This window comes from Lysinibacillus sp. FJAT-14745, assembly GCF_001275675.1.
In the GTDB taxonomy this organism is placed as follows: Bacteria; Bacillota; Bacilli; order Bacillales_A; family Planococcaceae; genus Lysinibacillus.
Map to the genome: position 1 here is coordinate 238,297 of NZ_LITM01000001.1, position 45,036 is coordinate 283,332.

Genomic DNA, 45,036 nt, shown 5'->3' on the forward strand with positions numbered 1-45,036 from the left:
CCGCAGGAAAGCGAGTAGCCCGTAGCGGAAATCAGCCTCTTTGGATGTATAAAAATGGTTAATCAACACACCTGTAAAAACATTTTTATATTTGTGATATAAATCATTTACATTCAAATATTTGTTTGAATATGATGGGATATTATGTTATGTTGGAAACAATCAAACGAATATTTGAATGAGGTGAGAAAATGCCAAAAGAAGTATGTGAGATAACACATGTTCATGAAGAAGCTGTCATTAAGGTACAACAGCAAATGCCAGATCTATCAGGAGTAGCAAAATTTTTAAAGGCATTATCTGATGAAACAAGACTTAAAATTGCGTATGCATTAACGCTCAAAGATGAATTATGTGTTTGCGATGTTGCCTCCATTATCGGCTCGTCAGTAGCAACAGCATCGCATCATTTACGTTATTTGAAAGATAATAATTTAGCGAAGTCATATCGTAAAGGAAAGCAAATGTACTACTCTTTAGCTGATGACCATGTGTATCAAATTGTAACGGTTGCCTACGAACATGTGAAAGAGGGGATTGCAAATGGCAGCAACACCAACTAAACAAGAATATAGGTTGCAAAACTTATCCTGTGCCAGCTGTGCAGCAAAGTTCGAAAAAAACGTGAAGTCTATTCCAGAGGTTCAGGATGCACAAGTGAATTTTGGTGCTTCTAAAATAACAGTTATTGGTGATATTGATGTTAATCAACTTGAAGAAGCAGGTGCCTTCGACGGCATAAAAGTATCCCAATCAACGGCAAGAACAATTGAAAAATCAACACCTTTTTATCGAAAAACAGAAAATATATTAGCTGGAATCTCTTTGTTATTCGTAGCGCTTGGATATATGTTTGGAACAATGCGTGGTGAAACGGATCCGCTAACTATTGGGATGTTTATTATCGCGATTCTAGTTGGGGGAATTGGCATTTTTAAAACAGGTTTCCGCAATCTAGCGCGCTTTGAATTTGATATGAAGACGCTGATGACTATTGCAGTAATAGGTGCAGCCATTATTGGGGAATGGGAAGAAGCGGCGGTTGTTGTCTTTTTATTTGCAGTAAGTGAAGCGCTTGAGGCGTATTCAATGGATAAAGCACGTCAATCGATTCGTCAGCTAATGGATATAGCTCCACCAACAGCGACGATAAAACGTGCACATGGCGAACATTTCCATGAGATGGAGCTGCCTACTGAAGAGATTGAAATCGGTGACATTTTAATCGTTAAACCTGGTCAGAAGATTGCTATGGACGGAATTGTAGTTAGTGGATTGTCAGCGGTGAATCAGGCAGCGATTACAGGTGAATCTATTCCGGTCAGTAAAACAGTCGATGACGAAGTATTTGCAGGTACTCTAAATGAAGAAGGTGCTCTAGAGGTTCGCGTGACAAAGCGAGTAGAGGACACAACAATTGCCAAGATCATTCATCTTGTTGAAGAGGCACAGGCAGAAAAAGCACCTTCACAGCAGTTCGTTGATCGCTTTGCGAAATACTACACACCTACGATTATGCTTGTTGCTTTACTTGTAGCGGTTCTACCACCTTTATTTATAGGTGATTGGCAACATTGGATTTACCAAGGATTAGCTGTACTTGTTGTAGGCTGTCCATGTGCATTAGTCGTTTCTACACCAGTTGCTATTGTTACGGCAATCGGGAATGCTGCTAGACAAGGTGTTCTTATTAAAGGTGGTATCCATCTAGAACAGCTTGGTCATATTGAAGCAATAGCATTTGATAAGACAGGTACACTTACAAAAGGTCAACCTGCTGTAACGGATATTTTCACATCGCAGGAAGTGCCTGAGGATTATGTTTTACAGCTAGTAGCGGCCGTTGAAAAGCAATCACAGCATCCATTAGCTAAAGCAATTTTACAGGCATTACATGAGAAAAATTTACCAGATCTTATACCAACAGACTTTCAATCCGTAACAGGTAAGGGTGCTTATGCGACGGTAGATGGTCAAACAATTTATGTAGGAAGCTTAAAATGGATTGCTACATTAACGATTGTTGATGAAACGATAAAAGAACAGGTAAAAAAACTTCAACAACAGGGGAAAACAGTTGTAGCAGCTGTTAGTAATGATCGGTTTATTGGGATGATTGGTATTGCTGATCAATTACGTCAAGAAAGTAAAGATGTCTTAAATAAATTAAATGATTTAAAAGTGAAGCATAAAGTTATGCTAACAGGTGATGCAGAACCAACAGCACAGGCAATTGCAACTTCTTTAAATATGACAGATGTAAGAGCAAGTTTATTACCAGCAGAAAAATTAATGGCCATTAAAGATTTACGTGCACAATTTGGCGCAGTGGCGATGGTAGGAGATGGTGTCAATGATGCACCTGCACTTGCCTCAGCTGATGTTGGTATTGCAATGGGAGGTGCTGGCACTGATGCAGCACTAGAAACTGCGGATATCGCATTAATGAGCGACGATTTAACGAAGCTGCCTTATACAATTGGTTTAAGTAGAAAAACATTACGTATCATTAAAGAGAACATTATATTTGCCTTAGCCCTAAAATTAATTGCTCTGTTACTCGTTATCCCAGGCTGGCTAACATTATGGATTGCAATCTTTGCAGATATGGGTGCTACATTCCTAGTTGTGTTAAACTCATTACGATTAATCAAATCAAAGAAATGGTAAATAAGATATAATCCGGTGGAAGTGTGTAGGAAAAAAGTCATTATGAGGAGCTAGTGATATTAATTGATATAGATGCAACTAGCGATTCTTGAAAAAAAACTTTGTTAACGCTATTATGGTTTCAGGAATAATGTAACAATTAAATATAAATGAGGCGAAGGTTTGAATATGTCAGATCCTATTTTAATAAATGTTACAGAGGAAATTGTGCGTGGTTTAGTAAGTTTTCTACTACGAGGACCGGAATATCAAACATTTTGTAAATGTGAAATCTGTGAACTTGACGCAGTGGCACTTACACTGAATGCATTGCCTAGCAAGTATGTTACATCTATGGAATCACGAGATGAAGCATTTAAAATGATGAATACTCCTGAAAATATCGAACGAATCAATAAAGAGATTATTCATGCATTACATGTGGTAAGTAAGCATCCTCGACATAAGGCGGAGCCAACTTCTATATGAAGTTGGCTTTTCATGTTTTTGAAAAACAAATGGTCAAGGAAATCTTAGTGAATGATGTGATGCATTAAATGAGGGGGATTTCCGTTCCAGGCTACTCGCTTTGCCGCTGCCGCTTCGCTTTCGCGCAGAGCAGAGCTTCCTGTGGGCGAGCGTCGAGCCGCTTCCTCCGCTTCGCTCCGTGCAGGGTCTCGCCTGTCTCGCTTTCCCACGGGAGTCGAGTAGCCTTCCATTCCAATCAACAATAGTGTGGAGCTATTATAAATTTTATGCATTTCAAAAGTGAACGCTTTGGCTACTTATTATAATTGAACTGAATAGACTTATAACATTGACGAGTTTGTACATCTGATGTTGCCGCTGCCGCTTCGCTTTCGCGCAGATAAAACCCTTTTGCTGCCGCTACACTTTCGTACTTAAAACATTTGTTGCTGAAGTTTCGTTTTATCGTTATAAATTAGAATGTCATGCTAGAAGATACATTCTAAGTGAAGTGGTTGATTGTAGTGGAGACTGGGCGACTCCTTGGGGATTAGCGTCACAGATGAGACCCTGGAGCGAGCAACGCGAGTGAAGCGGCTCATCGGACGCCCCCAGGAAAGCGCCCAGTCGGAACGGAAATCAACCCCTCGCTTTGCCAAAGACAATACTTTATTTAAAGATACCTCAATTTCATTGACATAAATTTTCCAACTATACGGGAGCCAACATATGAAGTTGGTTCTTTTTAGGGTGCGCATGTATTGTTTTTCGGGCATATGTATTTTCAGTTAACTTTTAAGGCAAGCTTGTAGTAAACTAGAGAGTAAGAAAAGGAAAGAGAGGGAATAGGATATGCCAACACCAAGTATGGAGGATCATATCGAACAAATATACTTATTAATTACTAATAAAGGGTATGCTCGTGTGTCTGACATTGCTGAAGCATTATCTGTTCTTCCTTCTTCTGTTACAAAAATGGTTCAAAAATTAGATAAAGATGGTTATTTAGTTTATGAAAAATACCGTGGCCTTACATTGACGCCTAGAGGAGAAAAGCTAGGAAAACGTCTTGTACAGCGCCATGAGCTTCTAGAGCAATTTTTGCGAATCATTGGTGTAGATGAAGAGCGAATTTACGATGATGTAGAAGGAATTGAACATCATTTAAGTTGGAACTCAATCGATCGAATTGCGGATCTTGTGCAGGTAATGGAAGAAAATCCGGACATCGTTAAAAAACTAGAGGCATCTAGAACACATCATAATTTCTAAAGTTTTTGTGAAAATGATGGTATGAAGGAAAGGAAGACAATATGAACGAATTAAAATCAGGTGAAGTTGTTACGTTAACTGTATTAGAGCAACAAGCATCGAAATGGATCTTAACAAATGGAGTTGAAGAACTACCTTTAAATGCTTCAGAGGTAACAGAACCACTTGCAGTAGGTGATCGCCTTGAAGTATTTTTATTTGCAGATCGTCGTGGTGATTTAGCAGCAACGACAGCTATCCCATCTTTCGTACAAGGAGAATACGGTTGGGCTCGTGTCCTAAAAGTAGTCGAGCGTGAAGGGGCTTTTGTAGATATCGGTACTTCACGTGAGGTACTTGTAAAAGCTGAAGATTTACCTGCAATAACAGAGCTTTGGCCAGCGCCGGGCGACCATTTATTTATGACATTACGTACAGATCGCAACGGCGATTTATTTGGACGTTTAGCAACTGAAGAAAAAATTTCGGAATTGTATGAAGGTGCATTTGAAGAAATGCATAATAAAAACATTAAGGCACGTCCATATCGTTTATTACCAGTTGGCTCATTTTTATTAGGTGTGGAGATTCCGTATCGTATTTTTGTTCATGAGTCAGAGCGTAATGCGGAACCTCGTCTTGGACAAGACGTAGATGTGCGTATTATTGATGTAAAAGATGATGGTTCAATGAATGGTTCACTTTTACCACGTAAGCATGAACGTATTTCAGATGATGCACAAAAAATATTAAATTATTTACAAGATGTTGGGGGCAAAATGCCATTTGGCGATAAATCCTCACCTGATGAAATTCAAGAAATGTTTAATATGAGTAAAGCTGCATTTAAACGTGCGTTAGGTACACTTTTGAAAGCTGGTAAGGTGAAACAACAAAATGGTTGGACAGAGCAAATTTAGTGCAGGAAGACATTCATATATCTGAGGTATGGTGAATGACTGCCAAATGAAGTGAAAGAAAATGACGAGAGCCACTTTGAAACCTTCTCGTCTTTTTTTCGTACTAATTATTGCTTAACTTCTTTTAGCGTGTGGCCAAACATCCGCCGAAATAGAGGAACTCAGGCTAAGAACTTCACGTCCTGTGAAAACGCCTGAGTGACCAACGTCGTGCTGCCGACGCATAATTGATTGGCAAACATCATACAGGCCAAATGAGTTTTCTAACGAAAGGGGTCACATAATTTGAAAAAAACTTGGATAAAATTACTAACTGCGACTATGTTAGTATTTGGCGTGATGGCACCAGCAACAGGTTATGCAGCTGATAATACGCCACCTAAAGCAATTGATGAAAAATTAGGAGTACCAATCGTCGTATATGGTGCAAACTTATCTGAGGCTGAAAAAGAGTCTGTTAAAGAGACATTAAAAGTTAAAGAAGAGCCTGAAGTTGAAGAAATAACAGTTTCAGGTCAAGACTTAGTTAAATATATTAAAGATAGTAATTCAAGCTCTCGTATGTATTCTTCTGCCAAAATTACACGCAAGAATGCAGGAGAAGGCTTAGTTATTGAAATTGTTACACCGTCAAATATTACACAGGTTACTTCTGAAATGTATGCAAATGCCATGCTAACTGCAGGTATTGAAGATGCAACAGTACAGGTGGCTGCGCCTAAAGCAGTAACAGGTCATTCAGCGCTTGTGGGAATATACAAAGCTTACGAAGTAACAACAGGTAAAAAGCTTAATACTGATCGTACAGATGTTGCAAATGACGAACTATCAGTAGCAACTACTCTAACGCAATCGGCAGGTGTGGACGATGCTAAGGTTGCGGAATTACTAACAGAAATCAAAAAACAAATTGCAGAATCAAAGCCAGCAACTAAAGAAGAGGTTGAAAAGATTGTGCAAGAGCAATTAAACAAGCTTGACATTAATTTAAGTGATAAGGACCGTCAATTACTAGTTGATTTGATGAACAAAATTAGTAAACTAGACATTGATTTTAGTAAATGGTCTAAACAATTAGACGATATTAGCAGTACAATTAAAGATAAATTCGGATCGCTAATGGAAGATAAAGGATTCTGGGCGAGTGTGGAAAATTTCTTTGCAAATTTAAAAGATACAATTGCATCATGGTTTAATTAATTTATAGAAAAGAATCTGCAACACTTTCTCCTGATTACTAGTGGAAAGTGAGCAGATTTTTTTATTTTTCAAAGGGTGGGACTATTTGAAGTGCTACATGAAAAAGGCTATGTTACTATGATAAAAAGGAGTGGTGAGAAATGGAATTTCAATTACAGCAGCTAGCGGAAAATAAACTTGCTTTTGTCTATGAGCAAGAAGAGGGAAAATTAGCGGAAATTACATGGCAACAAAAGGGTCAAGTAATGGTAATGGATCACACATATGTATCAGATAAGCTCCGTGGTCAAGGCGTGGCAAAAAAATTGTTAGATCGTGCCGCAGATTATGCACGTGAGCAAGGCTATAAAATGGAAGCCGTTTGCTCGTATGTAGTTGCAGCGTTTGAAAAATCTAATGCTTACGATGATGTAAAACAATAAAGTGAAACTTTAATCAGTGGGGATTTTTTTTATCCCCACTGATTAGTAGTCTTAACCAATCGGGCGTTTACAGGCAGTTTTAATGTCATCATAATTCTTTAATTTTGCTAAAATTTTATGGTGAAACTTACTGCCGTTAATGCGGGATAAAGTGAAACTTTAATCAGTGGGGAATTTTTTCATCCCCACTGATTAGTAGTCTTAACCAATCGGGCGTTTACGGGCAGTTTTAATCCCATCTTATTTCTTTAATTTTGCAAAATTTTGTGGTGAAACTTACTGCCGTTAATGCGGGATAAAGTGAAACTTTAATCAGTGGGGAATTTTTTCATCCCCACTGATTAGTAGCCTTCACCAATCGGGCATTTACGGGCAGTTTTAATGTCATCATAATTCTTTAATTTTGCTAAAATTTTATGGTGAAACTTACTGCCCGTTAATGCGGGATAAAGTGAAACTTTAATCAGTGGGAAATTTTTTCACCCCCACTGATTAGTAGTCTTCACCAATCGGGCGTTTACGGGCAGTTTTAATGTCATCTTAATTCTTTAATTTTGCAAAATTTTATAGTGAAACTTACTGCCCGTTAATGCGGGATAAAGTGAAACTTTAATCAGTGGGGATTTTTTTTATCCCCACTGATTAGTAGTCTTCACCAATCGGGCGTTTACGGGCAGTTTTAATGTCATCTTAATTCTTTAATTTTGCAAAATTTTAGTAGCCTTCACCTTTACTGCCCGTTAATGCGGGATAAAAATAAGGCAATCTGCTTGTTAGATAGCGGATTGCCTTTTAACTTCTAATACCACTCATCCATGCTGCTCCTTACAGTAAAATACTATATATAAGTACTGTTAAGAGGCCTGCTCCACCTATTAATGAAGCCATGTCTATCCAATCATATACTGAGTCTAAATCTTTCATGATAACCACTCCCTTATTATTAGTAGTAATTCATTAATTCCCTTTACTTGTCCTTTATAATCACAATTATTTACAAAAATATCATGATTTACAGATAAATTACTTATGACCATAACGTGGGATTGATTGTCTTTTCGACTGGGCACTTTAAATGTCATTCCTAATTTTTAATGATAAGCAAGAAATGACCTGAAATATAATTTAGTAGTAGGATAGTTAACTATGTCTTGAAACATACAGACGTACTATGAAATTTGTTTATATGATGAAAGCGAAGAGTTATAGGAATTCTCTCTTTTTATATATGCAGCAAAGTAAATAAAAATTATGTTTAGTCCTTTAAAAATAGGGAAAAGATATAATACAGGGCCAAGTCTATATTTTTGGGAGGGATTTATAATGGCAAAACGTAAAGGTTTTGTGATTGCAGGGTTAGCTTTAGCAGCAACTTATTTAAGTAAAAAAGAAAACCGTGATAAAGCATTAAGTACGCTCAATGGTGCAAAGTCTAAATTAGCATCTTATTTGAATACAACGAATATGGAGATGCACGAAAACATTTCAGAGCGTATATCTACTGAAGTAGCGACAGAAGCCGGAACTTCTCCAACAAAAATAGCTTCAAACGAAATGGTTGCTGAAGGCGGAGGACATACAAGTATCCATTATTACCATGAAGAAATTCATGAAAAAAAGAATTAATAACAAAAAACCTTCTCATTTCGCGTGAGAAGGTATTTTTTGTGTACATATGGTGATAGTTGCAAATACTAATAATACAATTCCGGTAAATATAAAGCCGCTGACAATACCTAGTGAGAGCCATCCGAGCAATGAGGAACCTAGGACAACTCCTAGTGAGAAGAAGGCATAAAAATAACCATAGGCTTTTCCACGAATGTCAGCAGTAGTAGAGTCGATTAAAAGTGAATTGACTGATGGAAATAAGAAGCCAAACCCGATCCCATAGCAGGCCATTGCAATATAAAGTAACGTACTTGAATCTGCCTGACTAATTAATAATTGACTGATCCCCATTAAACCTATACCAAGTGATAATGTTTTAATTGGGGCAACCTTATCGAAAATACGGTTAGTCGGCAAAATAAATACGAGAACAGCAATAATTCCGAATGTACTCATCAAAGTCCCGCTTAAACGTGAATCAAAGCCTAAAGATTGTACTTTTAGAGGAAGGAGGTAGGCAATAACCCCTTGAGAAAACATTAAAAAGAATGCACTAAAGAAGGCTTTTAATGTACCTGTATTATTAAAAAGTACATGTATAGGGATGTTTGTAGGTGGCGCTGATTTTTCTTTTTTTACTTGATTTGATTTTAGCAAAAAGAAGGCAAGTACACTCAATAAGAGCATAAAGCTTGCTGTTATATTAAAAACGAATGGTACGCTAGTACGACTCGCTAAAATGCCACTAAAGGCAGGGCCGATTATTGCGGCGATGCCAACGAATGCTCCAGAGATAGCACTGCCCTTACCTCTTTTTTCTTGCTCAGTTGCATTTGCTAAAAATGTGAAAGCAGCAGGAACGATCAAGCCCGCAACTAATCCATGTACAAAGCGGACTATTAAAAGAACAATAGGCTCTTCTACTAAATTATAAAGTGATAGGGAAAGACCTGTTGTTAAAAGACCTAGGATTAAAATAGCGAAGGGTCCCTTACGATCCGTTAAAAAACCAGAGATAATATTACCAAATGTATTGGAAAGAGAATACATACCTACTGCTAGGCCGGTAATGAAGGCTGATGCCCCTAAGGATTCAGCATATGTACTCATGACAGGAAGCTGGGTAAATAGGTCAAAAAATGAAAAGAATATAATCAAATAGATAAGTTTCTTCATAGGTCCTCCGATGGAAAATTGTATGATAATGAGAATGAATATCACTCTTATTATACCATGACAAAAAAAGAACGCCTCATAAGTTTTTTAACTTATGAGGCGCTCCTGATAGATGAAAATTAAGCTTTAGCAACTTCTTTTTTCATTGTTTTGTTTTTAGCAAGATTTACGTGCCAAGAAAGTGCTTCCTCTAAAATATGAGGTGTTTGATGGCTACCAGTTGCTTCTAGAGCACGGTTATAGTAATCCCATAGTTGCTCTTTGTAATCTGGGTGTGCACAGTTTTCGATAATTAAAGGTACACGCTCTTTTGGTGCAAGACCACGTAAGTCAGCAATACCTTGCTCAGTTACGATTACATCAACATCATGTTCAGTGTGGTCAACGTGAGAAACCATTGGCACGATTGAAGAGATAGCGCCGCCTTTTGCGTATGATTTAGTAACGAAAATACCTAGACGTGCGTTACGTGCAAAGTCACCTGAACCACCGATACCGTTCATCATACGAGTACCAGATACGTGTGTTGAGTTTACGTTGCCATAGATATCTAATTCAAGAGCAGTGTTGATTGAGATTAGACCCAAACGACGGATAAGCTCTGGGTGGTTAGAAATTTCTTGTGGACGTAAGCAAATTTTATCAGCGTATTTCTCTAGGTTGCCATATACTTTTTTCTGTAATTCTTCAGTTAGAGTAATTGAAGTAGCTGCTGCAAATTTAACTTTACCAGCATCAATTAAGTTGAATACAGCATCTTGAAGTACTTCAGAAGCAACAACTAAATCTTCAAATTCTGAATTTGCGAAGCCGTCAAGTACAGCGTTTGCAACAGAACCTACACCAGATTGTAATGGCATTAATTGTTTTGTTAAGCGACCAGCTTTAATTTCATCGCTGAAGAAGTCTAATAAAATGTTCGCCATTGTTTGTGTTTCTTCATCTGGCGGAACGATTAATGAAGGAGCATCTGGCTCTTCAGAAATAACAATCGCTTTAATTTTAGCTGGATCTACTTTAATACCGATGTCACCAATACGTTGCATAGCATCAGTCATTGGGATTGCTTCACGTTGACCTTGCTCACCTGGTACATAGATATCGTGGATACCTATTAAAGCTTCTGGATGAGAGATATTTAATTCGATAATAATATTTTCAGCGTATTCAGCGAAGATTGGTGAGTTACCAACAGAGTTTGTTGGGATAATAAATCCATCTTCTGTAATAGCAACAGCTTCAAGAATTAAATATTTAATTGGTCCAATAATTCCTTGACGAACTAATTCAGCGTTATGTGAAAGATGAGCGTCTACATATAGGACATCACCAGAGTTAATTAAATTACGGATCGTTGCATCTCCTTGGAACGGTCCACGTTTGCGGATAACACCGGCATCAGCTAAGTATTTATCAACTTCAGGTCCTAAAGAAGCCCCTGTATATACATCAATTTTGAATTTTTCGTTTTTAGCGCGCTCTACTAATGCCATAGGAACAACTTTTGCGTCCCCCGCACGAGTGAATCCACTCATACCAACTACATCACCGTCAGAAATCAGTGCTGCAGCTTCATCAGCAGTAACAATTTTACTTTCAAGTTCTTTTAAGCCTAGGCGTTTTTGAACATTTGCATCCATTAAAAAATCCTCCCCTAAAAAGTTTGATGGAAACCGATTACAAAACTAGAAAAACCTGTAAGAATTTTCTGTTTATTTAGTTGTAGTATGACACCAACCATTTGAATAATACTATCACCAAATTGTCACAAAAACTTTAGAAATAGCATTAAATTGAGTAAAAACAGGAAAAATGAGCATAAAGTTGAATTTTCGACAGAGAAAACGTTTTAATGTAGAGCTCTATTATTTTTAGAGAATTTCTCTTTTGAAAATTCAATAATATAATGTGGGGTTGATTTCCGTTCTTGCTGAGCTCTTTGTTGCTGACGCTACGCTTTCGCACAGATAAAACATTTGTCGCTGACGCTTCGCTTTCGCACAGATAAAACATTTGTTGCTGACGCTACGCTTTCGCGCAGAGCAGAGCTTCCTGGGGGCTTCCGATGAGCCATTGATTTAAATGCTCTTCATCAAAGGTTAGAGATGACATTGCTTAAAACGTATGCCATGGATTAAGTTGATCTTCGTTCCGGCTGGGCGACTCCTTGGGCATTAGCAATCCTGTGATAACGCCTTCGTGACCAACATCATGTTGGCCCAAGCAAAAAAGTACAGCGAACAATACAAAATGCTCGCTGTACTTATCAAAATTAGAAACCTAAAGAACGACGGAAGTAGCTTGCATAGCGTTGGCTAACAGGAATACGAGTACCGTCTTTCATGATTAATAAAAACGTTGAATGTGAATCTGGTTGAATTTCATCAATGTAGTCAATGTTAACGATATAAGAGCGGTGACAACGTATAAATGAGTCAGGCGCTAAAAATAGCTCAAGATCACTTAGGTTTAAGCGGTGATATCCTTCACGGCTCATTGTTTTAACAAATGTTTTTCGTAGCTGTGTTTCAAGATAAATGACCTGATCATGCTTGATTGGGTACCAACAATCATCAATTTTGATTGTAATGTAGTTCGTTAAAAATGCTGACGGCTTTTGTGGGAAGATTGCAGTGATAGCACCCTTAGTTTCACCTTCCTCCATTAAAGGAATACTCATGCCGTAATATGCTACTCCAAATACATCAGGCTCAATATAAGAGCTAATCTTTTGTCCGTAGTTTAATGCTTTATGAGCTGCAGATCCTTCTTTAACTGGGTCACCAGGTTTGATTTTTAAATCAACTTTTTTGCTCGGTTGGTAGTACAAGTATTCGTTTGTATCGGAAATTGCAATGGAAGTATTCTCAGGGAAGAATTCCTTAATAATCTCCATAATTTCTTCTATTTGTTTTGGTTCCACTATTAACACCTCGTCTAAACTTTTAAAAATAGTATTATCATCTATTTTACTACATATTCGTATAAATTATATAGAGAAGATTTCGGAATAAAAAAGAGAAATGTCGATTGATGAAATATAAATGCGCAAAACACATTACATAATTTGTAACAAATTTTAAATAATTACTAATTGATTTTAGTATGTATATGGTAAAATCTATTTGTAAGTAAATAAGTTTACGAGGTTTCTACTATGTATATATGATAAATTGGAACTATTGTGGAAGACAAAATGTGGTTGAAAGGAAATCGCAGAATATGGTAAAATTCACTGTATAGTCTATTTTTTTATTGTAACTGGTGGTTTAGTTGGGTTATTTTTAAGTTATATTCATTATATAATTGTGAAATATGACTCAATTCATACAAATAATAAGGGAATACTATTTTCTTATTTTGAAATAAGTAGATTGGTGTCAAAAATTGTGAAAGCAATTTGTGCAATCTGAAGAAAGATGGGGAAGATTATGCAACTACATCAACATTCTATGTCAGAAACGATATCCAAAAGATACTTTCAGGAAATCGATAGTATTAACCAATACATCGGTGTAGAAGAATTTTTTAATATTGAGTCGAAATTAATTTTTGAAATTTACCATTTAGAATCTGCAAAGGCTAAGAAATCTTTGCACGAATTAATTGATATTCTTTCAATACGTTTTGGCAAACAAGTCATTAAAATTGTTCGAAGTTATTTTTCTGTTTTGTCGTCAATTGTTGCTCGTAAATTGCTAGACAATCAAGTTCCTTCGAAGAAAGCATTTGCATTTAACATTGCGTGTAATGATATGATTGAAAATCAAATGAAAGATGCAGAATTTTTACAATTTGCTGATGATTTGATTGATTTCTTTGTCTATTTTATCGCGGATCGCAAGCAACCGACTTTTCGTCACCAGACCGTTAATAAAGTAATTATGTATATAAATGATGAATTGGAAAATGACTTAACAGTTGAAAGCATCGCAAATAACTTCCATATAAGTACAAGTCACTTATCACGTATTTTTAGAGAACATGTTGGTATTACACTTGTTGAATATCTAAATGTGCGTCGAGTAGAAGAGTCCCAGTACTACCTTAGACATACTAATAAAAGTATTACTTCTATTTCAGATCAATTCCATTTCTGCAACCAAAGCTATTTTACCCGCATCTTTAAAAAATATACAGGGGTAACGCCCAAACATTTCCGAGACGAGCTACATCATGAATTTTATCGTTTTGAAATGGCGGAATCAGAGCTTCAAAACGTTTAACTTATTTCAGCGGGTGTCCAAACATCCGCTGAAATAGAAGAACTCAGTTTAAGAAAGGCTTACAAAACCGATTCCGGACGTAATTATGCCGAGACATAATTGATAGCCAGAAGTAAACTTATTAACAATGGGTTATAAATAAGATTAATAAATAGATGCGACCGTGTTAGTGATGCTAAAGCTCGCATCTTTTTTATGTTATGGAATTAGTAGCACTTGCTATTTGATAAAAATAGTCCCTATAATGTATACTTCATTTTAGTTGATAAATATATAGTAGGTGGAAAAATGAAAAATTTGAAGCTATTTTCAATGCTTGGACTCGCCGTTTTTGTTCTTAGTGGCTGTCAAGCTGTGCAAAACAAAGAAGGTTTTTTCTATAGTATCTTTGTAAAACCAATGGAATTTTTATTGGAATTTTTCGGTAACACTATGTTTTCAGGTAGTTATGGTTTAGCAATCATCGCTATTACGGTTCTTATTCGTTTAATTTTAATGCCGATTATGTTGAAAAATTATCGTTCGCAACAAAAGATGAAGTCGAAAATGGACGCGTTTAAGCCTGAAATGGAAGCTGTTCAGAAAAAGATGAAGGAAGCAAAGACAAAAGAAGAGCAAACGCAGTATCAACAAGAGATGATGGCATTATATCAAAAACATGGTATCAATCCACTCAACATGGGCTGTTTACCAATGTTAGTTCAAATGCCGATTATCATGGGTCTTTATTTCTCTATTTTATATTCTACAGATGTGAAAGCACATGATTTTTTATGGTTTAAATTAGGTTCACCTGATATCGCTATGACAATTGTCGCAGGTCTTGTATATTTAGTTCAAGCACGTGTATCTTTATGGACAGTACCAGAGCAACAAAAAGCACAAATGAAAATGTTTATTTATATTTCACCAATTATGATTGTCTTTATCTCGATGTCATCTATGGCAGCCCTACCACTTTACTGGTCAGTCAGCGGTGCATTATTGATTATTCAAACATATATCGGTCGAAAATATTATTCGGAGCATCCGGAAAAAGTAAACTCATAAAATAATTTATGTCGAGGCGCCTAAGTAGCCTCGATTTTTTTAGGAGGACAGCAAGATGAACATAAAGTTGTTATCATCTATTCTAGTCGCGATTTTTAGTATTGCGGCGATCGTATTTATTATTATGGGTAATTTTAATTTTGCTGTATTAGCAATGACTATTATGTTTGCCGTATCGAATGGTTTTAGGGCAAAAAGTTTTAAAGAGCAAGGTTATATAAAAGAGGCAAAATGGATGAAGTACATGGCAATCTTTTTCTCGATTGCCTCTATAGTAGTGTTTATTATTATTCTCACAGACTAACAAATTAATTTTAAAATCATTGGTGAAAACCTACACCTTAAATTGTGAACAGTGCTAAAATGAGATTATACCAATATAGTAAAAACTAGTGTTGGTACTTACTGAAGGGCTGTTCTTTCTACAATTGATTTAATTTTTGGGTAGAGGATACTTACCATGAAGTACTGGATAACTTTAAAAGGGGTAAAAAATAGTGAAAAAGAAACGTTTACCACTCATCCTTGGTGCTGTAATCTCCGTGGCGCTTATTGTATCTATTTTCGTAGTTTATAACTATAAAAATAAACAGGTAAGTAATGCATCAGATGAAGAACAACAACAACAAACAGCAGAACCAACTAAAAAAGATTCACCTGCAAAAGAAGAGCCGAAAAAAACAGCGGATAACCCCGTGAAGCCAGAGCAGAAGACAGATGCAAATGGCTATGTACCAAATCAAACATTACCAACTGAGCCGACATATATTAAGGGTATTTTATTAGCGAATAAAATATATCCGCTACCATCTACCTTCGCGCCTGAAGAAAATCCTGAGGCACGTCAAGCACTAAACAAAATGTTTGCTGCAGCAAAACAACAAGGTTTTGATTTAGTAGCCTTTAGCGGCTATCGATCTTTTGACTATCAAACAACATTATATAATAACTATGCTAAACGTGATGGACAAGCTGCGGCTGATCGCTATAGTGCTCGACCAGGTTATTCAGAGCATCAAACAGGTTTGGCCTTTGATATAGGAGAGCGTGGCAAAGATAAACTATGGCTAACTGAAGAATTCGGTGAAACGCCAGCAGGACAATGGTTATTTACACATGCCCAAGATTACGGCTTTATTTTACGATTCCCGAAAAATAAAGAAGACATCACAGGTTATATGTATGAGTCATGGCATTACCGTTATGTTGGTGTAGACATAGCAAAAGACATAAAAAAACAGAATATTACGCTAGAAGAATATTTAGGTGTGAAATAAAAAAAGGGAAGAGAGTTGTTCATCATTAATGAACGAGCTCTCTTCCTTTTTCTACATTCTACAAGATAGGTGTTAGTAAGCGTGAAATGGATTCTTTAAATTTAATCAGTGTAGAACGATTTTTGTACATTTCCCAGGTTAATTCAGTACAATCAAAAATATCCTTTTCAAACAGCTCAGCAAGCTGATGTGAAATCGTTGAGTCATAAATAAAGGCATTTACTTCAAAATTTAAACTGAAACTTCGAACGTCAAGGTTTGCAGTTCCGACTGTAGATGCTTCATCGTCAATAATAATTGCTTTAGCATGAATAAAGCCCTTCTCATAAATATAAACTTTTGCTCCTGCACGCAATAATTGTCCCACGTATGAGTATGTAGCCCAATAAACAAACATATGATCAGGCTTATTCGGAATCATGATCCTTACATCAATGCCTGAAAGCGTCGCAATTTTAATAGCTTCCAAAAAACTAACATCGGGTATGAAATATGGCGTTTGGATATATATATATTTTTTCGCCATATTAATAAGCTTTAAATAACCAATTTTAATTTGTTCCCATTCAGAGTCAGGGCCGCTAGACACGATTTGTAAGCCCACATCGCCTTTTTTCGGAATAGCAGGGAAGTAACGGTCCGAATAACCCATTTTCTGTTCTGCGCAAGCTTGATTCCAATCAAGTAAAAAGCGTGTTTGTAATGGATGTACGGCACTACCTTCAATACGTAAATGTGTATCTCGCCAATAGCCAAATTTCTTTTGTAGACCTAGGTACTCATCCCCGACATTAAAGCCACCGATATAACCAATACGGCCATCAATCACAACGATTTTTCGGTGATTTCTAAAATTTAAACGAGGATTTATAAGTGGAAAAATGGATGGGAAAAATACTTCGACTTCACCACCTGCATTAAGCAATTCCTTGAAATGGCGCTTTTTAACGTTGCGTGAGCCCATCTCATCATATAAGATCCTTACCTTAACCCCTTGCTTTGCTTTTTTAATAAGTTTATCAATAATGCGTGTACCTAAGTCATCTAGACGGAAAATATAATATTGAATGTGAATATGATCTTTTGCTACCTCAATATCTTTTAGAAGTTGCTCAAATTTATTTGCACCATCATCAAAAATATCAATGTGGTTGTCCTGCGTTAAGACTGCATTATTTGTTTTAAGATGCATATAAATCATCTCTTTATAATTTTCCGCATTTTCTATACGAAACTCGAACGTATTATCTCGAATCGCTTCTGTCTGATAACTAATGAGGTTATCGATACCAATATCCTTGCGTCCTTCCCAACGGAATAAATGTTTTTTTCGTAGTTGTCGTCCAAACATCAAGTATATAATAAACCCACCTAATGGAATGAAAAAAAGTACGAGAATCCATGCCCATGTAGAAGTGGCATCTTTACGCTCCAAAAAAATTATGACCATTGCTGCTAGAATATTAACAAACATAATCAAAGGTACTAGATATCCAAAGTCTGTAAAAATACTCATTCCTACACCTGCTTTTACTATATTTTCGCAATATATCTAGTATAGCTTACTTTATATGTGGAAAGAAGATAAGAAATTGTTAGTAAGCATGGAAAAGGATTACCTCCGAAACTAGAACGAGGTAATCCAAAATCAATTTCGCCTTGTCGTAATGGCTGTAAGCTGCCGCTTCACTTTCGCTACAGAATACATTTGCCTGAATAAAGATAAATGATTAGTAATGCTCCCACTGAAATAAAATATCAGAAAAATCCCTTTGAAGAAGCTTTTCTCGGTTAATAAAAAACTTCCCAACGCCGCTATCTGCCCACATAATACCGATTTCATCATTAGAGTCGATTTGGAGTAACAATACATCATATCGTTTAAGGAGCTGCGATTCGTGACGGATATCCTCCTCTAAAAAATAGGCATAACCACCAATTTTAGCTCCAGCCCCTAGGAAGTGTTGTAGATAAATCTCCCGTAAATCAACATCTTCTGATGAAGGAATTAATGTTGGTAAATAGTGTACCGCACGATAATCTAAAGCAGAAACAGGTTCTTGGATCGGTAGAAATTGTAATGCTAACTCTTGATCAATAGGGAACTGATCATCTGCTTTTTGTGCTAAAAACTCCTGTTGAGGGACAGTCGCTTCAAAATCTACAGTAGGATAAAAACGTATTTTATAGAATTGCTGGAAAATATCCTCGTGATAATGATCAGCATTCACGAAAATATTAGATGAAATAAAAAATTGAAGAATACCCTGAGATGGGAAATCCTTTAGTGGTGGCATTTCTGCAAAGTTAATTTGAGCTAATAGCCGCATAGGCTCACCTGTAATATCTTTCGGATACGTTTGGTAATAGGGTAAATAAGGTTCCCCAGCAAATTTACTTTCCGTAAACGTAGTTGAACGTTTATATGGTGTGATAATCATTGCTGAAAGTAGTGTATCTTCAATTTCAAAACGAAACGATTCTAGCTCTTTTGGAAGTAAAAGATTTGTTGTTTTGTTCATGCAGAGCCCTCCGATATCCGCTTTAACTTCTTTCAGCAGAAGTCTCCCACCTCTATAGGTGGTTAAATGAATGCGGTTTTAAATCACTTTTCAGCAGGTGTCCAAATCATCCGCTGAAAGAAGTTAAAGCCTCCGGCGGATGTCACGGAAATCGGAAAGGAGCTCTTTGTGCAAGCACAAAGCCGATTCCAGACGCAATTATGCCGAGGCATAATTGATGAGTCAATATTCCTTGATGTGTTCTATATACTTCGAATACCTATTAAGTTACGGCTTTTTATCAACAAATTATTCAAAGCGTAAAGATTTATTTGATGCTTTAAAAATAAATATTAAACTTATTGAAACGATGGCTATTGCTGCTGAAGTATAATAGCCTAAACTAGATTGTAATGTAAATAGCCAAGTGAAGAATAGTGGACCTAAAATGCGTCCTAGGTTATCCATTGAATAGGAAAGACCCGCTGCAGTCCCATATTGACCACCAGATTCTTTAGTTGAAAGAGATACGACGCATGTTCTTGCTAGTGCATTTCCTGCTGTAAAAACACAAAGGGCAAAACCTGCCATAAATAAGTTGGCTGTTAAAGTGAATAAAAGCATACCCATAGCAGTGACAATTTGTGCACTTATTAACCAAGTTGTCTCGCTTCCATTTTTAATACGTCTAACAACACCGCCTTGAATAGCTGCATCTACAAAGCCGCTAAACATAAACAAATAACCAATTTGTAATGGTGTAATTTGAATTCGATCAATTTGGAACAGCTGGAACGTAGCCTCTACTCCTGCCAGCATAAAAGTCACTAAAAATGAGAATATAAATAAATAACGCACACGGTACTGCAACATTTTAGTAGCACCCTTTGGCACAATTGCACGTTTATTTGTATCTTTTCGTTTTGTAGGTTCTTTTAAAACAAAACTTGCATAAATAAATAATAGAGCAATTAGTGTTGCGGAAGCGATAAATGGCATTTGCAGGCTATAATGTCCGAGCATACCACCAATTGCTGGACCGAAAATAAAACCGAGCCCGATGGACATGCCCATGAGACCCATATATTTATTGCGATCTTCCTCACTCGACATATCTCCTACAAAGCCTGTTACAGCTGTATATAGTGCGCCCGAGAATAATCCGCCCACAACACGTGAGATGTACAACATTGCTAAATTATCAATAAATAATGAGAAAATAACAAAGCTTAAGCTAAAACCAACTAGGCCCATTAATATAAGTTGCTTACGCCCTACCTTATCAGATAGCATACCCCAAAGTGGTGCAGTGAAAAAACTTGCAAGCGAGTACACTGTAAGTAAGCCACCTACGTGTATATTATCCCAATTTTGCTGAACTACAACCTCGGGTAAGACAGGTATAATAATTCCAAATCCAAGGTAGACGAGGAATTGAACGGACATCAATAACAAAATTGCCTTTTTCATACAGAACCCTACTTTCTTACAGTATTTTAGTATGTATATTCTACCTCTCTTGTTATTGTTATTACAAGAAAACGGAAGATAAAACAATTTAAGTGCTTCATGACTTATTGCCAAAAGTAGGGGATGACATTTGTTAAAGCACATGTCATGTATAAAAGTTGATTTGAGTGGAGGCTGATTAAAACAATGTATAAAAAGCCTGCAGACAGTTAACAATGGGATTATATTGATACTTAAAATGAATGACGATTTTTAAAGTAACTAAATGGACGCATTCCATTTTTAATTTTTGTATCGATTGTCGCATAGTGTATTAAATTATCTCTGGGGTATACTACTAGAGGGTATATCGCTATTTTATATTTTTAAGTTTAATTTTTACTATTTAGTGGTAAATGGTTTATAGGAATGACATTTATTAACACGTTAAAGTTGATTGGAGTGGAGACTGGGCGGCTCCTTGGGAATTAGCAATCACGTCCTGTGATAACGCCTTTGTGACCAACATCGTGTTGCTGTCGCTCCGCTTTCGCACAGAAAACATTTGTTGCTGTCGCTCCGCTTTCGCGCAATAAACAACTGTTGGCCCAAGCGACTCATCGGATGCCTTCAGTCGGAACGGAAATCAACCCCACGTTTTGATTACGAGCTGGTAAATAGTTAAGTGCAGGAAAAATTTACATTGTAACAAAAATGAAAAATTTTAAAGCAAAGTTAAATGATATGATAGAAAGTGATAAACTCGTCAGACATCATACACTTGCAAAAATGAAACTTTTTTGGAAATAAAACGTTATATAAATTCGAGGAAAGATTGAGGTGGAATGTATGACAAAAGAAGTAGATTTGAAAAAGATTGTTTCGAATTTATCTAAGTTGGGTGTAACAGCCACTGTAACAAAGTCTCGACTTGAACTTTTAAAAGTGCTCACACCACCAACGCAAACTCCGCAAGTTCAAGCTTAACTCGTTTTACAAATGAAAATGGGTAGTCTCTGAAATTGAGACTACCCATTTTTTATATCCATCATTAATCATCATCATCGTGAGTAGTAAACATGTACGTACGATAGTGGAAACGCATACTGAAAACAAGACCGAGGGCTAGCGAGTTCCCCATCAATGAACTTCCCCCATAACTGATAAACGGTAGGGGAATACCGGTAATAGGTAAAAGCTGAATAGTCATACCGATATTTTCAAGTACGTGGAATGTAATCATTGCAATAATACCAGCACATACATATGTTGAGAATGGATCTTTCAATAATAGTGTAGTTTTTGTTAAATGATAGATTAATAAAAAGAAAATACAAATAACGATACTAGCACCAATAAAACCCCATTCTTCTCCAATAACTGTAAAAATAAAATCGGTATGATTTTCGGCAACGTAAACTTCACGACCGCGGAAGCCTTTACCGAAAATTTCACCTGAACCAATGGCATTTAAGGAAGTAATTAAATGGTACCCATCACTAGAAGAATATGAATATGGATCTAACCAAGAATAGATTCGAGCAAACTGATATGGTTTAAAGCCGAATGTTTTCTCTAAAAAACCCTGCATAAAGATTGCCATCCATAAAAGAGCACCACCTACTACAGCGCCACCTATAAAAGTTGGTAAAATAATTTTCCACGATATACCTGCTACGATGACAACAGCAGCTGTAATGGCAAAGAATACTAACGCTGAACCAAGGTCAGGCTGCTTCATAATAAGAGCTAAAGGTAGTAGCAGTGTAGCAGCGATTTTACCTAGCAATATGAAGTCTGTTTTTACTGATCTAAAAGAATAAACTTCGTTGTGCTTACTAATAAGTCGAGCGAGTGCTAGAATGTAAAAGGTTTTCATAAACTCAGAGGGTTGAATATTTCCTAGAGGTGTATGATACCAGCTCTTTGCACCATTAATTTTTTCACCGATTTGTCCTGTTCCTTCTGGCATGAAGATAAGCAGTACTAATAAGGCGATTCCTGCACCGTACATATACCAAGACATTTTTTTATATTGGTCAGGTTCAAAAAACATAACTACTCCAATAATTACTGCGCAAATGATGTACCATCGCAATTGTAAAGGAACATAGTTAATGCCATACTGACCTGATGTTTGCGCCGACGCAATGGCTAACAAACTTATGACTAGGAAGGTTAAAAGTATAAAAGCGAGCGTCCAGTCAAAACGATTCGCGAAATTTCGTTTATTTTCCATACAAGCCACCTAAATTAATATAGTATCTCTTCATGAGTAAATTTGATTCAAATTAATTCCATTTCAATATTCTACCCAATATATTTAACTTCTTTCAACAAAAGTCCCCCACTTTTTTCGGTGGTGAGATGAATGCGGAGTTAAGCTACTTTCAAACACCCTCGAAAGAAGTTAAAGCCTCCGGCGGATGTCACGGAATCAGAAGGCGCTAATAAAGGATGTTAGCCTAAAATCATCGCATCCATGCGATAACGGCTAACTGACCTGCATCACGCAGGCCTAAGCACAAAGCCGATTCCGGACGCAATTATGCTAAGGCATAATTGATAAGGAGTATTCACCTTAGGTCAAGAGGTAAATATTGATGCCGAAGTAAGTGTGTTAACGAGGAGGCTCGATGCTTACTTTTGACTTAGAATCCTCGCAGATATTTGTAAAAAATGAATAGAATAATATTTTTAAAAATTTGTTCATTCAGAGTGGTTAAAAACATGTATACAATAGCATCTTTAACATTCATATTATACCGTAAAAAATACTTTTACGCCTGTGAATATTGTTATGACGATTATTAGCATAAAATGTTTCAAAAAATGCATGTTTAGTTTTATAATGTAGTGAAGAATGGGGTGATGGTTGTGGCTAAAAAATTGAAGTCAGCAGAAGATTTTATGTATCATATTTATGTTCATATGAATGATGTCGATAAATTTGTTATTTTTAGCGGGCTTAAATTCTCGCAATTTGTGGCTGCACTTGAACCACTGCATCACTTACTGTTATTGAAACATTCCTATGAAGATGGTTCCTTTAATATGCATACACAGTTTGATTATATACCAGAAGAGGAAGTACCTCAGTTTGTAAAGAAAGCTACTGAATCCAAAGAATTGTGTTGGATAGACTTTATGGATGAGAAGAGGCTAGACCAACTAACACCGATGGAACAAGGAGAATTGCTTTACATAAGTCATAAAAAGGAACCGATTACTTCGCCATTTTTTAATAAATTGCAAAATCGATTTGTCTACTATTCTTCAGACTTAGAGAAAATGACAAAAATTTATTTTCGCCATTTAAGTGATTCTGATTTACTCATTGCGAATGTTTTGAACAGTATGATTCGTGAAAAGGAACGTAGCACTAGTTTTTGGCGACGGAAAGTGAAATCGAGTATTCCTTCTATTTCACCTGAATTTTTGCGTGCCTATCGCTCTTTTACTAAAGACGGAGCACTGTTATCATTGTATCGAATTGAAAAACCTAAAGTAGCTTACGGTATAGAAGTTCGCAATCTGTCAGAATATTCCTTCCCTGATGAGGTATGGGATGATTTAAATACAATTTTGAAAAATGAGCACGATGAATTGATTTATATTGTTTAACTTCTTTCAGCGAATGTTCTTTGTAGCGAAAGTGCAACGTCAGCTACAGGTATCCAAACACCCGCTGAAATAGAGGAACTCAGTCTAAGAACGCCACATCCTGTGGCAACGACTGAGTGACCAACATCATGTTGGCCTAAAGCCTCCGGCGGATGTCATTCATTTGTAAGTAGAATGAATATACTCTAAATCTCACCGTCAACATCACGGTGAGATTTTTATCTTCATCTGGACGCAATTACGCCAAGGCGAAATTGATGTCATTTGTCAAGACGTTTCGTGATAAACTAATAGTACTCAAGAAGTATGTGGAGGGCACAAAAATGAAAAAAAGAATCGGTTTATTATACGGTGGAAAGTCAGCAGAGCATGAGGTGTCATTGTCGACAGCACGTGCAGTCACTGGAGCTTTGAATTTCGAGGAGTATGAAGTATATCCGATTTTCATCACGCTTGAAGGGGAATGGCGCCGTGGTGAGCGTCTAGAAAAACCTGCAAGTACAATTGAAGAATTACAATTTGGTAATGATGCCACAATTTTAGAAAATAATATTACAGATTTTTTAATTGATAAAGATGGTAAATCTGTACAATTAGATGTAATTTTCCCATTGCTTCACGGTACTAATGGTGAAGATGGAACTGTTCAAGGTTTACTTGAGGTTCTAAATTTGCCGTATGTAGGAAATGGTGTGTTAGCATCAGCAACTGGCATGGATAAAGTAATCATGAAGCAATTATTTGAAATTGCAGGCTTACCACAAGTGCCGTATACGTACTTCATTCGTGGCGAGTGGGCTAGTGAACAGGAGGCAATCCTTGCTCGTTGTGAAGATAAGTTGGATTGGCCGATGTTTGTAAAACCTGCAAACTTGGGATCAAGTGTCGGAATTAGCAAGGCAACAAATCGTGATGAATTAGTGAAGGCTATCGAAATAGCTTTACAGTATGATCGTAAAATTGTAGTTGAGCAAGGTATTGTCGCTCGTGAAATTGAACTAGCTGTGCTAGGAAATGACTTCCCGGAAGTTTCTGTACCGGGTGAAATTAAACCAGTAACTGAATTTTATGATTATGACTCAAAATATAAAGATGGCTCAACAGTCCTTATTATTCCAGCAGAGCTTCCTGAAGATACAGTATCTAATTTACAGGAGCTAGCTAAACGTGCGTTCAAAGCTATTGATGGAAGCGGTTTAGTTCGTGCGGACTTTTTTGTGACGGCCGATAACTGCATTTATATTAACGAAGTGAATACAATGCCAGGTTTTACACCTGTAAGTATGTATCCACTACTTTGGCAACATACAAATGTAAGCTATCCAGAGCTTATTGATCGTCTGATAACTCTAGCGATTGAGCGTTTTGAAGAAAAACAACAGCTTCACTATAAAAAAGACTGAGTGGGATTATTGTGAAAAAAACATTAAAGCAGTTAGCTACATGGTTAAATGATGATGTGCCAGCTTTTGGTGATACGGTCGTATCAGGAATTTCCATTGATACACGTACAATTCAACAAGGGGACCTGTTTGTACCATTTCGTGGTGAGACGGCCAATGGACATAAATTTGTTCTGCAGGCATTTGAAAAAGGAGCAGGTGCTTCTCTTTGGCAGAAAGATGAACCAAATCCACCACAAGGTGTACCATTACTCTTTGTAGATAATCCGGAATTGGCACTGCAGCAAATGGCACGTGCCTATCGCAGTGAGCATAAGGCGAAATTTATTGGTATTACTGGATCAAACGGTAAAACATCGACGAAAGATATTTTAGCAGGAACGCTATCACCGTTTTTTAAAGTACAAAAGACCATTGGGAATTTTAATAATGAACTAGGTTTACCTATTACGGTTTTACAGCTAGATGAAGATACTGATGTTGCTGTACTTGAAATGGGTATGAGTGGTTTTGGTGAAATTGAATTTTTAACGAAACTTGCTCGTCCGCATATGACAGTGATTACAAACATTGGTGAGGCTCATATGCAAGATTTAGGCTCACGTGCGGGAATCGCTAAAGCCAAATTTGAAATAATTCAAGGGATGCAACCAGATGGAGTGCTATTTTATGATGGAGATGAACCGCTGCTTCAAGAGCTAGTTGCGAAAGAGCAGCAGTTAAATGCGGTGGCATTTGGCTTAGAGCATGGTCATCTATTGTATGCAGACAATATTGAAGCAACGGCCGATGGTAGTAGCTTCTCTACACATGGTGTGATTGAAGGAGACTTCTTTATTTCCGTTCTCGGGAAGCATCAAGTGAAAAATACATTAGTCGCCATGTTAATTTCTCAAAAGCTAGGTTTAAACGATGACCAAATTCGTGCATCCTTAAAACAAGTAGCTCTAACGGATATGCGCATGCAACAAGTGAATGGATCAAATGGTGCATTGTTTATTAATGATGCATACAACGCTGCACCAACCTCTGTAAAGGCGGCTATTCAATTTGTAGCATCGACGACGATTCGTCCAGAAAAATGGCTTGTGTTAGGTGATATGCTTGAACTTGGACCAAATGAAAAGCATTTCCATGAAGATTTGTCGAAGGATATTCATGCAGAAGAAATCTCTTATGTATGTTTATTTGGCCCACGAATGGCTTATTTGAATGAAGTCTTAAAAGAGCGTTTTGATGACGAACATTTGCTATATGTTGAGGATGATTACACGCCAATTATCGAAAAACTACAGCAAGCTAACGAGGAGTCTATCGTTTTACTAAAAGGCTCTCGTGGTATGAAATTAGAAACAATCTTACGTGCATTTACGTCATAAAATGAAACAAGGAATCGGTGGGACATTCGCCGATTCTTTTTAAATGAGTTACACATTTAGAGGTGAAAATAATGTCAGTAGGTGTGTTATGTATACATGGATTTTCAGGCGGACCTTATGAAGTAGAACCTTTTACTACCTATTTACGTACGCATACAAATTGGCTAATTGCAGAACCTACTTTGTCAGGGCATGGGGATGAATTACAAATGCGAGGTTTCACCGCTAAGCATTGGTTAATGGATGCTGAACTCGCTTTTCGCGCTCTTGCTAAAAAAGTAGATGAAGTAATAGTAGTTGGGTTTTCAATGGGTGGCATTATAGCGCTCTATTTAGCTAAGCGTTATAAAGTGAAAAAGCTTGTATTACTAAGCGCAGCTGCCAAGTATGTGAGTCCGAAGCAACTAGTCAAAGATTTTAAAATGCTTGCCACTGAGGCGTATCACCGTAATCTGTCTAGTAATGAATTGTATTTACGATACCGGCATAAGTTTAATCATGTGCCACTATCGTCAACGATAGAATTCATGAAGCTTGTTCGAATGGTGGAGCCGTATTATAAAGATATTAAAATTCCGGTATATATTGTACAAGGGAAATTAGATGGAATAGTACCATATCACACGGCTCAATTTTTATATGATCAAATAACCTCAAACGATAAAACTTTGTATTTTTCTGATAAAGGGAAGCATCATATATGTTATGATGAAGATTGTTCTGAATGGTTTTCTTACGTTTTGTCGTTTTTAATGAGTGCGTAAAGTAGTCAGATTATTACGACTCATGCGTTATCGTTGCATACGTGTTAATCCCATGTTAGACTAGTGTAAGCAATGGATACATTTTGTGCGAAGACTCTTCATATTTGATTGAAGAGTACTTTTTTTTGAACACAACGGTTTTATTCTAAAGTGAATAATTACGACAGAATCAAACCGCTCGGTAAAGACCGGGCTTTCCTTTTCATATAAGAGAGCTCTATGTGACCATCATATAGAGAAAAATTTTAAGTAACGGAAACGTTCCAAAACACAGGCTCGAATTTGCCGACAACTTCATCTGAAAATGTAACCATTTGTCAACTTAAAAGCAAAAAAAGGAGATTGAGAAGTTTGACAAATTTTTCAGAATTAAATATTAGCGAATCTACATTACGCTCAGTAAAGCGTATGGGATTTGAAGAAGCAACACCAATCCAAGAAGGTACTATTCGTTTTGCAATTGAAGGCCGTGACGTATTAGGTCAAGCGCAAACAGGTACAGGTAAAACTGCCGCTTTCGGGATTCCACTTATCGAAAAAATTGACCCAAAAAACCCTAATATCCAAGCATTAGTAATTGCACCAACTCGTGAATTAGCGATTCAAGTTTCAGAAGAGCTATATAAAATTGGTTATGATAAACGTGTAAAATTGTTATCAGTTTACGGTGGTCAAGAAATCGGCCGTCAAATCCGTGCACTGAAAAATAAACCTCAAATTATCGTAGGTACACCTGGTCGTATAATTGACCATATTAATCGTCGTACTTTAAAATTGGAAGATGTTCAAACATTGGTACTTGATGAAGCTGATGAAATGTTAAACATGGGCTTTATCGATGATATTAATTCAATCTTAGAAAATGTGCCTTCTGAACGTCAAACATTATTGTTCTCAGCAACAATGCCACCAGCAATCCGTAAAATTGCTGAGACATTTATGCGTGATCCAGAAATCGTAAAAATTAAGGCTAAAGAATTAACAGTTGATAACATCGATCAATATTTTGTGAAATCTGCTGAGCGTGAAAAATTCGACATTTTATCTCGTTTATTAAACGTTCACCAACCAGAACTTGCGATTATCTTCGGACGTACAAAACGTCGCGTAGATGAGCTAGCACAAGCGTTATCAATCCGTGGTTACCTAGCAGAAGGAATTCATGGTGATTTAAGCCAAGCAAAACGTATTTCCGTATTACGTCAATTTAAAGAAAATAAAATTGATATTCTTGTGGCAACAGATGTAGCTGCTCGTGGGCTTGATATTTCTGGTGTAACACATGTTTACAATTTCGATATTCCTCAAGATCCTGAGTCTTATGTTCACCGTATTGGTCGTACAGGCCGTGCAGGTAAATCAGGTCTTGCAGTAACATTTGTAACACCTCGTGAAATGGGTTACTTACGTATTGTAGAAGAAACTACGAAAAAACGTATGACACCACTTCGACCACCAACATCGGACGAAGCTTTAGTGGGTCAACAACGTCTATCTGTGGAGACACTAGAAGGTATTATTGCGAACAACGATTTAGGTGATTATCGTACACTTGCGACAGAATTACTTGAAAATCATGATGCAATCGATGTTGTAGCTGCTGCACTTCGTTCATTAACAAAAGAGCCAGATGACTCGCCAGTAACAATTACTGAAGAACGACCATTACCAATGCGTCGTGAGCGTTCTAACAGTCGTGGTGGAGATCGTGGACGTGGCGGTAACCGTAGCTTTAACGGACGTCGAGAAGGCGGACGTGGCGGAGATCGTCGTGGAGGAAGTGGAAATCGTCGAGAAGGCGGACGCCGTGACGGAGGTCGCCGTGAAGGTGGACAAGGTCGTTCACGCGCACCACGTCGTCACGAAGACTAACTTTATCTTCATCAAAATGATTAAACCTTACAGTCAAAGTGCTGTAAGGTTTTTTTGTGTATAATTGAAACAAAAAAAGAACTGATTACGTATACGTAGTTAAAGAAAGAGAGGGGACGACTTTGAGAACAGAACCAATTCACAAAATTTCCAGGAAAGGGCTAACGGTGTGGCGTTTATATGGTGTATTGCAAACGATATTCCTTTTGATTGTAGCGATTTTAGTCTGCTACGGCACTTATTATTATGAATGGCCATCATATATTTATTTCATTGCAGTTGCTGTAGTTACACTTAGTGCCATCCTATCTGCTTATCTATTTCCAAAGGTAAGATGGGAACGCTGGCGCTATGAGGTGCGTGACAATGAGATTGAGGTGCAACATGGTTTATTCGTTGTTAAACGTACACTTATTCCAATGGTGCGCGTGCAGCATGTTGATACGACACAAGGGCCTATATTAAAAAAATATGGTTTAGGTAATATTTCAATATCTACAGCTGCAACTGTACATACAATTCCTGCACTTGTAATGGACGAGGCTGATGGGCTTCGTGCACGTATTTCGGAATTAGCAAGGGTGGCGGAAGATGATGTCTAAGGAGATTAATCGTTTACACCCGATATCGGCTATTATTACAAGTGCAAAAGCATTAAAGAGTATGATTTTCCCGTTAATTATTATTATTGCAACTAATGGATTTCACTTCTCCTTAAATTTCCATAGTGATAATTTTTGGCGTATGATTTTCTTATTCGGCATATGGGGAGTAGGGGCCATACTTACACTTGTGAGTGGCATTGTTAAATGGCGTACCTTTGTATATTGGTTTGAAGATGGAGAATTGCGTGTAAAGTACGGCTTGTTCGTTAAAAAGAAGCGTTATATCCCATTTGAACGTATTCAAAGCTTAAATTACAATGAGGGTATTTTCCATCGACTATTTGGCTTAGTAAAAGTTCAGGTTGAAACTGCAGGAAGTAAGGATAGAAAGCCTGAGGTAGAGTTAACGGCTATACATAAGGTAGCGGCAGATGCCATAGAGCTGGAAATGCGTCGTGCAAAAAGCCAAGTAAATGAACAGATGAATGATGAACAGTCGCTAATAGAGGAAGTATCAGCTCCGACGATTTATCATATGTCGATACGTGATTTACTTATATTGGCCATAACTTCAGGTGGAATTGGGGTCGTTCTGTCCGGGGTAGCGGCAATTATCTCTCAGCTTTCAGATATAATCCCATACGAGGAAATCTTTCACGAGTTAGCTGACTTTGCGAAATTTGGCGCGTTTTTAGTTGCACTAGCAGTGATATTCAGCCTAATTGTGGCATGGTTTGTGTCATTTGTTATTACACTGATCAATTATTATGAATATACAGTCCGAATTGAAGATGAAAAGCTTATTATTACAAAAGGGCTAATTGAGAAAAAACGAATTACTTTACCGTTAAATAGAATTCAGGCGATTCGTATTGTAGAGAATCCAGTGCGTCAATTATTTGGCTTTGCAACAGTTGTTGTTGAGAGTGCTGGAGGAAATGGTGGCGAGGGGAATGATAAAAAAATTACTTTGTTCCCACTTATTCAGAAGCAAGATTGTTTGGAAACGCTAGAGCAACTTTTTCCAGATATAAATTGGACGTCAGAATTTATCTATTCACCAAAACGAGCTCGTACATCTTTTTACCGAATTGATTTTGTTTGGCTCATACCTATAATTGGTGCATGCAGTTATTTCTTCTATCCGTATGGGCTGTTTTCGTTATTATTAATTCCATTAACAATAGTAATTGGTATTTGGCAATATAAATCGGCTGGTTATATGATCGATGGAAAGCAACTAACTATGCAATATCGTGTGTTCAGTCGTATTACATTTATTATGGAGAAAAAACGCATACAGTCTATTGAGACTACTCAAACGTATTTCCAAAAAAGAAAGAATGTTATGACTGTAAAAGCGACGGTAATGTCAGGCATGACGGGTATGACAGGGAATATACGAAGCTTAGAGCAGCGAGATGCCGAAACAATATTATCTTGGTATGAACATTGAATGTGAAAACCTGGATATTCCTTGTGATTAATAGAAGTAATATCCTTTTTTTATCTATAAATATGCAAATATACTGTTTATAATAGAATAAATCAAACAAAAGGGGTGGTAATTTTGTTTAAGTATGATATTAATAAGAACACGTATTTAAAATTGTTGGATTTAAGTGACGTAGATGAATTATTCGCGTTGACGGATCGTTCGAGAAATACGTTGCGAGAGTGGTTACCTTTTGTGGATGATGTGAAAACAGTAGAGGATACAGAGCGATTTGTAAGAGATGCGATGCGACAATACGCAGATAATAATGGCCTACAAGCGGGGATATATTATGAGGGGAAGCTTGCGGGAGTGATTGGCTATCATCAAGTGAATTGGCAGCATAAATGGACAAGTATCGGATATTGGTTAGGAAACGAATTTGTTGGTAAAGGGTTAGTCACAAATTCTATGAAAGCATTTATTGATTATGCGTTTAGCTATCTAAAGTTAAATCGTATTGAAGTGCGAGTAGCGGTAGGAAATATTCGAAGCCGGACAATCCCAAAAGTGTTAGGTTTTAATGAAGAGGGACGTTTAAGAGATGCGGAGTGGCTTTATGATCATCATGTAGACCAAGTTGTCTATGGCTTAACAGCAGTTGAATGGAAAAAAATAAAGGCAGTGAAAGAGGATACGGTCGTAATTTGAAATAAAATTGACGAATTGCCTATCACTCTAGTATAAAAAAAGAGGAGCAATCCGCGATGATAGCTTATCACGGATGATTGCTCCTCTTTGTACCTATTACTTACCCGCCATCTTTTGTTTACGCCAGCTTAAAATTCTTTTTGGATGTAAGTAGACGAGTCCAAGAAGGAATCCTACTACTAAACCGCCTAAGTGAGCATAGACATTTACATTCGGCTGTAGGAAAGTCATAATAACACTGATAACAATAATTGGCAAAATAAGTTTACGAAGCATTGGCATTGTACGACGTGTATAGTAGACAAGTGCCCCAAAAGCTCCGAATATTCCGAAAATAGCCCCACTTGCACCAAGGCTTGCATAGCTACTATCATAAAGTAGATAGGTTGCCACGTTACCTGCAATACCAGACACTAAATAAATTGTAATAAAACGTGCTTTACCGGCAATTTTTTCAAGCTCTGGACCGAATAAATACAGAGAAAACATATTAAAGAAAACGTGCAAAAAGTTAGCATGTAAAAACATTGCAGTAAAAACACGCCACCATTCACCAGCTTGTATAAGGAAGTTCGCTTGAACTCCGTAATTCAACACATTTTCTCCTACTCCAGGTAAAATAGCTAGTACATAAATAAATAAATTAACTGCTATTAATGTTGAAACAATCGGATAATACTTTGTATATTGCTTAAAATTTTCTGTTCTACTAAACATAACTCCACCTCAATTTACAATCATTATACATGGCTTTTTAGAAATAGGAAAAGGAGAAGTTCAAATGATTAAAGGAATTGGTCTCGACATTGTAGAAATTGACCGTATTACTAAAGCAATGAGCAGAACAAATAAATTTAAAGACCGCATTTTATCTGAAAGGGAAAGAATTTTGTTTGATGCACATTCAGAAACTCGTAGAATAGAATTTTTGGCCGGACGATTTGCTGCAAAAGAAGCATTTTCAAAGGCATTAGGAACAGGTATTGGTGAAGAATGTAAGCTTCATGATGTTGAAATTTTAAGAGGGGAAGCTGGTAATCCTGTTTTATATTTCAAAGGGGAGCTTGTAAATGGATTTGTAAGTATAACACATTCTAAGCAATACGCAGCGGCACAAATAATATTATTACAATAGAACTCATCACCATAACGTGTGGCTGATTTCGGTTCCGACTGGGCGCTTTGTTGCTGTCGCTTCGCTTTCGCACAGATAAAACAATGTTGCTGACGCTTCGCTTTCGCACAGAGCAGAGCTTCCCCCAAGGAGTCGCCCAGTCGAAACAAAGATCAACTTATATAAATGTGATACGTTACTTTTGGTGATGAGCCTTTTTAATGTTTTATATGGCGAAAGCGGTGTTTATCATTATTCAAAAAGTAAATAAATTTCTGAGTGAGGATAAATATATTGCCCTTGTTCAAATGACATAACTGACAAATACGGTTCATATATTGTCGTAGTGGATTTGAAAGAAGGAAAGGGTGAAAGCGTGGGCAACCGTATAGTTAAATGGCTCGTCTTACTTTGTACGATATTACTTCTATCGGCATGTGGTACAGACTCACAGGAAAAAGTGTTGAAGAAAGTTAATGGGAAATGGGCAGAGGCAAATGGTTATGAATTGAATGCTACGATGGAGATTAAATCAGGTGGAGATCCGAAAAAATATGATGTAACAGTTTGGCATACGAAACCTGATTTCTATCGAGTAGAAGTAGTAGAAAGTGGGAAAGATGTTTCACAAATGATAGTGCGAAATGCAGATGGAGTTTTTGTTGTTACACCTACATTAAACAAAATGTATAAATTCCAAAGTGATTGGCCAAAGAAAAATAGTCAAGCTTATTTAATAGGCGCACTAGCAGAAGATTTAGCTCAAGATAAAAATTTAGTCATGAAAGAAGAGGACAAAGCATATATATTTGAAGCGGCTACTAGAAATAGCTATAAAAATAGTATGCCACATCAAGTTATAACAGTTGATAAGAAAACAATGCTTCCAACTTCCGTAGTAATTATGAATGATGTAAAAGAAGAGCAAATTCGTATCACATTTAAAAATATAAAATTAGGTGTTCAACACGCGGCTAAAGAGTATGCGGTTGAGCAATTTACAGAATCCGATGAAACAAAAGGTGAACAAGCTACACCACCAGAAAAAGATAACAAAGGTAACAAAGACGGTAAGGAGAGCAATAATAACCCGAATGGAAACGAAGGGAAAAAAGCAGTAAGTGCGGAAGCCGAAAATAAAGAGTTTCAAACACACTACCCTGTTGTGAAATTGGAAAATACGAAGATGGTGGAAGAGAAAGTCATGCATGAGGGTGGAGTGGACCGTGTCATCTTAACATTCGACGGTGATAAGCCATTTACGGTCATGCAACAACCAGTTACGAAAGAGAGTGCAATGTTGCCAGTATCGTCACCTGGCGATCCAGTAGATTTAGGCTTTACGATTGGTGCTATTACCGATACATCTATTAGCTGGGAAAAGGATGGCGTCGAATTCTTTGTAGCTTCTAGTAAATTGACTCGTGAAGAAATGGTGGAAGTTGCCACTTCAATGACGAAAGGTAGTATGAAATAATTTTTCTAGCTACAGCTTTCTATACGGAAAGCTGTAGCTTGTTAAGTAAAATAGTGCAGTTTTGATGAAAATTAACACTGTTTAGAAAGTGTTAAGTCATATATGATAAATGTTATGTAGAAAATTAGTCTGAAATAGAACAACTTATGTAAAAACAGTAAAGAAAAAGCAATTTAATCGATACATAATGTTTTAATAAAAAATAAAGAGGGTATTCTAATGAAGACACAGCAATATTTTAGACCAACCAAAGCAATTGTAGACTTACAAGCAATTCAACAAAACGTAAATAATTTGAAAAAGCTACTTCGACCTAATGTTCAAATTATTGCTGTCGTAAAGGCAAATGCATACGGTCATGGAGATGTAGCTGTTGCAAAAGCAGCACTTGAGGCAGGGGCAACAATGCTTGCCGTAGCAACGCCAGATGAAGCATTACATATACGAGCACATTTTGAAGAGCCAGACATACTAATATTGGGTGCCTCTCCAGTTTCGTTTGTACCATATGCTGCACAACAGCGCATAATTCTTACAGCATTTGCAAGTGAGTGGGTACAGCAAGCAGCTCCGTTTATAGCTAATGAAACAAATCCTTTACGACTACATATAAAAGTAGATAGCGGAATGGGCAGAATTGGCGTTCGTTCAGAACAAGAATTATTGGATCTATATCAAACTATACAGAATACAGTAAATGTGGAGCTTGATGGGATATTTACACATTTTGCGACTGCGGATGAAGAGGATACATCATACTTCGATAGACAGGTACAACTTTTTGAGAGATGTGTAACTGCATTGCCTGAAAAACCTAGACTTGTTCATGCATCAAACACGGCTACGTCTTTAGTAAAAGATGCGCATTTACAATTTGATGCCGTTAGATATGGTATTTCGATGTATGGATTATCACCATCTTCTTATGTAGAAGGTATTTTACCATTTCCGTTACAGCCAGCGTTTTCGCTTGAGAGTGAGCTTGTTCATGTGAAACAGTTACAAGCAGGTGATTCAATAGGCTATGGAGCTACTTTTGTGGCCTCTTCGGATATGTGGATAGGAACGGTACCAGTAGGTTATGCTGATGGAGTAATTCGCAAATTAGCTGGACAAGAAGTACTTATTGATGGACAAAGAATGCCGATTGTTGGACGAATTTGTATGGACCAATGTATGGTTGCCTTGCCAAAAGCATATGCTATAGGTGAGAAAGTAACACTCATTGGTCAACAAGGACAGAATGTTATTTCAATGAATGAATGGGCAGCAAAGCTTGATACCATTAATTACGAAGTACCATGCATTATTACAGCGAGAGTTCCTAGATTATACATTTGACTTTAGACTCAACCTAGAAGATGTTACTTTAAGAATTTTGTATAGGCGATCTTAACATAGTTGCAACATTTTTGGACAAAATGAATACTATACTACAACTTAGTGAATAACAGTTAGATTACCGAGAAGCTGAGTCATTCATAATTTGTGACATATTACAAGGTGAATGAATCGGCATATACCTTCGACAACCTACATATTTTTACAACTTGGACTTTAAATTGTCAGATATTTTGTCATTTCGTGTCTTTTCAACAATATCTTTCAATGGTAGAATGGGGAGTAATGAAAAGTGGATGGTTCCGTTGGAGGTGCTTGCTGTGTACGAGAAAAGGTTAAGAGAAGCTACAATTGCTGTACAAGACAGACTATTTCTACAAACAAAGGAAGTAATTGAAAGTGAATCTATTGCGCGTATTTTGTCGCGCAAAGTTTTAATGCAGGAGCAACCAAATCAAATACGGGAAGCTATGATGAAAGGATATGTTGAAATGTCTCATATTAATCTGAGTATTGCAAGTGAATGCTTGCATGCAGAATATGAAGCACAACATACGGTGGAGCGTCTCGTTAGCGGGGGATGACACTTTGAATGTAAAACGTGGTGACGTTTTTTTTGCAGATTTATCGCCGGTAGTTGGGTCCGAGCAAGGGGGAACTAGGCCGGTGCTGATTATTCAAAATGATATTGGCAATCGATTTAGTCCAACTGTCATCATCGCAGCTATTACCGCACAGATTCAAAAAGCAAAATTACCGACGCACGTTGAAATTAATGCTGAAAAGTATGGTTTCGAACGTGACTCGGTTATTCTGCTCGAGCAGGTGCGGACGATTGATAAGTCAAGATTGACAGATCGTATTACGCAACTTGACCATGCTTTGATGGAGAAAGTTGATGGTGCATTGATGATTAGTTTAGGGCTTGTTAAATTTTGATATACATATGTGTATAGAGGCATCGAGATGAATTTTCATCTCGATGCTTTTTTATCTTCATTCAGTAGGTGTTTGGAAATCTACTGAAATAGAGGAACTCAGTCTAAGTACGCCACGTCCTGTGGCAACGACTGACTGATCAACATCATTTTGGCCCAAAGTCTCCGGCGGATGTCACGGATTTTCATAGGAATGAATATAAGGATGTTAGCCTAAAGCCTTCGCATCCTGCGAAAACGGCTAACTGACCTGCATCCTGCAGGCCTGGGCACAATTCAAAATCCAGACGCATTGTTTATCTGTGCGAAAGCGTAGTGTAACGTAGCGACAGCAACAATTACGCCAAGGCGAAATTGATATTGTATTCTCAAAAACTCCATTACCATAAATTGAAATCACTATTCAAAAATGGTATTAATAGATTTAAGATATACTCAAAATCTACATGTAGAATAGATTTTTGAAAAAATATCGAGAGGTTTAAGAAGATATACATTTTATCCTCATTCAACAACAGGGGTTTGTCTGTGCAAAAGCTTAGCGTCAACTAAAATTACGCTAAGATAAAATTGATATGATTATTAAATTATTTAAAGTATTTAGTTAAGCAGGTCGAAAAAAAGTGTAAGAGTATAACTCCGAAAGGAATTGGGGGAACAGCAGTGACAATAAAGTCTTCGGTTGAAATTATTACTGAGTGGGACATAGTAGCAGCAAGACAACTGGGGCGTAACGAAGCAAAGGCACTTGGATTTGACACTGTTGGTCAGGCTCGAATCACCACAGCTATAAGTGAACTAGCGCGAAATATATATTTATATGCAAGGATAGGTGTCATTGAAATTGAAAAAGTTGAGACAGACACTGAGAAGAAAATAATTGTTACTGCAACTGACCAAGGCCCAGGAATAGAAGATATTCGGAAAGTGATGGAGGATGGCTACTCCACTTCAGGAGGGCTTGGTGCAGGTTTACCAGGTGTTAATCGATTGATGGACAGGATGGTTATTCATTCGGTTATTGGAGAAGGAACAACGATAAGAGCTGAAAAATGGCTGCGTTAGGATGTGAAATTGTTGGAACGATTAGAATCTCAATATAAAATGATTTTGTCAGATTATATGGCCGATCAAACTGAAAAGAATTTGTATATTGCTCAAAATTTCACTCGCCAGTTAATTCAAAAGAATATAGCTCCAGAAGATGTTGTAAGTATTCATAAAAACGCAGTTGAGGAACTATTTCCACGTAGAATGAGTGAAGAACAGCTTGCATATGATTTTCTTATCGAAGTTATGGTGCATTATGGAATGGCTCATAGGGAGCACCAAAGTTTATTACAAAAACAAGCTGAGTATGAAATGGAATTGAAAATTGCTACAAATATTCAGGAAACATTACTTAAAACAGACGTACCACAGCTTTCAAGTATTGATATCGGAATGATATCTATCCCAATCCGGAAGATGAATGGAGATTATGTACATTTTTTATATAATCGAGAGGATTATTTGAGTGTAGCTGTGACAGATGTAGTAGGTAAAGGTGTGCCAGCTGCATTATGTATGTCTATGGTGAAATATGGCCTTGAAACGCTAGAATATGCATATAAAGATCCTTCATATGTATTAGAGGTCATCAATCGAGTAATTGAGAAGAGTGTAGACGACAGTATGTTTGTTTCTATGTTTTACGGTTGCTTGGATATACGAAAAAGTATTTTTTCTTATGCTTCTGCAGGTCACGAGCCAGCTCTCCATTATAGTGCTAAGCATGATGAATTTTTCCCTTTGGAATCGACAGGATTGTTACTAGGGGTGTTACCAGAAACGAAATATTCGTATAATGAAATTGCTTTGGAAGAAAACGATATCGTAATAATAATGACGGATGGTGTTACAGAATTCAGATCGCATGATGAATTGAATTCACGAGAGATCATTACATCATTGATATTGGAAAATAAATACTTAGCAGCTCAACAATTATGTAATCTTCTTTATAAGCAAATTGAAAAATTACAGGATTTTAAACTATCAGATGATTTTACAGTTACAATTATAAAAAAATAGTTGTTTCGGTTTAAATTTTTGTCATTACGGGAATAGAAAAATATCTAACAAATATGGTGGAGGTGTGCTGTATGGACATGGCGATACACTTTAAAGAACTTGATAATAAACTATATGGATTTATTGAGGGCGAAATAGATACTTTTACTGCTTCAGGTCTTAGGGAGGAATTAGAGGCAGTGAAAATTACTGAAGGATTAGAAATAGTGCTTAATTTATCAAAAGTTAATTATATGGATAGTACAGGATTAGGTATTTTTGTAGCCTTTTATAAAAGAACGTTACGTGAAAATGGTAAGGTTAAACTTGTAGGTTTGTCGAATAGATTACAAAGATTGTTTGAAATTACTGGTTTAAGCGATTTAATGAATATTGAAACTGATAAAAAGGTGGATTACGAAAATGAAGGAATTTGATTATATTGAGATAAGGGTTCCTGCAAAACCGCAATTTGTCAGTGTGATTCGATTGACGGTTTCTGGCTTAGCTAGTCGGGTTGGGTTTAATTATGATGATATTGAAGATATAAAAATTGCAGCAAGTGAAGCGGTAACGAATGTTGTACATCATGCGTATAAGGACGAAGAAGAAGGAGAAATCGTCATTGGTTGCGCTTTGTATGAAAATAAAATAGAAATGATGATTGCAGATTACGGCAATAGTTTTAATTTTGAGGAAATAAAGTCGAAAATTGGTCCATATCATCATGAAGAGGGTATAGCGGGTCTACGTGAAGGTGGTTTAGGGCTTTATTTAATGGAAACTTTGATGGATGAGGTGATGATAAATAACGATGGTGGCGTAACTGTTTTTATGACAAAGTATGTCGCTAGAGAGCGGGTGGAAAAAAATGTCGAAAGAATCACCACATAAAACTTCGTCCAAGGAAGATATACTAAGGTGGATTGCATTGTACCAATCAACAGAGGATGATGAAGCACAAACAAATTTAGTGAAGCATTATCGATATTTAGTTGAGTCCATTGCAAGTAAATATTCGAATGGTAAGTCTCATTATGAGGATATTACTCAAGTAGGTATGCTCGGATTGCTAGGTGCAATAAGACGTTTTAACCCTGATGTTGGTCGTAGCTTTGAAGCATTTGCTGTACCAACGATTGTTGGAGAAATAAAACGCTTTTTACGTGATAAAACGTGGGATGTTCATGTACCAAGACGGATAAAAGAATTAGGACCGCGCATTAAAACAACAGTGGAAGCGTTGACAATTGAGCTGCAGCGTTCTCCATCTATTATGGAAATCGCAGATCAATTAGAAGTGGAAGAAGAAGAAGTTTTAGAGGCTATGGAGATGAGCCGTAGTTACCATGCTCTTTCTATGGATCATTCAATAGAGTCAGATTCTGACGGTAGCGCAGTAACGTTATTTGATATTATGGGTAAAGAAGATGACGGCTTTGAAAAGACCAATAAAAGAATGATTGTCTCTGACGCTATGAGCATCTTAGATGAGAGAGAAAGACAAATAATTCAGCTTACATATTTAGAGCAACTCACTCAAAAAGAGGTTGGGGAACGATTAGGGATTTCTCAAATGCATGTATCAAGAATACAGAGGAAGGCAATAAAAAAATTACAGGAATCTATCTTAGTAAGTGAAGGTGTTTCGCTCTGAAATTTTTAGAGCGAGGGGGCTGTCCTAAGTACAAGCAAAGCATAAGCCCCAACTGGAAGTATGTGAAAACAGCCTCCTCTTAATTTAATCAAATAGTTTACTCTTCTTTCAGAGTAGACTATTTTTTTGCATTTTTAGTAAAGTGTAATGGTAAAATGAAAAGAAAAAGGTAGTGATGATGTGGAACAAAAGCAAATGTTACAGCTCATTGCAAAGGATGTAGCTATTAAGCCAGGTCAAGCAGAGGCTGTTATTAAATTATTAGAAGAAGGAAACACCGTGCCATTCATTGCACGCTATCGTAAAGAAGCTACTGGGTCCCTTGATGAGGTACAGATTAAAGCTGTAGAGGATCGTTATCACTACATACAGCAGCTTGAACAACGAAAAGAAGAGGTTATACGATTAATTCAGGAACAAGATAAACTAACACCTGAATTAGAACAAGCTATTCAAGCAGCAACTGTGTTACAGCGTGTAGAGGATTTATATCGACCTTATAAACAAAAACGCCGAACAAAGGCTACAATAGCGAAAGAAAAAGGGTTAGAACCTCTTGCGGATCTTCTATTAGAGTATCGTAGTGATGCTTTAGAACAATTAGCAGCGGCTTTCATAGATGAGGAGAAAGTTGCTAATGTAGAGGAGGCATTAGCTGGGGCTCGAGATATTTTGGCAGAGCGCTTTGCTGATGACGCGGCAATTCGTGAAAAAATACGTACGTATTCATGGAAAGATGGAGTGCTCGTAACAAGTGTAAAGAATGCAGAGGGAGACGATAAAAACGTTTTCGAAATGTATTATGAATATGAAGAGCCTGTAAATCGTATAGTCCCACACCGTATTTTAGCTGTAAATCGTGGTGAGAAAGAGGAAATCTTAAAAGTGGCAATTCATGTACCAATAGATCGAGTACTAATGATTATGTGGAAGGAATGGATTCCTGCAACAGGTTCCTCTCCTGCAATTGCCGAAGTGAAGCTAGCGATAGAGGATTCGTACAAGCGTTTAATTCAGCCTTCTATTGAACGAGAGTTACGAAATGAACTTACAGAAAAAGCAGAGACGCAGGCTATCCACATTTTCTCTGAGAATTTACGTAATCTTTTATTACAGCCTCCGATGAAAGGGAAGTATGTATTGGGTGTTGATCCGGCGTACCGTACAGGTTGTAAATTAGCTGTTGTAGATGAAACAGGGAAAATGCTAGAGGTTACAGCCATTTATCCACATCCTCCGAAACCAGATGTAGCAAAATCAAAAACAGTTGTGAAAGGGATTTTAGCAAAATACCCAATTACTATCATTGCTATTGGTAATGGAACTGCCTCACGTGAAACAGAACAATTTATTGCAGATGTGTTGAATGAGCTTGAAACTGATACAGCCTATGTCATTGTCAATGAAGCAGGGGCATCTGTTTATTCAGCGTCTGAAATTGCCCGTACAGAGTTTCCTGATTTACAGGTAGAACAGCGTAGTGCCGTTTCTATTGCGCGTCGTTTGCAAGATCCGTTGTCGGAGTTAGTAAAAATTGAGCCAAAAGCAGTTGGAGTAGGTCAGTATCAGCATGATGTTTCTCAAAAGAAATTGGCTGAGTCTTTAACATTTATAGTAGAGACAGCTGTTAACCAAGTTGGTGTTGATGTTAATACAGCTTCATCTTCGCTACTGCAATATGTTTCTGGATTATCGAAGACGGTTGCGGAGAATATTGTGAAGGTGCGTGAGGAAAGCGGACAATTTACAACACGTGCTCAACTAAAGAAAATCCCACGACTTGGTGCCAAAACGTATGAACAAGCAATTGGTTTCTTACGTGTTCCAGGAGCAAAAAATGCATTTGACGCTACGGGCATTCACCCTGAAAGCTATAGTGTAGCAGAGCAAATTTTAGAGGTAGCGCAAATTGATAAAAAAGAGCTTGGTTCACAGAAGGCAGAGGAAGCTATTGCATCACTAGAGATACAAAATTTAAGTGAGATTTTAGATATTGGGGTTGTCACAATCCAGGATATTGTGGATACATTAATGAAACCAAGTCGCGATCCACGTGATGCATTCCCTCAGCCTCTGCTAAAAACAGATGTATTAAAAATGGAAGATTTACAAGTTGGGATGGAATTGCAAGGTACAGTGAGAAACGTAGTTGATTTCGGAGCATTTGTAGATATTGGAGTAAAGCAGGACGGGCTTGTGCATATTTCTAAATTACAAAAAAGACGTATTAAACATCCATTAGAGGTTGTTGCTCTTGGTGACATTGTGACGGTTTGGGTAGAACAAATAGATGTCAATAAAGGGCGCATCTCATTAACAATGCTACCTCCCAAAGATCAAACGATCGAAGCGTGATATAGTGAAACTTTAATCAGTGGTTTTTTCACCCCACTGATTATTAGTCTTCACCAATCGGGCTTTTACGGGCAGTTAATCTTCCACGAAGCTTCTTTTCTTTTGGTACAGATAATTACTGCCCGTTAAAGCGGGATAAAGTGAAACTTTAATCAGAGGGGTTTTTTTCACCCCACTGATTATTAGCCTTCACCAATCGGGCTTTAACGGGCAGTTAATCTCCCACGAAGCTTCTTTTCTTTTGGTACAGATAATTACTGCCCGTTAAAGCGGGATAAAGTGAAACTTTAATCAGTGGTTTTTTTTATCCCACTGATTATTAGTCTTCACCAATCGGGCTTTTACGGGCAGTTAATCTTCCACGAAGCTTCTTTTCTTTTGGAACAGATAATTACTGCCCGTTAAAGCGGGATAAAGTGAAACTTTAATCAGAGGGGTTTTTTTCACCCCTCTGATTATTAGTCTTCACCAATCGGGCTTTTACGGGCAGTTAATCTTCCACGAAGCTTTTTTGCTTTTGGTACAGATAATTACTGCCCGTTAAAGCGGGATAAATTACTGCCACACTGTTCATACTACTCAGTGTGGTATTCTTGTTGTTAGAGGTGATATAGATTATGAACAATGAGGAACTACAAAATCTTGTTAGTCAAATATCATTAGAAAGTTTCCGGAAGCCATTTATGCATCAAGCATATTTTAATTCAAGGCTACGTTCGACAGGTGGGCGTTATCTTTTACAATCACACAATATTGAAGTGAATCCAAAAGCTTATGAATTGTATGGTATTAACGAAGTTGAAGGGATCGTTCGACACGAATTATGTCATTATCATTTACATTTGGAAGGCAAGGGGTATCAGCATCGAGACAAAGATTTTCGAGAGCTATTAGTAAAAGTGAATGCTCCTCGTTTTTGCTCATTATTACAAATCCCTAAGACATCTCAAAAAAAGCGACGTCGACTTTATACATATACATGTGTAAAATGCCAACAATTATATGTAAGGAAAATTAGAATGAATGTGGAGAAATACTGCTGCAGCAAGTGTTTAGGACGTTTGAGATTAGTAGAATAAAAAAAATAATAAAAAAGGTTGACGTTTACTGAAGATGCCCCTATAATAGTAAAAGTCGACAAGATAACGACGACAAAACATATGGATTATTCCGAAGTAGCTCAGTTGGTAGTAGCACCTGACTGTTAATCAGGTTGTCGCAGGTTCGAGTCCTGCCTTCGGAGCCATGGCCCCTTGGTCAAGTGGTTAAGACACCGCCCTTTCACGGCGGTAACACGGGTTCGAATCCCGTAGGGGTCATTTCATTAGTTTAATTCATAAAAATATAGTATCATTGGTCCCGTGGTGTAGCGGTTAACATGCCTGCCTGTCACGCAGGAGATCGCCGGTTCGATCCCGGTCGGGACCGCCACTTATTGGGGTATAGCCAAGCGGTAAGGCAACGGATTTTGATTCCGTCATGCCTAGGTTCGAATCCTAGTACCCCAGCCATTCATTTCTTAATATGAGCCATTAGCTCAGTTGGTAGAGCATCTGACTTTTAATCAGAGGGTCGAAGGTTCGAGTCCTTCATGGCTCATCTTTTTTAAGAAAAAAGGTTGACTTCCTAGATTATCATAGTATAATAAGAAAGTTCCTAATTGAATGCGGTCGTGGCGGAATGGCAGACGCGCTAGGTTGAGGGCCTAGTGGGGGCAACCCCGTGGAGGTTCAAGTCCTCTCGGCCGCACCAAGTCGGTTTATGAATATATACAATGTGCGCCCGTAGCTCAATTGGATAGAGCGTCTGACTACGGATCAGAAGGTTATGGGTTCGACTCCTGTCGGGCGCGCCATTTTAAATAAATATTATTTATTTCGCGGGTGTAGTTTAATGGTAAAACCTCAGCCTTCCAAGCTGATGTCGTGAGTTCGATTCTCATCACCCGCTCCAAAAAACTTTTTAAAAAACTTGTTGACATTTAATTTTTTCTGTCGTATGATATTAAAAGTTGTCACCACAAGATAACAACATGAACCTTGAAAACTGAACAAGCAAAACGTAATCAATAAAGTTTTTAGTAGCTAACCTTGAGTTAGTGAACGAAAC

The 45,036-nt window shown here is 37.3% G+C and carries 42 protein-coding genes and 8 tRNA genes; 41 read left to right on the forward strand and 9 right to left on the reverse strand.

The window, feature by feature from the left end:
- Positions 1-191: 191 nt before the first annotated feature.
- From AMS59_RS01175 to AMS59_RS01210, 8 genes are all read left to right on the forward strand, one after another.
- Positions 192-563, forward strand: a complete 372-nt coding sequence (locus tag AMS59_RS01175; RefSeq protein ID WP_053481936.1) for a metalloregulator ArsR/SmtB family transcription factor — start codon at positions 192-194, stop codon at positions 561-563.
- A complete protein-coding gene (locus AMS59_RS01180; RefSeq protein ID WP_053481937.1) occupies positions 544-2,670 on the forward strand; it encodes a heavy metal translocating P-type ATPase in 2,127 nt (708 codons plus the stop codon). Before AMS59_RS01175 ends, AMS59_RS01180 begins: the two co-directional genes overlap by 20 nt.
- Positions 2,671-2,838: 168 nt before the next feature.
- On the forward strand, positions 2,839-3,138 hold the full coding sequence (locus tag AMS59_RS01185; protein WP_369814292.1) for a late competence development ComFB family protein: 300 nt from the start codon (positions 2,839-2,841) through the stop codon (positions 3,136-3,138).
- A gap of 831 nt (positions 3,139-3,969) precedes the next feature.
- Positions 3,970-4,389 (forward strand): transcriptional regulator MntR, encoded by a 420-nt coding sequence (mntR, locus tag AMS59_RS01190; RefSeq protein ID WP_053481939.1) that lies wholly within the window; start codon positions 3,970-3,972, stop codon positions 4,387-4,389.
- 41 nt (positions 4,390-4,430) lie between these two features.
- Complete coding sequence (locus tag AMS59_RS01195) at positions 4,431-5,288, forward strand: S1 RNA-binding domain-containing protein (protein WP_053481940.1); 858 nt, start codon at positions 4,431-4,433, stop codon at positions 5,286-5,288.
- 285 nt (positions 5,289-5,573) lie between these two features.
- Positions 5,574-6,488 (forward strand): DUF1002 domain-containing protein, encoded by a 915-nt coding sequence (locus tag AMS59_RS01200; protein ID WP_053481941.1) that lies wholly within the window; start codon positions 5,574-5,576, stop codon positions 6,486-6,488.
- A gap of 140 nt (positions 6,489-6,628) precedes the next feature.
- A complete protein-coding gene (locus AMS59_RS01205; RefSeq protein ID WP_053481942.1) occupies positions 6,629-6,910 on the forward strand; it encodes a GNAT family N-acetyltransferase in 282 nt (93 codons plus the stop codon).
- A 1,323-nt stretch (positions 6,911-8,233) separates the two neighbouring features.
- Positions 8,234-8,536, forward strand: a complete 303-nt coding sequence (locus tag AMS59_RS01210) for a hypothetical protein (RefSeq protein ID WP_053481943.1) — start codon at positions 8,234-8,236, stop codon at positions 8,534-8,536.
- Positions 8,537-8,551: 15 nt separating this feature from the next.
- Here AMS59_RS01210 and AMS59_RS01215 read toward each other — a convergent pair whose 3' ends face one another.
- The 4 genes from AMS59_RS01215 to AMS59_RS01225 all read right to left on the reverse strand — a co-directional run bounded on the left by AMS59_RS01215 (position 8,552) and on the right by AMS59_RS01225 (position 12,620).
- Positions 8,552-9,697, reverse strand: a complete 1,146-nt coding sequence (locus tag AMS59_RS01215; protein ID WP_053481944.1) for an MFS transporter — start codon at positions 9,695-9,697, stop codon at positions 8,552-8,554.
- Between the two features lie 119 nt (positions 9,698-9,816).
- Positions 9,817-11,337 (reverse strand): succinate CoA transferase, encoded by a 1,521-nt coding sequence (locus AMS59_RS01220; RefSeq protein WP_053481945.1) that lies wholly within the window; start codon positions 11,335-11,337, stop codon positions 9,817-9,819.
- A gap of 148 nt (positions 11,338-11,485) precedes the next feature.
- Entirely contained in the window at positions 11,486-11,710 is a 225-nt protein-coding gene (locus tag AMS59_RS26835) for a hypothetical protein (RefSeq protein ID WP_156304522.1), read from the reverse strand.
- Between the two features lie 259 nt (positions 11,711-11,969).
- A complete protein-coding gene (locus tag AMS59_RS01225) occupies positions 11,970-12,620 on the reverse strand; it encodes a LytTR family DNA-binding domain-containing protein (RefSeq protein WP_053481946.1) in 651 nt (216 codons plus the stop codon).
- 508 nt (positions 12,621-13,128) lie between these two features.
- Here AMS59_RS01225 and AMS59_RS01230 point away from each other — a divergent pair.
- From AMS59_RS01230 to AMS59_RS01245, 4 genes are all read left to right on the forward strand, one after another.
- Entirely contained in the window at positions 13,129-13,923 is a 795-nt protein-coding gene (locus AMS59_RS01230) for a helix-turn-helix transcriptional regulator (RefSeq protein WP_053481947.1), read from the forward strand.
- Positions 13,924-14,211: 288 nt separating this feature from the next.
- Positions 14,212-14,973, forward strand: a complete 762-nt coding sequence (gene yidC, locus AMS59_RS01235; RefSeq protein WP_053481948.1) for a membrane protein insertase YidC — start codon at positions 14,212-14,214, stop codon at positions 14,971-14,973.
- 55 nt (positions 14,974-15,028) lie between these two features.
- The gene (locus AMS59_RS01240; protein WP_053481949.1) at positions 15,029-15,277 is read left to right on the forward strand and encodes a hypothetical protein; all 249 of its coding nucleotides are present in this window, start codon (positions 15,029-15,031) and stop codon (positions 15,275-15,277) included.
- A 193-nt stretch (positions 15,278-15,470) separates the two neighbouring features.
- Entirely contained in the window at positions 15,471-16,250 is a 780-nt protein-coding gene (locus tag AMS59_RS01245; protein WP_053481950.1) for a D-alanyl-D-alanine carboxypeptidase family protein, read from the forward strand.
- 58 nt (positions 16,251-16,308) lie between these two features.
- On the opposite strand, the gene cls is transcribed toward AMS59_RS01245, so the two are convergent.
- From cls to AMS59_RS01260, 3 genes are all read right to left on the reverse strand, one after another.
- Entirely contained in the window at positions 16,309-17,766 is a 1,458-nt protein-coding gene (gene cls / locus AMS59_RS01250; protein ID WP_053481951.1) for a cardiolipin synthase, read from the reverse strand.
- Between the two features lie 214 nt (positions 17,767-17,980).
- Positions 17,981-18,772 (reverse strand): YwqG family protein, encoded by a 792-nt coding sequence (locus AMS59_RS01255; protein WP_053481952.1) that lies wholly within the window; start codon positions 18,770-18,772, stop codon positions 17,981-17,983.
- Between the two features lie 288 nt (positions 18,773-19,060).
- Positions 19,061-20,221 carry an MFS transporter gene (locus tag AMS59_RS01260; RefSeq protein WP_053481953.1) on the reverse strand — a complete coding sequence of 387 codons (1,161 nt, stop codon included), beginning with the start codon at positions 20,219-20,221 and terminating at the stop codon, positions 19,061-19,063.
- Positions 20,222-21,049: 828 nt separating this feature from the next.
- Here AMS59_RS01260 and AMS59_RS25735 point away from each other — a divergent pair.
- Positions 21,050-21,187 (forward strand): Lmo0850 family protein, encoded by a 138-nt coding sequence (locus AMS59_RS25735; protein WP_004232019.1) that lies wholly within the window; start codon positions 21,050-21,052, stop codon positions 21,185-21,187.
- 64 nt (positions 21,188-21,251) lie between these two features.
- On the opposite strand, the gene AMS59_RS01265 is transcribed toward AMS59_RS25735, so the two are convergent.
- Positions 21,252-22,439 (reverse strand): FtsW/RodA/SpoVE family cell cycle protein, encoded by a 1,188-nt coding sequence (locus AMS59_RS01265; RefSeq protein WP_053481954.1) that lies wholly within the window; start codon positions 22,437-22,439, stop codon positions 21,252-21,254.
- A gap of 632 nt (positions 22,440-23,071) precedes the next feature.
- Between AMS59_RS01265 and AMS59_RS01270 the strand changes: the two genes are divergently transcribed.
- The 8 genes from AMS59_RS01270 (at position 23,072) to AMS59_RS01305 (ending at position 31,993) form a co-directional block, all read left to right on the forward strand.
- Positions 23,072-23,824, forward strand: a complete 753-nt coding sequence (locus AMS59_RS01270) for a hypothetical protein (protein ID WP_053481955.1) — start codon at positions 23,072-23,074, stop codon at positions 23,822-23,824.
- A gap of 323 nt (positions 23,825-24,147) precedes the next feature.
- Positions 24,148-25,227: a D-alanine--D-alanine ligase gene (locus tag AMS59_RS01275; protein ID WP_053481956.1), complete on the forward strand. Its 1,080-nt coding sequence runs from the start codon at positions 24,148-24,150 to the stop codon at positions 25,225-25,227.
- Positions 25,228-25,238: 11 nt separating this feature from the next.
- The gene (murF, locus tag AMS59_RS01280) at positions 25,239-26,606 is read left to right on the forward strand and encodes a UDP-N-acetylmuramoyl-tripeptide--D-alanyl-D-alanine ligase (RefSeq protein ID WP_053481957.1); all 1,368 of its coding nucleotides are present in this window, start codon (positions 25,239-25,241) and stop codon (positions 26,604-26,606) included.
- Between the two features lie 71 nt (positions 26,607-26,677).
- Positions 26,678-27,370, forward strand: a complete 693-nt coding sequence (locus tag AMS59_RS01285; protein ID WP_053481958.1) for a carboxylesterase — start codon at positions 26,678-26,680, stop codon at positions 27,368-27,370.
- Between the two features lie 351 nt (positions 27,371-27,721).
- The gene (locus tag AMS59_RS01290; protein WP_053481959.1) at positions 27,722-29,242 is read left to right on the forward strand and encodes a DEAD/DEAH box helicase; all 1,521 of its coding nucleotides are present in this window, start codon (positions 27,722-27,724) and stop codon (positions 29,240-29,242) included.
- A gap of 122 nt (positions 29,243-29,364) precedes the next feature.
- The gene (locus tag AMS59_RS01295; RefSeq protein WP_053481960.1) at positions 29,365-29,844 is read left to right on the forward strand and encodes a PH domain-containing protein; all 480 of its coding nucleotides are present in this window, start codon (positions 29,365-29,367) and stop codon (positions 29,842-29,844) included.
- Entirely contained in the window at positions 29,837-31,303 is a 1,467-nt protein-coding gene (locus AMS59_RS01300) for a PH domain-containing protein (protein WP_053481961.1), read from the forward strand. The genes AMS59_RS01295 and AMS59_RS01300 overlap by 8 nt, the downstream gene beginning before the upstream one ends.
- A 114-nt stretch (positions 31,304-31,417) precedes the next feature.
- Entirely contained in the window at positions 31,418-31,993 is a 576-nt protein-coding gene (locus tag AMS59_RS01305) for a GNAT family N-acetyltransferase (RefSeq protein ID WP_053481962.1), read from the forward strand.
- Between the two features lie 96 nt (positions 31,994-32,089).
- Here AMS59_RS01305 and AMS59_RS01310 read toward each other — a convergent pair whose 3' ends face one another.
- On the reverse strand, positions 32,090-32,710 hold the full coding sequence (locus AMS59_RS01310) for a rhomboid family intramembrane serine protease (protein ID WP_053481963.1): 621 nt from the start codon (positions 32,708-32,710) through the stop codon (positions 32,090-32,092).
- Positions 32,711-32,774: 64 nt separating this feature from the next.
- On the opposite strand from AMS59_RS01310, the gene acpS reads away from it, so the two are divergent.
- From acpS to AMS59_RS01410, 20 genes are all read left to right on the forward strand, one after another.
- Complete coding sequence (acpS, locus tag AMS59_RS01315) at positions 32,775-33,128, forward strand: holo-ACP synthase (RefSeq protein WP_053481964.1); 354 nt, start codon at positions 32,775-32,777, stop codon at positions 33,126-33,128.
- Between the two features lie 355 nt (positions 33,129-33,483).
- Positions 33,484-34,584: an outer membrane lipoprotein carrier protein LolA gene (locus AMS59_RS01320; protein ID WP_053481965.1), complete on the forward strand. Its 1,101-nt coding sequence runs from the start codon at positions 33,484-33,486 to the stop codon at positions 34,582-34,584.
- 219 nt (positions 34,585-34,803) lie between these two features.
- On the forward strand, positions 34,804-35,925 hold the full coding sequence (gene alr / locus AMS59_RS01325; RefSeq protein WP_053481966.1) for an alanine racemase: 1,122 nt from the start codon (positions 34,804-34,806) through the stop codon (positions 35,923-35,925).
- Between the two features lie 320 nt (positions 35,926-36,245).
- Positions 36,246-36,509 (forward strand): hypothetical protein, encoded by a 264-nt coding sequence (locus AMS59_RS01330; protein WP_053481992.1) that lies wholly within the window; start codon positions 36,246-36,248, stop codon positions 36,507-36,509.
- Positions 36,510-36,513: 4 nt separating this feature from the next.
- Positions 36,514-36,864, forward strand: coding sequence for a type II toxin-antitoxin system PemK/MazF family toxin (locus AMS59_RS01335; RefSeq protein ID WP_049663446.1), 351 nt, complete (start codon positions 36,514-36,516; stop codon positions 36,862-36,864).
- A gap of 662 nt (positions 36,865-37,526) precedes the next feature.
- The gene (locus AMS59_RS01340; protein ID WP_053481967.1) at positions 37,527-37,928 is read left to right on the forward strand and encodes an anti-sigma regulatory factor; all 402 of its coding nucleotides are present in this window, start codon (positions 37,527-37,529) and stop codon (positions 37,926-37,928) included.
- Positions 37,929-37,967: 39 nt separating this feature from the next.
- Positions 37,968-38,936, forward strand: coding sequence for a PP2C family protein-serine/threonine phosphatase (locus AMS59_RS01345; protein ID WP_082337343.1), 969 nt, complete (start codon positions 37,968-37,970; stop codon positions 38,934-38,936).
- A gap of 71 nt (positions 38,937-39,007) precedes the next feature.
- Positions 39,008-39,352 carry an STAS domain-containing protein gene (locus AMS59_RS01350; protein ID WP_053481968.1) on the forward strand — a complete coding sequence of 115 codons (345 nt, stop codon included), beginning with the start codon at positions 39,008-39,010 and terminating at the stop codon, positions 39,350-39,352.
- Positions 39,339-39,809: an anti-sigma B factor RsbW gene (gene rsbW / locus AMS59_RS01355; RefSeq protein ID WP_053481969.1), complete on the forward strand. Its 471-nt coding sequence runs from the start codon at positions 39,339-39,341 to the stop codon at positions 39,807-39,809. The genes AMS59_RS01350 and rsbW overlap by 14 nt, the downstream gene beginning before the upstream one ends.
- Positions 39,787-40,572: an RNA polymerase sigma factor SigB gene (gene sigB / locus AMS59_RS01360; protein WP_053481970.1), complete on the forward strand. Its 786-nt coding sequence runs from the start codon at positions 39,787-39,789 to the stop codon at positions 40,570-40,572. The genes rsbW and sigB overlap by 23 nt, the downstream gene beginning before the upstream one ends.
- A 180-nt stretch (positions 40,573-40,752) precedes the next feature.
- Positions 40,753-42,927 (forward strand): Tex family protein, encoded by a 2,175-nt coding sequence (locus AMS59_RS01365; RefSeq protein WP_053481971.1) that lies wholly within the window; start codon positions 40,753-40,755, stop codon positions 42,925-42,927.
- A gap of 617 nt (positions 42,928-43,544) precedes the next feature.
- Positions 43,545-44,006: a SprT family protein gene (locus AMS59_RS01370; protein ID WP_053481972.1), complete on the forward strand. Its 462-nt coding sequence runs from the start codon at positions 43,545-43,547 to the stop codon at positions 44,004-44,006.
- Positions 44,007-44,096: 90 nt separating this feature from the next.
- Positions 44,097-44,173: transfer RNA gene (locus AMS59_RS01375), tRNA-Asn, on the forward strand.
- A 1-nt stretch (position 44,174) separates the two neighbouring features.
- Positions 44,175-44,246: transfer RNA gene (locus AMS59_RS01380), tRNA-Glu, on the forward strand.
- A 36-nt stretch (positions 44,247-44,282) separates the two neighbouring features.
- Positions 44,283-44,358, forward strand: a tRNA-Asp gene (locus tag AMS59_RS01385).
- 5 nt (positions 44,359-44,363) lie between these two features.
- Positions 44,364-44,438, forward strand: a tRNA-Gln gene (locus AMS59_RS01390).
- A gap of 15 nt (positions 44,439-44,453) precedes the next feature.
- Positions 44,454-44,526: transfer RNA gene (locus tag AMS59_RS01395), tRNA-Lys, on the forward strand.
- A gap of 67 nt (positions 44,527-44,593) precedes the next feature.
- Positions 44,594-44,679, forward strand: a tRNA-Leu gene (locus AMS59_RS01400).
- A 26-nt stretch (positions 44,680-44,705) separates the two neighbouring features.
- A tRNA-Arg gene (locus AMS59_RS01405) sits at positions 44,706-44,782 on the forward strand.
- Positions 44,783-44,806: 24 nt separating this feature from the next.
- Positions 44,807-44,880: transfer RNA gene (locus AMS59_RS01410), tRNA-Gly, on the forward strand.
- The last annotated feature ends 156 nt before the right edge of the window (positions 44,881-45,036 follow it).

What these genes read in the sequence shown, in the direction of transcription:
- cls (WP_053481951.1), bottom strand. Translation starts at nt 17,766, where the DNA reads ATGAGTATTTTTACAGACTTTGGATATCTAGTACCTTTGATTATGTTT.
- acpS (WP_053481964.1), top strand. Translation starts at nt 32,775, where the DNA reads ATGATTAAAGGAATTGGTCTCGACATTGTAGAAATTGACCGTATTACT.
- AMS59_RS01220 (WP_053481945.1), bottom strand. Translation starts at nt 11,337, where the DNA reads ATGGATGCAAATGTTCAAAAACGCCTAGGCTTAAAAGAACTTGAAAGT.
- AMS59_RS01230 (WP_053481947.1), top strand. Translation starts at nt 13,129, where the DNA reads ATGCAACTACATCAACATTCTATGTCAGAAACGATATCCAAAAGATAC.
- AMS59_RS01210 (WP_053481943.1), top strand. Translation starts at nt 8,234, where the DNA reads ATGGCAAAACGTAAAGGTTTTGTGATTGCAGGGTTAGCTTTAGCAGCA.
- rsbW (WP_053481969.1), top strand. Translation starts at nt 39,339, where the DNA reads ATGAAGGAATTTGATTATATTGAGATAAGGGTTCCTGCAAAACCGCAA.
- AMS59_RS25735 (WP_004232019.1), top strand. Translation starts at nt 21,050, where the DNA reads ATGACAAAAGAAGTAGATTTGAAAAAGATTGTTTCGAATTTATCTAAG.
- AMS59_RS26835 (WP_156304522.1), bottom strand. Translation starts at nt 11,710, where the DNA reads ATGTTTTATCTGTGCGAAAGCGAAGCGTCAGCGACAAATGTTTTATCT.
- AMS59_RS01255 (WP_053481952.1), bottom strand. Translation starts at nt 18,772, where the DNA reads ATGAACAAAACAACAAATCTTTTACTTCCAAAAGAGCTAGAATCGTTT.
- AMS59_RS01205 (WP_053481942.1), top strand. Translation starts at nt 6,629, where the DNA reads ATGGAATTTCAATTACAGCAGCTAGCGGAAAATAAACTTGCTTTTGTC.
- AMS59_RS01175 (WP_053481936.1), top strand. Translation starts at nt 192, where the DNA reads ATGCCAAAAGAAGTATGTGAGATAACACATGTTCATGAAGAAGCTGTC.
- AMS59_RS01275 (WP_053481956.1), top strand. Translation starts at nt 24,148, where the DNA reads ATGAAAAAAAGAATCGGTTTATTATACGGTGGAAAGTCAGCAGAGCAT.
- AMS59_RS01215 (WP_053481944.1), bottom strand. Translation starts at nt 9,697, where the DNA reads ATGAAGAAACTTATCTATTTGATTATATTCTTTTCATTTTTTGACCTA.
- AMS59_RS01180 (WP_053481937.1), top strand. Translation starts at nt 544, where the DNA reads ATGGCAGCAACACCAACTAAACAAGAATATAGGTTGCAAAACTTATCC.
- AMS59_RS01350 (WP_053481968.1), top strand. Translation starts at nt 39,008, where the DNA reads ATGGACATGGCGATACACTTTAAAGAACTTGATAATAAACTATATGGA.
- AMS59_RS01370 (WP_053481972.1), top strand. Translation starts at nt 43,545, where the DNA reads ATGAACAATGAGGAACTACAAAATCTTGTTAGTCAAATATCATTAGAA.
- yidC (WP_053481948.1), top strand. Translation starts at nt 14,212, where the DNA reads ATGAAAAATTTGAAGCTATTTTCAATGCTTGGACTCGCCGTTTTTGTT.
- AMS59_RS01240 (WP_053481949.1), top strand. Translation starts at nt 15,029, where the DNA reads ATGAACATAAAGTTGTTATCATCTATTCTAGTCGCGATTTTTAGTATT.
- AMS59_RS01270 (WP_053481955.1), top strand. Translation starts at nt 23,072, where the DNA reads ATGGTTGTGGCTAAAAAATTGAAGTCAGCAGAAGATTTTATGTATCAT.
- alr (WP_053481966.1), top strand. Translation starts at nt 34,804, where the DNA reads ATGAAGACACAGCAATATTTTAGACCAACCAAAGCAATTGTAGACTTA.
- AMS59_RS01185 (WP_369814292.1), top strand. Translation starts at nt 2,839, where the DNA reads ATGTCAGATCCTATTTTAATAAATGTTACAGAGGAAATTGTGCGTGGT.
- AMS59_RS01300 (WP_053481961.1), top strand. Translation starts at nt 29,837, where the DNA reads ATGTCTAAGGAGATTAATCGTTTACACCCGATATCGGCTATTATTACA.
- AMS59_RS01265 (WP_053481954.1), bottom strand. Translation starts at nt 22,439, where the DNA reads ATGGAAAATAAACGAAATTTCGCGAATCGTTTTGACTGGACGCTCGCT.
- AMS59_RS01345 (WP_082337343.1), top strand. Translation starts at nt 37,968, where the DNA reads ATGATTTTGTCAGATTATATGGCCGATCAAACTGAAAAGAATTTGTAT.
- sigB (WP_053481970.1), top strand. Translation starts at nt 39,787, where the DNA reads ATGTCGAAAGAATCACCACATAAAACTTCGTCCAAGGAAGATATACTA.
- AMS59_RS01260 (WP_053481953.1), bottom strand. Translation starts at nt 20,221, where the DNA reads ATGAAAAAGGCAATTTTGTTATTGATGTCCGTTCAATTCCTCGTCTAC.
- AMS59_RS01195 (WP_053481940.1), top strand. Translation starts at nt 4,431, where the DNA reads ATGAACGAATTAAAATCAGGTGAAGTTGTTACGTTAACTGTATTAGAG.
- AMS59_RS01310 (WP_053481963.1), bottom strand. Translation starts at nt 32,710, where the DNA reads ATGTTTAGTAGAACAGAAAATTTTAAGCAATATACAAAGTATTATCCG.
- AMS59_RS01285 (WP_053481958.1), top strand. Translation starts at nt 26,678, where the DNA reads ATGTCAGTAGGTGTGTTATGTATACATGGATTTTCAGGCGGACCTTAT.
- mntR (WP_053481939.1), top strand. Translation starts at nt 3,970, where the DNA reads ATGCCAACACCAAGTATGGAGGATCATATCGAACAAATATACTTATTA.